Genomic DNA, 46,062 nt, shown 5'->3' with positions numbered 1-46,062 from the left:
GACCTCGCCGGTGAGCTGCGCCGCCGGCGCCTGGTCCGGGCCGGTGAGCTGACCCGGATGGGGGTGACCGTCAGCGCCGTCCCGGTCGCCGGGGACTGGCTGGCCGACCCGGAGCACTGGCGGAACCTGGGCGGGCGGCTCACCGAGGAGGTCGCCCGGTACGCCCGCGAGCATCCCCTGGCGGCGGGCGTGCCGGTCGACGTGCTGCGCCAGCGCCTCGCCCTGCCCGACCGCGCCCTGGTCGAGGCCCTGCTGCGGCCGCCGCTGCGGCTGCGCTCCGGCCGGGTCACCGCCGCCGCGACCGACGCGCTGCCGGAACCGGTGGCCCGCGCGGTCGCCCGGGTCCGCGCCGAGTACGGCGACCGCCCGTTCCAGGCCCCGCAGGCGCACCGCCTCGCCGACCTCGGTCTCGGGCCCCGCGAGATCGGCGCGGCCGTGCGGGCCGGCGCCCTGCTGCGGCTCGCCGAGAACGTGGTGCTGCTGCCCGGGGCGCTCGACGACGCGGTCCGGGTACTCGCCCGGCTGCCGCAGCCGTTCACGCTCAGCGCCGCCCGCCAGGCCCTCGACACCACCCGGCGGGTGGCGGTGCCGCTGCTGGAGCTGCTGGACCGGCGCGGCGCCACCCGCCGGCTCCCCGACGACGCCCGCGAGGTGGTGGTCCCGCCCCGCTGAGGCGAACCGGCGTCGGCGGGAGCGCCGGGTCACCTACGGTGACGCCATGGACCCTTCCGCGGTCTGGCGGGACAAGAACCACCGGTGGCGGATCGAGGCGTACCGGGCACCCGACCTGCGGTTCGCCATCTTCGCCACGAACGGGACGACCGAATCCGCGCCGCTGTGGCTGTTCGGGATGGGCGCGCTGGCCCGGTGGCTGATGACCCACGCGATCTCGCTGGACGACCTGGAGAACGACTGATGGCCACCCAGCTCGTCCTGGTTCTGGTCCTGGTGCTGGTCAACGCGGCGCTGTCCGGCAGCGAGATGGCGCTGGTGACGTTGCGTGAGGGGCAGTTGCGGCGGCTGGCCCGGGCCGGGCGGTCCGGGGCCCGGCTGGTCCGGCTGGCCCGCGAGCCCAACCGGTTCCTGGCCACCATCCAGCTCGGCATCACCCTGGCCGGGTTCCTCGCCTCGGCGGCCGCCGCGGTGTCCCTGGCCCAGCCCCTGGCCGGGCTGTTCGGCTTCCTCGGCCGGGCCGCCCATCCGGTCGCCGTGCTGCTGGTGACCGTCGCGCTGACCTTCGTCACGCTGGTCGTCGGCGAGCTGGTCCCGAAGCGGCTGGCCATGCAGTCGGCGGAACGTTGGGCGCTGGTCAGCGCCCCGCCGCTGGACCTGCTGGCCCGGTTGTCCCGGCCGGCGGTGTGGCTGCTGAGCCGGGCCACCGACGTGCTGGTCCGGCTGGCCGGCGGGGATCCCCGGGCGAGCCGGCAGGAGATGACCGAGGAGGAGTTGCGTGAGCTGCTGGTCAGCCAGCGGGGGCTGTCGGCGCAGCAGCGGGAGATCCTCGCCGGGGCGTTCGACATCGCCGGCCGTACCCTGCGGGAGATCCTCGTGACCCGCCGGGACGTGACGGTCCTGCCGGCGTCGCTGCCGGCGACCGAGGCGATCCGCCGGCTGGCCGCGGTGGGGCGCTCCCGCGCGCCGGTGGTCGGCCCCGGCGGCCTGGACGACGTCCGGGGGGTGGTGCACATCCGCGATCTGGTCGACGCCGACGGGGCCAGCACCGGGCAGCGCAGCCGCCCGCCGCTGCTGCTGCCGGCCACCCTGCCCGTCGCCGACGCCATGCGCCAACTGCGCCAGCGGCACGAGCAGCTCGCCCTGGTGGTCGACGAGTACGGCGGCATCGACGGGCTGATCACCATGGAGGACCTGCTCGAGGAGGTCGTCGGGGAGCTGTACGACGAGACCGATCCGGAGGTGCGCCGGGCGGCCCGGGAGCCGGACGGTGCCCTGCTCCTGCCGGGGGACTTCCCGCTCTATGACCTGCCCGACGTCGGGGTCCGGGTCAGCTTCCCGCTGTCCCGGGAGTACACCACCGTGGCCGGGCTGGTCCTGGCCGGCCTGGGCCGGGTGCCCACCGGCCCGGGGGAGCGGGTCCGCCTGCCCGGGCTCACCGTCGAGGTGGTCGAGGTGGCGGATCGGGCGATCCGCCGGGTACGGCTGCGCGGCCCCGCCGCGGGCTGCCCGGAGGAGTGACACCCGCCCCGAACGGGGGAACCTGCCACGAAAAGCCACGAACCGGTGCGGAACGGTCGTACCGTCCGGGGCGTGAAGGACCGAGGATTCCGCACGTTCGTCACGGTGCTCGCCGGGCTCGCCGTCATCTACTTCGGTGCCACCGGAAACCGGCAGAACGGTGGGGAGGGCGGCATCTCCGGCGGTGTCGTGCTGCTCGCTCTGCTCGCCGCCGCGCTGGCCTGGAACCTGACCAAGCCGGCCGCCCCCAAGTGACGCGGTGCGGCGCTCAGCGGGCGGCGGCCGTGCGGCTCACCTCGCCCGCCGACTCCTCGCCGAGCGCGACCCGGACCAGCGCCGACGCCAACCGCCCGAACTCGCCCTCGCCGACCAGCCCGGCCAGCCCGCTCGGGTTCGCCGGCAGGCCCAACCGGCGCGCCCCGGCCAGGGCCCGCCGGTCGGCGTACGGGCGCACGTCCGGCCACACGGTCTGCGCCTCCCGCAGGAAGATGTCCGCTCCGGTCGGCCCGATGCCGGGAAACTCGGTGAGCAGCCGGCGCAGCACGCTCCGGTCGCCGTCCGCCTCCTTGTGCATCCGTCGCAGGTCGCCGTGCCAACGGTCCAGGCAGAGCCGGGCGCCGGTGCCGAGCATGGTGGCGGTCCGCTCGTCGTAGCGTCGGTAGTGGCCGCGGCCCAGCGCGTCGACCCGGTCCTGCCAGCTCGCCGCCTCCATCGCCTGCGGGGTGCGGTAGCCGGCGGTGAACAGCTCACGGGCCGCGGCGAGCGCCACCGAGGCCCGGATCCGGGTGCTCAGCAGCGTGGTGAGCACCAGCAGCTGGTAGAGCGGCCCCGGCCGGTCGGCGAGCGCGATCCCGGCCTCCTCGGCGTATGTGCGGCCCTGCCGGTCCAGCAGCACCCGGGCCACGTTCCGGTCGTTCGGCATCCCGTCGGGGTACCCGCCGGGCCCCGGTCCAGACGCCGGTCCGCGTGCCGGAATGCGTCCGGCGGCGGCGGGTACCCGGCTCAGGTACGCGGCCCACGTCGCGTGCTCCACGCGGAGGGAGAGACCTGTGGTCAAGCCGCAGCAGGAGGAACTGCGCCGCAACGACAAGGGCGCCACCAGCCAGGACAGCCGGGAACTCATTCCCCAGAGCGGGAGCAGGGGCCCGCACGGCAAGGGCGGCACCTCGAACGCCGACGTCGGGCGGCCGGTCCCCAAGGGCCAGGTGTCGCCGTACGGCCGGGCGGGCCGGTCGGTGGCCGACGACGAGAGCGGGCGGCAGGGCTAACGGCCCCGCCGCGACGGCGGCCGCAGCCTCCGCCAGGTGGCTGCGGCCGCCATTCCGTACGCCAGGTGCGGCACGATGTCGGCCACCCAGTCGGCCCGCCGCCAGGTGCGCGGGTCGCTGATCCGCAGCGCCGCCAACGACCCGTCCGAGGACGCCATCACCCCGCCACCGAGCAGGCCGACGGCCACCGGCAGCGGAATCCGGCGCCGGGCGGCCAGCGCGCCGAACAGCGCTCCCGCGGCGATGCCGAGCCCGTAGCCGACCACCGGCCCCAGGCCCGAGCGGCGGTTGGCCGCCTGGTCCTCGGGGCCGAGGTCGACGTGGGCGAGGTCGGCGAGGCGGCCGGCGGTCTGTTCCGGCGTGCTGCTCGCCGGGCGGGCCCGGACCGCGATGTCGAGGTAGCTGACGATGTTCAGCGCGGCGCTGCCGACGGCGCCGGCGATGGCGCCGTCGACGACCGGGGCGGCCCTCACTTCGGGTCGCCCGGTTCGCGTTCGCCCTTGGGGCCGAACGTCCGCTCGCCCCGGACGATGCCGCGCTGGCCGCGGTCGTCCTGCAGGATCCGGTTCGCGACCTGGTTCGCCTCCTGGTCGGCGGCGCGCCCGGAATTCTCGATCAGATCGCGCAGGCGCGCCCGCTCCTTGTCGTACGCGTTGCTGCCCGGCCGTGGTCCTGGCATCCCTGCCTCCTCCGGTCGCAGTGGCTTCCCGGCCGTCTACCCGCCGGAGACGCGGTCAACCGTTCAGCCCGGCGAGCGCACCACCGCGACCGGGCAGTCGGCGTGGTGCAGCACCGCCTGGCTCACCGAACCGAGGAGCAGCCCGGCCAGCTCGCTGCGGCCCTGCGCGCCGACCACGACCAGTTGGGCGGTGCGGGACGCCTCGGCGAGCACGCCGGCGGGCCGGCCGTGCACCACCTCCCGGGTCACCGGCACCTCCGGCCACCGCTCGCCCAGCCCGGTGAGCGACTCGGCCAGAATCCGGTCCTCCTCGCCGCGCAGCTGGCCCTCCTCGTAGACCAGCGGCTGCATGTCGCCGGGCCCGGTGGAGGCTGGGTGGGTGTAGGCGTGCACGGCGTGCAGCCGGGCGCCCCGGACGGCCGCCTCCTCGGCGGCGAACTCCACCGCCGCCCGGGACCGCGCCGAGCCGTCCACCCCGACCACCACCGGGCCCGCCGCGCGCTGCTCGCCGCGGGCCACCAGCACCGGGCAGTCGGCGTACGCGGCGACCTGGATCGCCACCGAGCCGACCACCAGGGCGGCGAACCCGCCCAGCCCCCGGTCGCCGACCACGATCATGGTGGCGGTGGACGCCTCGCCGAGCAGCGCCGCGGCCGCCTCGCCGTCGATGATCTCCCCGGAGACCCGCACCCCCGGCACCGCCGCCTCCGCCTCGGCGACCGCCGCGGCGACGATCTCCTGGGCCTGGTGGCGCAGGCCGCCGCCGGGCGGCCCCTCGGCCGGCGCGCCCAGGGGTACGCGCAGCAGCGGCCAGATGAACCCGTGCACCACCCGCAGCGGCCGGTGCCGTCGGGCGGCCTCGCCGGCCGCCAGGCGGACGGCCCGCAGCGCCGGCTCCGAGCCGTCCACGCCGACCACCACCGCCGCGCCGTTCGCCGAGTTCACCCCGTACCTCCCTGGCCGTCCGCCCGCGGTCAGTATCCCGGCCGCCACGGCGTCGTCGGGGCGATACCGCCGCAGCCGGCCCGTCGGTACGCTGGCCCCCATCGCCGGAGGAGGGGAGCCTCGTCGATGGCCGAGCCCGACCAGCCGAGCACCGCCCGCATGATCGACTTCTGGCTCGGCGGCGAGCACCACCACCCGGTCGACGTCGCCGCGGCCCGGGCCTTCGAGGGCGCGTACGGCCCGTGCGGGGCGATCTTCCGGTCGCTGCGCGACTTCCTCGGCCGGGCCGTCCGGTCGATCGCCGACGCCGGAGTGGACGGCTTCCTGGTGTTCGGCGCCGGGGTGCCCACCCGGGGCAACGTGCACGAGGCCGCCCCGGACGCCACCGTGCTCTACACCGACGTCGACCCGGTGACCGTCCGGCTCGGCCAGCGCCTGCTCGCCGGGAGCGACCGGGCCGGGTACGGCTTCGGCGACGCCACCGACATCGGCACCGTCGACCCGGCCCAACTGCACCGGTTCGTGCCGGGCTGGGGGAGGCGGCCGGTCGGGGTGGTCTTCCTCGGGCTGGCGGCCTTCCTGGACGACGCCACCCTGGCGCGCACGCTCGACGAGCTGTACGAGGCGGTCGCCCCGGGCAGCTTCCTGGCCGTCGACTTCGACAGCGAGGAGTTGGCGGCGTACCCGGAGGCGCTGGCCATGATGGGGCCGGCGTTCCGGATGCGCCCGCCCGCGGCGTTCGCCCCGCTGCTCGGGCGCTGGCAGCCGACGGCCGACGGCATCGTGCCGGTCGCCCGGTGGCGGCCGGCGGGCACGCCGGAGCAGGTGCCGGACGCCTTCTACGGCGCGGTGGCCACCAAACCGCTGACCTGAGCCCTCCTGACCGTCCGTCCGGCCACCCGCCAGGCGTGATCGACCCGCCCTGCCGCAGGTCGCGGGGTCCGGCAGGGGCTCGTCCTCTGCGGCCGGTCGAGTGGATCAAGGCGGGGTCATCCGAGAGGCTATGATGCTTGCCCTACAGCAATAGTCGTCCTCGGAGGATGAGCATGCCGCACGGGCCCGGACAGGTGGCGCGCGCACTGCGCGCGGCGCCACCCGACCAGTTGGCGGAGACCGCCGACGGGGCGCTGCGTACGGCGCTCGGCGCCGTACGGACCGAGCTCTTCATCGCAGACTACCGGTTCAGCGGCCTGTGGCCGGTGCTCGATCCGGACCTGCCCGACGGCGGCTCGCTGACCGGCCAGGGCGTGGCGCAGCGCTGTTTCAGCAGCCAGCAACCGGTGCTCGACAGCGGCGAGAACGGCCGCTGCCGGGCCTACCTGCCGCTGTCGGTCTGGGGGGAACGGCTCGGGGTGCTGCTGGTCGAGTTGCCGGGGACCCCGGAAGCGGCGACCGTCGAGGCGGTGCGGGAGGTCGCGGACGAGCTGGCGGTGGCGCTGCGCGCCGCCGATCGGGAGACCGACCGCTACCGGCGGGCCCGCCGGCGGGAACGGCTCAGCATGGCCGCCGAGATGCAGTGGGACCTGCTGCCCGGCCGCAGCGTCACGCACGGCGACTTCGTGCTGGCGGGGCAGCTCGAACCGGCGTACACGGTGGGTGGCGACCACTTCGACTGGTCGGTCGACGGGGACCGGCTCACCCTGACGGTGCTCAACGGCGCGGGCAGCGGCTTGGCCGCCTCGCTGCTCACCGCGGTCACGGTGAACGCGATGCGCAACGCCCGGCGTTCGGGCGGGAGCCTGGTGGAGCAGGCCGAGCTGGCCTCGGACACGATCTTCTACCAGCACCGGGGGAGCCGGCACGTGGCGACGCTGCTGCTGGAGCTGGACACCCGGCGCGGGGTGGTGCGGGCGGTGGACGCCGGCTCACCGCACGTGCTGCGGCTGCGCGGCGGCACGGTCAGCCCGATCGCGCTGGAGCAGCAGCTGCCGCTGGGCATGTTCGCCGAGACCCGGTACGACGTGCAGGAGTTCACCGTCGAGCCGGGGGACCGGCTGTTCGTGGTGAGCGACGGGGTGTACGCGGCGCGGCCGGATGCCCAGGAGCCCTATGGAGAAAGGGCCATGGCGCGCGCGATGCGGTCCACTCGGTTGCAGCCGGCGACCGAAGCAGTTGGTACGGTGATGCGCGAACTGCACGCGTACCACGCCGACGCGGATCTCCGCGACGACGCGGTCGTCGTCTGCCTGGACTGGCGCGGTTCCAGCCCGGTCGACGTCGCGAGCGGGCGGTAACCGGACCGGCGGGAAACACGAGCGGGACGAGCCCAGGGGACAGCGGGTGGAGCGACCTCCGAATCTTGCCGCAGCCATCGATGCGGCTGCCGACGCGCTCATCGGTGTGCTCGACTCCGCCACCTCGGGGCACAACGTCGTCTCTCCGACCCAGCTGCGGGTGCTCTCGCTGATCATCGCCCACCCGCGCAGCAACGTGAACCGCCTGGCCGAGCTGCTGGACGTCGTGCCCTCCTCGGCGAGCCGGCTCTGCGACCGGCTGGAGGCGGTCGGCCTGCTGCGCCGGGTGGCCGACCCGCGCGACCGGCGTGAGGTGCGCCTGGTGCCCACCGCCGCCGCGGAGACCCTGCTGCGGGAGTTGAAGGAGCGGCGGCACCAGGCGGTGCAGGCGGTGCTGGACCGGATGCCCAATCGGGTGCAGCACGAACTGCTGCTGGCGCTGCTGGCGTTCAGCCAGGCCGCCGCCATGACCGCTCCTGCCGACGCCGACTCCACGGCCCGTACGGCCTGAACAACTCGCACGCCGGCCACGGCCGCACCAGCCCAGGCGTCCCACTAGTGTCCTAGGATGCCTTACAGGTCGTGTGGCGGCGCACACACACCGAACGCCCCGACGCGGAAAGCAGGCCCCGGGACCGGCCAGCGGAGCCCGATATAGTGGCAGCGCAACTGGCGGGCCCGAGATCCACTGGATCATCGGCCGCATCGGGGAGGGTGCCGGCGCAGACCGGCCGGCAACGCGCACGAGCCTGGAGGAGCGACCGATCACGGTCGGCCGCCGGAGCGTGCTGCAGAGGGAGGTTCGGTGTCGCGTCGGCCGGCTCCGTCGGAGCACCCGACCGGTACGACGGCGGTCGTGGGGGACCGGGTACTCACCCTGCCCAACCTGATCAGCTTCGTCCGGCTCGTCGGCGTGCCGCTGTTCCTCTATCTCTTCCTGGTGGTGCGCGCGGACGTCGCGGCGATCGTGGTCCTGGCGATCGGTGGCACCAGCGACTGGGTGGACGGCTGGGTGGCGCGCCGGATGCAGCAGGTCAGCCGCCTCGGGGAGTTGCTCGACCCACTCGCCGATCGGCTCTACATCCTGGCCACGCTGCTGGCGTTCACCGCGCGGGACGTGGTGCCGTGGCAGTTCACCGCGGCGCTGCTGGCCCGCGAGCTGTTGCTGCTCGGGTCGCTGGGGGTGCTGCGCCGCCACGGGTACGGCCCGCCGCCGGTGCACTACGTGGGCAAGACCGCCACGTTCCTCTTGCTGGCGGCGTTCCCGATCCTGCTGCTGGCCGCCGCCGCGCCGGGCGCGGCCACCGTGGCCGGCGCGATCGGTTGGGGCCTGGCCTGGTGGGGCCTGGTGCTCTACTGGGTGGCCGGGGCGATGTACGTGGTGCAGGCCAGCCGCCTGGTGCGGGCGATGCGGGACCGGCGGGCCGGGGTGGCGGCATGAGCGCCCCGAACCGGGACGGCGGGGACCCGTCGGCGCGGGTGTACGCCCCGGACTTCCTCACCGAGCTGTTCCGCAACCCCCTCGATCCGGGGTACGCCGACGCGGCGGCCCGGCGGCGGACGGTGCGACCGTCGCGGGTGCGGCAGCTGTTGGGGCGCCCGGTGAGCCTGGTGGTGATCGTGGTGATCGGGTTCCTGTTCGCGGTGGCGTACCGGGAGACGATGGCGGAGGAGCCGGGTCGGGCCAAGGCCCGGGCGGGTCTGGTCGCCGAGATCAAGCAGCGTGAGGCCGAGACGGACCGGTTGACCGCGCGCGCGGACCAGTTGCGCGAGGAGGTGAGCCGGCAGCGGGACGCGGCGCTGGGCGGCTCGCAGGCGTCCCGGTTGCGGAACCTGGAGGCGGGCACCGGCCTGGGGCGGGTGCGCGGTGACGGTGTGGTGGTGCGGTTGGCCGACGCGGCGGGGGACAAGGACGCGGTGACGGGGGCGGACGCGGGCCCGTCCAGGGTGTTGTACTCCGACCTGCAGAAGGTGGCGAACGCCCTGTGGGCGGCGGGTGCGGAGGCGATCGCGATCAACGGGCAGCGGTTGACGGCGACGTCGACGATCCGGTCGGCGGGTGAGGCGATCCTGGTGGACTACCGGCCGGTGACGGGCCCGTACGAGGTGTCGGCGATCGGTCCGGGGTCGATGCGGGACCGCTTCGACGAGAGTTCGGCGGCGGACCTGATGCGGACGGTGTCCCGGAGGAACGGGTTGTCGTTCGGGGTGAAGGACGCCGACAATCTCACGCTGCCGGCCGCGCCGCAGCCGCGGCTACGCTACGCCGAGCCCTCGGTGAGTCCGAGCCCGTCTCCGTCGGGTTCGGGTGCCGTCGGTTCGACCAGTCCCGGGCCGTCCGGCTCGGGGACCTCTTCCAGCCCCTCCGGAGGTGGCCGATGATCGCGGTGCTGGCGTTGCTCGCCGGTGTGGTGCTCGGGGTGTATCTGGACCCGACGGTGCCCGCGGCGTTGCAGCCGTACCTGCCGATCGCCGTGGTGGCGGCGTTGGACGCGGTGTTCGGTGGGGTGCGGGCGAAGCTCGACCGGATCTTCGACGACAAGCAGTTCGTGGTGTCGTTCATCTCGAACGTGCTGGTGGCGGGCCTGATCGTGTACCTGGGTGATCAGCTCGGGGTGGGTGGCCAGTTGTCCACCGGTGTGGTGGTCGTGCTGGGGGTGCGCATCTTCGGAAACGTGGCGGCGATCCGCCGGCACCTGTTCCGGGCGTAGGTTGGCAGGCGATGAGCGAGGAGCACAGGGAGACGGGGACGGGTTGGCCGAGGCCGGCGGGGCCGGGGCGGCCGACGGGTCCGGCGGGTGAGCCGGATCCGCGCCCGGACGCGCCCGATCCGGACGAGTTGAGTCCGTTGGCGCCGGTCGAGCCGGAGCCGGCCGAGCGGGAGCCGGAGCCGGAGGTGCCGCCGGTGGAGGAGTCGGCGGGTGACGAGCCGCAGGCGAAGCCGGTGCCGGCGTCGCGGCGGTGGTCGTCGGCCGGGGCGATGATCGCGGTGTTGTTGGCGTTGCTGGGGTTCACCCTGGTGGTGCAGTTGAAGACGACGTCGACGGATCCGACGCTCGCGGCGACGCGGGAGGAGGACCTGGTGCGGATCTCGTCGGATCTGGATTCGCGGGAGCGGCGGCTGCGGCAGGACATCGAGGCGTTGGAGGAGAGCCAGCGTCAGTTGCGCTCGGGTGCGCAGGGCCGCGAGGCGGCGCTGGAGGAGGCGACTCGGCGGGCGGACGAGCTGGGGATCCTGGCCGGTACGTTGCCGGCGGTGGGTCCGGGTCTGCTGGTGCGGTTCGAGGCGCCGCCGGGCAAGGAGCTCTCGTCGGCGCGGATCCTGGACGCGGTGCAGGAGTTGCGGGGCGCGGGCGCGGAGGCGATGCAGATCGCGGGGTCGGACGGCTCGGCGGTGCGGGTCATCGCGTCGACGTATTTCGTGGACGCCGGTGGTGGTCTGGTGGTGGACGGGCGGCGGTTGAGTGGTCCGTACACGATCACGGTGATCGGGGATCCGGCGACGATGCGTACGGCGTTGAACATTCCCGGCGGGGTGGTCGCGTCGGTGCGGGATGACGGCGGTAACGTGACGCTTGAGGATCGTGAGGCTGTGGAGGTTTCGCAGCTGCACGCGCCGATCAAGCTGGATCACGCCCGGCCGGTTTCCTGACCGGTCGCGGCCGCGCCGGTTTCCCGCCGGTGCACCGATGGATGAAGGACGCAGCTGGTGATTCCTGAGGATCTGCGGTACACCGCCGAGCACGAGTGGGTGGCCGGTGGTGATGGCGGCGCCGTTCGGGTCGGTATCACGCACTTCGCGCAGGACGCCCTGGGTGACATCGTGTTCGTGCAGTTGCCGGACGCGGGTGCGGTGGTGGCGGCGGGTGAGCCGCTGGGTGAGATCGAGTCGACCAAGAGCGTGTCGGAGATCTACGCGCCGGTGAGTGGGACGGTGGCGGCGCGCAATGAGGCGTTGGCCGACACTCCTGAGGTGATCAACACGGATCCGTACGGTGCGGGGTGGTTGTTGGAGATCACCCCGGATGATCCGGCGGCGGTTGAGGGTCTGCTGACCGCTGGTGCGTATCGCGAGCTCACTGAGAGCTGAGTTTGTCGTGCCGGGCGCGGGTGCTGTCTCCGCGCGTCCGGTTGCCCTGCATTTCGGCGCTGGCTAGGCTCGCCCAGTCGACCGAGAACCCAATAGTTGAGCGTTGTGGAATGCGCCTTCCCGGGCACGGGGAGCCAGCCGCCGGGTGTGTCTGACCCGGCGGCCAGACCCGCCATTACCCCGACGCCGACCGAAACAGATCCGTGAGGTGGTCCCCATGACGCGGCCAGACGACGAGTTCCCCCCGCTCGACGTCACTTCGACGCTCAATCTCGGTTCGCTCGACGAAGTGCTGGAGGGGCCGGACACCGATGTGGTGCCGAGCCGGATGTCCGGTTCGCTGCCGCCGGGTATGGCGCTGCTGGTGGTTCGTCGGGGTCCGAATGCGGGTGCCCGGTTCTTGCTGGACCACGATGTGACGACGAGTGGGCGGCATCCGGACAGTGACATTTTCCTCGATGACGTGACGGTTTCTCGGCGGCACGCCGAGTTCCACCGGGATGGTGGCACGTTCACGGTGCGGGACGTGGGCAGCCTGAACGGGACGTATGTGAACCGGGAGCGGGTCGAGGCGGCCACGTTGAGCAATGGTGACGAGGTGCAGATCGGTAAGTTCCGGGTGGTGTTCATCGCCGGTCCGCGTCCGGAGGAGGAGGCCGGCCGGGGGTGAACGAGCCTGCGGCTTCGACGCCGCCCGGGGCGGCGCGTTCGACCCCGCTGATGAGTATCGGTGAGGTGTTGGCGCAGCTGCGGGTGGAGTTCCCGGACGTCACGATCTCGAAGTTGCGGTTTCTGGAGGCCGAGGGCCTGGTGGAGCCGCAGCGGACGCCGGCGGGTTATCGGAAGTACGGCTGGGACGATGTGGCGCGGTTGCGGTTCGTGTTGTCCGCGCAGCGGGACCAGTATCTGCCGTTGCGGGTGATCCGTGACCAGTTGGCGGAGTGGGACGCGTCGGGTGCGGCGCCGGGGCGGCAGCGGCCGGCGTTGGTGGCGGTGGGTCCCGGTGGTGAGGTCCCGGGTCGGGAGGTGGAGGAGTCCGCCGAGTCGTCGGAGGTGCGGCTGGGGCGGGCCGATCTGGTTTCCCGCAGTGGGATCGACGAGTCGACGTTGGTGGAGTTGGAGCGGCTCGGTGTGCTGGTGTCCGATCCGCCGGGGTGGTACGACGCGGATGCGTTGATCATCGCGCGGGCGGTGGCGGGGTTGGCGGCGTATGGAATCCAGCCGCGGCATCTGCGGGGGTATCGGACGGCGGCGGATCGGGAGGTCGGTCTGTTCGCGCAGTTGGTGGCTCCGTTGGCGCGGCAGAGTGATCCTGCGGCGCGGGCCCGGGCGGCGGAGACGGCGCGGGAGTTGGTGGCGTTGTCGCAGCAGTTGCACGCGGCTCTGGTGCGGGTGGGGCTGCGGTCGACGTTGGGTCGTTGAGGTGTGTGGGGCCGGGTGTCGTTGGGGGCGCCCGGCCTCTGCCGTCGGTGGGCGCGGAAAGATCTCTTGCGGGAAGCGTGTCGTAGGCTTGCCGGGGTAACCCCCTTTCCGGCGGGGCGTGGGGCACGTAGCGCATGGGACTCTCGTGACGCGGTCCGTGTACCGTGCAGGGAAGGGCGCGGTGCGTTAGGCGACGACGACACGGAGGCGGCGGTGCGCGAGCTGAGCGTGGTCGGAGTTCGGGTGGAGCTGCCCAGCAACCAGCCGATCGTCCTGCTGCGGGAGGTTGAGGGGGACCGCTATCTGCCGATCTGGATCGGCGCGGTCGAGGCTACGGCGATCGCCTACGAGCAGCAGGGGGTCAAGCCGGCGCGGCCGTTGACGCATGATCTGTTGCGGGACGTGTTGGCGGCGCTGCAGGCGCCGTTGCGGGCGGTGGAGATCACCGAGCTGAAGGAGAACGTCTTCTACGCCGATCTGTTGATCGGTGACGGGGTGCGGGTGTCGGCGCGGCCGAGCGATTCCATCGCGTTGGCGTTGCGGGTGGGGGCGCCGATTCGTTGTGCGGAGCAGGTCCTCAGTGAGGCGGGGATCGTGATCCCGGACGAGCAGGAGGACGAGGTGGAGAAGTTCCGGGAGTTCCTGGAGCAGGTGCGTCCGGAGGACTTCGCGGGCTGAGCGGCGTCGGTCGGTCGGTGCTGGTGATCTTCTCGGTGGCTGCGCGGCGTGTCGTGGTGCTTCCTGCTCGGTGAGCGCCGCGGGCCGCTATAGGGTTGCGGTGTCGAGGGGTGCGCGTACGGGGAGCCGGCGTGTCACCGCACGGGCGGGGAGGTTGTCCGGATGCACGAGCCGCGAGATCCTGGTCCGAGTTCGGAACAGCAGCAGCCGGGTGTGGCGCCCGAGCCGGTCGGTGACGGCGAGGTGGGTTACCGGGGGGTGACCGCCTGTTCGGCGGTGGGGATCAGCTACCGGCAGTTGGACTACTGGGCCCGGACGGGTCTGGTGGTGCCGAGTGTGCGGGACGCGTCGGGTTCGGGGACGTCGCGGCTGTACTCCTTCCGTGACCTGGTGGTGTTGAAGGTTGTGAAGCGGCTGCTGGACGCCGGGGTGTCGTTGCAGAACATCCGTAAGGCGATCGAGGCGTTGCGGTCGCGTGGGGTGGAGGATCTGGCGGGCATCACGTTGATCTCCGACGGGACGACGGTGTACGAGTGCCGGTCGCCGGAGGAGGTGGTCGACCTGTTGCAGGGCGGCCAGGGGGTGTTCGGCATCGCGATCGGTGGCGCGTTCAAGGAGATCCAGGGTTCGCTGTCGCATCTGCCGGCGGAGCCGGTGGGTGGGCAGGAGCCGGCGGCCCCGGCCGCCGAGCCGGTGGAGGCGGCGGAGTCGGTGGGGGACGAGTTGGCGGCGCGCCGGGCGCGTCGCCGGGCCGGCTGATCGTCTGTCGTCCGTTCCGTGGACCGCGACGCACCCGAAAAGGGGTAGGTCGTGGTCCACTTTTTGGTTACTGGACGTGTGCGCCGGTGGCGGCTGTCGCCGGTGGCTGGCAGGTTCCGCCGCGGGGGTCCGGGCCGCTGTTCGGGTCCGGTGAGTGTGCGCAGGTCGGGGGCGGGGTCGGGGGCGAGGTGGGCGGCGGGCCCGTCGATGTCCGAAAAGGACCTGGCCGGGGTGGGCCGGGGCGAGGCTGCCACGTAGCGTCGCCGGCTGTGCGCGGGACGCGACCGGCGGCGCCTTGAATGTTGACTGTCCGTAGTTGACAGTTGTCGAGAATCGGATAGGGCAGGGCTGAACCGTTCCGGCGGGCACGCTATGGTCCGACACGGTCGCTTGCGCGTGGCCGTCCGGGGATCGCCGTGCGGCGCGCGCCGGCTGCCGTTACCCCTCCGCGGTCCCGGCCGCGTACCCCTCTCCGGAAGGAAACGACGATGACGGTGACGGAAGAGACCACTCCGACGTCCCATTACGAGCGCATCGGTGGCGCCGCGGCCGTGAAGGCGGCGGTGGAGCTGTTCTACGACAAGGTGCTGGCCGACCCGGAGCTGGCCGGCTACTTCACCGACGTGAACATGCCCGAGCAGCGCCGCCACCTCGCGCTGATGCTGGCCGTGGTGCTCGGCGGCCCGAACGAGTACGCCGGCCGTGGGCTGGCCGAGGCGCACAAGCCGCTGAGCATTCCGCCGGCGCACTACGCGCTGGTCGGTGAGCACCTGACCGCGACGCTGTCCGAGCTGGGTGTGCCGGGGGACATCATCGCCGACGTGCAGGTCGTGCTGGGTCAGGTGCGGGACCAGGTCGTGTCCGTGGGGAACGCCTGAGCGTGGACGCGGCAAGGCTCAAGCGGAGTTGGTCCCTGGTCGCCGCGCACGGCGACCAGGTGCCGCTCTACTTCTATTCGACGCTGTTCCTGGCGTACCCGGAGACGCGGCAGATGTTCCCCACGAACATGGCCGGTCAGCGGGATCGTCTGGTGGGCGCGTTGGGGCACATCGTGTCGCATGTGGACCAGGTGGACCGGCTCGTGGGGTTCCTGCAGGAACTCGGCGCCGACCACCGCAAGTTCGCGGTGCGCCCCGAGCACTATCCGGCGGTCGGTGAGGCGCTGGTGGCCACGTTGCGGCATTTCCTGGCCGAGGAGTGGACCGAGGAGTTGGCCGCGGACTGGACGGCCGCGTACGGGCTGGTCTCGCAGGTGATGATCGAGGCGGCGCAGTCCGCGGAGTCGGTGTCCCCGCCGTGGTGGGTGGCCGAGATCCTCGCGCACGAGCGGCGGACGTTCGACGTGGCGGTGCTGACGGTGCGGCCGCAGTATCTGCTGCCGTTCACGCCCGGGCAGTCGATCGGGGTGTCGCATCCGGCGGCGCGGACGTGGCGGTACTACTCGCCGGCGAACGCGCCGCGTCCGGACGGGACGCTGGAGCTGCATGTGCGGGCGACGCCGGGTGGTGTGGTGTCGTCGCGGCTGGTGTACGGGTGCGCGGTCGGTGACCAGATCCACCTGGCCTCGCCGGTGGGTGACCGGTTGACGTTGTGGCCGGCCGGGTCGTCGGATCTGCTGCTGCTGGCCAGCGGCACCGGCTGGGCGCCGGTGAAGGCCCTGGTCGAGCAGGTCGCGGCCGAGGGCTCGGGCCGTCGGGTGGACCTGTACGTGGCCGCCCGGTCCCGGATGGAGTTCTACGACACCGACGCGATCGACAAGCTGGCCGCGTCGTACCCGTGGTTGACGGTGACGCAGGTGGTCGGGATGGATCCGCTGCGTCCGGGCGAGTTCGCTCAGGTCGCGGACCGGGCCCTGGCGGACGGGGACTGGCGGTCCCGGCACGTGTACGTGTGTGGTTCCGACGAGATGGTGAGCCACTCGCTGTCGGCGCTGACCCAGGCCGGCTACCACGCCGATCAGGTGCACCACGAGGGTTTCGGCAAGCACTGGTACGGGCCGGCCTGGCGGACCGCGACCGCCCCTGACGATTCCGGAGGTGTCCGGTGAGCGCGACCCCGATCAGCAGGTACGAGGGTGGACAGTTCTCCGGCGGTGTGCAGGTGCGCCTGACCGCGGACCGGGTCCGGCGGTGGGAGTTCGGCAGCACGTCGTTCACCCGGCGCGGCTACGACCACGCCGATGTGGACCGGTTCAAGCTGCAGGTGGCCGACGAGCTGGATCTGCTGGCCACGCAGATCGCGAACCTGCGGGCGGAGACCGAACGGCTGCAGGACCATCTGGAGCTGCACCGGCACGGGGTGATCCCGAGCACCGACCCGACCGCGACGTTGCCGGCGGCCAAGGAGGTCAACCTGCTGTCGGCGGCGCAGCGGGAGGCGGAGCAGATCATCGCCCAGGCGCACGACTACGCCCGTCGGGTCGCCGAGTACGCCCAGATGCAGTACGAGAGCTACATGCGTGCCGCGGCGGAGGAGGCGAAGCAGGAGGCCGAGCGGGCGGTGGCGCAGTACCGCAGCACCGCCGGCCCGGACTTCGACGAGTCGGTGGCGACGCGGGAGGCGCTGCGCATCTTCGGCGAGATGATGATCTCGCACATGCGGGCGGCGGCGCGGCACCTGGACGACGGCAGTGAGCAGTTGGCGCGCACGATGGAGCGGATCGCCCGCGAGGTGGCGCCGGTGGGCGCCGGCCAGCAGCAGGCGGCGCTGCCCCGCCACCAACGCTGATCCGACGTCGGTCGGCCCGTCGGGGATCTCCGGCGGGCCGACCGGTCAGCGGGCGACGGCGGCGACGGCGTCGGCGATCGGAGTTTCCCCGCCGACCAGTTCCAGGGTCAGCCCGGCGCTGCCGGGGGCGTAGAGCAGGGCGAGTAGCACGCGGGCCACGTCGGCGCGGGTCACCGGCCCGGCGGGCGCGTGCCGGTCGAGGGTGATCCGGCCGACGGGTTCGTCGTCGGTGAGCCGGCCGGGCCGCAGCACCGTCACGTCGAGGTCCCGGCCGGTGACGTCCTGCTCGGCGGCCTTCTTCGCCGCCAGGTACGCCGCCCACACCTCGTCCCGGCCGGGGCTGGGCGGGGCGTCCACGCCCATGGAGGAGACCAGCAGGTAGCGGCGTACCCCGGCGGCCTGGGCGGCGTCGGCGAGCAGCACGGCGGCGGCCCGGTCGACGGTGTCCTTGCGGGCGGCGCCGCTGCCGGGCCCGGCGCCGGCGGCGAACACCACCGCGTCGGCGCCGGCCAGGTGGGCGGCGACGGTGTCGACGTCGGTGTGTTCCAGGTCGCAGACGACCGGTTGCGCGCCGGCGGCGCGCAGCGCGGCCGCGTGGTCGGGGTTGCGGATCAACCCGACGGCGGTGTCGCCGCGCCCGGCGAGTTCCCGTTCCAGCAGTTTGGCGATCTTGCCGTGTCCTCCGGCGATGACGACCCGCATTTTTCCAACCTAGCCCGCCGCGGCCCGCCCGCCGCCGGCTTCGGGCGGCCGATCCTGCACCTGGGGTGGCGGCACGGCGGCCGGGTGGGCGGCGGGTGGGCGGTTGGGGCAGCATGGACGGGTGACGGAGACGTCCGACAGGTTGGCCCGGCTGGTCGGCGGCGGGGGTGTGGTGGTGCTCAGCGGCGCGGGGCTGTCCACCGAGTCGGGCATCCCGGACTACCGGGGGCCCAGCGGCGCGGCCCGCCGGCACACCCCGATGACGTACCAGGCGTTCACCCGCGACCCGGACGCCCGGCGGCGCTACTGGGCGCGCAGCCACCTGGGGTGGCGGATGATCGCCCGGGCCGCGCCCAACGCCGGGCATCTGGCGGTGGCGCGGCTGCAGCGCGCCGGCCTGCTCGCCGGGATCATCACCCAGAACGTCGACGGGCTGCACACCGCGGCCGGGGCCAGCGGGGTGATCGAGTTGCACGGCCGGCTCGACGAGGTGACCTGCCTGGACTGCGGCAACCTCACCTCCCGGGAGGAGCTGGACCGGCGGCTGGCCGAGGCCAATCCAGGCTTCGACGCGCACATCGGGCAGGTCAACCCCGACGGCGACGTCGAGCTGCCCGACGCGGCGGTGGCCCGGTTCCGTGCCGTCGACTGCGGCATCTGCGGCACCGGCACGCTGAAGCCGGATGTGGTGTTCTTCGGCGAGACGGTGCCCGCGCCCCGGGTCGCCGACTGTTTCGCCCTGGTCGAGCGGGCCCGGGCGCTGCTCGTGCTCGGCTCGTCCCTGACCGTCATGTCGGGACGGCGGTTCGTCATCCGCGCGGCGAAGCGCGGCATCCCCGTGGCGATCGTCAACCAGGGCCCCACCCGCGGCGACGGGCACGCCACCCTCACCCTGGACGCGCCGCTGGGCCGGGTGCTGACCGACCTGGCCGACCGGCTCGCCGCCCGGCCGCCGGTGGACGCCGGCGCCGCCGCGGCGGGGGTGCAGCCGGCCGCCGTGTAGCCGGGGTAGGACATGAGCCGGAAACATGGTCGCTGGTAGCGTTGACCATGCCGGTACCACCCACGCGGGAGAGACCGCCCGGACACACCCCGGGCGGCGCCGAAGGGGCAGCTTCCTCCCCGGAACCTCTCAGGCAAAAGGACCGCGTGGGCAGGCGCTGTGGAGCGCGTCATGCGTGACTCAGGGGGAGGCCGACCCGTCGACCTCGCCCCCACAAGGAGCGCAGCGCATGACCGCAGAGCAGTTCGCCGACCGGCACATCGGCCCCGGCCCGGACGATGAGCGCCGCATGCTGGAGACCGTCGGCTACAGCTCCATCGACGAGCTGATGGACGCCGCGATCCCCGAGGTGATCCGCTGGCACGGCACCCTCGACCTGCCCGCTCCGGCCGGCGAGCGGGAGGCGCTGGCCGAGCTGCGGGCCCTGGCCGCCCGCAACACCGTCGCCGTGTCCATGATCGGCCTGGGCTACCACGGCACCCACACCCCTGGGGTGATCCGCCGCAACGTGCTGGAGAACCCGGCCTGGTACACCGCGTACACGCCGTACCAGCCGGAGATCAGCCAGGGGCGGCTGGAGGCGCTGCTGAACTTCCAGACCATGGTCACCGACCTGACCGGGCTGGCCACCGCCAACGCCTCCATGCTCGACGAGGGCACCGCCGCGGCCGAGGCGATGACCCTCGCCCGCCGCGCCGGCAAGAGCAGGAGCACCGTGTACGTCGTCGACGCGGACACCCTGCCGCAGACCATCTCGGTGATCGCCAGCCGGGCCGAGCCGCTCGGCATCGACGTGCGGGTGCTGGACCTGGACACCGAGGAGCTGCCGGGGGAGTTCTTCGGCCTGCACCTGCAGTACCCGGGGGCGTCCGGGGCGGTGCGTGAGCACACCGGCCTGGTCGAGGCCGCGCACGCCGCCGGGGCTCTGGTCACCGTGGCGGCGGACCTGCTGGCGCTGACGCTGCTGCGCCCGCCGGGCGAGATCGGCGCCGACATCGCCGCCGGCACCACCCAGCGGTTCGGGGTGCCGATGGGCTTCGGTGGCCCGCACGCCGGCTACCTGGCGGTCCGCGCCGGCCTGGAGCGGATGCTGCCGGGCCGGCTGGTCGGGGTGTCCCGGGACGCCGACGGCAACCCGGCGTACCGGCTGGCGTTGCAGACCCGCGAGCAGCACATCCGGCGGGAGAAGGCGACCAGCAACATCTGCACCGCGCAGGTGCTGCTGGCCGTGATGGCCGGCATGTACGCCGTCTACCACGGCCCGGACGGGCTGCGGGAGATCGCCCGGCGTACCCACGGCATGGCGGCGCGGCTCGCGGCCGGGCTGCGCGCTGGCGGCGTGAGCGTCACGGACGTCGCGTTCTTCGACACCGTCACCGCGACCGTGCCGGGGCGGGCCGCCGACGTGGTGGCCGCCGCCGCGGCGCGGCAGGTCAACCTGCGGCTGGTCGACGCCGACCGGGTGGGCATCTCCTGTGACGAGACGACCACCGAGGCGCACCTGGCGGCGGTGTGGGCGGCCTTCGGCGTCGACGGGGTCGACGGGGAGGTGGACGAGGCGCTGCCGGCGGGGCTGGCCCGCAGCAGCGATTTCCTCACCCACCCGGTGTTCCGCAGCCATCACTCCGAGACGGCGATGCTGCGCTACCTGCGCCGGCTGGCCGACTTCGACTACGCCCTGGACCGGGGCATGATCCCGCTCGGGTCGTGCACGATGAAGCTGAACGCCACCACGGAGATGGAGGCGATCACCTGGCCCGAGTTCGCCCACCTGCACCCGTTCGCCCCGGCCGAGCAGACCGCCGGGTACCGGGAGCTGATCGGGCAGCTGGAGGGCTGGCTGGCCGAGGTGACCGGCTACGACGCGGTCAGCGTGCAGCCCAACGCCGGGTCGCAGGGTGAGCTGGCCGGGCTGCTGGCGATCCGCGCCTACCACCGCTCCCGCGGCGAGGGGCACCGGGACGTGTGCCTGATCCCGTCGTCGGCGCACGGCACCAACGCGGCGTCGGCGGTGATGGCCGGCATGCGGGTGGTCGTGGTCGGCTGCGACGCGGACGGCAACGTCGACCTGGTCGACCTCGACGCGAAGATCGACAAGCACCGCGACGCCCTCGCGGCGATCATGGTGACGTACCCGTCGACGCACGGGGTGTACGAGACGGGCATCGCGCAGCTGTGCGCGAAGGTGCACGACGCCGGCGGTCAGGTGTACGTCGACGGGGCGAACCTCAACGCCCTGGTCGGGTTCGCCAAGCCGGGCAAGTTCGGGGCGGACGTGTCGCACCTGAACCTGCACAAGACGTTCTGCATCCCGCACGGCGGCGGTGGCCCGGGCGTCGGTCCGGTGGCGGTGCGTGCCCATCTGGCGCCGTTCCTGCCCGGTGACCCGGTCGGGGCGCGCGGCGACGGGGCGCCGGCGATCTCGGCGGCCCGGTACGGGTCGGCGGGGATCCTGCCGATCCCGTGGGCGTACCTGCGGATGATGGGGGCCTCGGGGCTGGCCCGGGCGACCGGGGTGGCGGTGCTGGCGGCGAACTACGTGGCGGCGCGGCTGCGGCAGCACTTCCCGGTGCTGTACGCCGGCAACAAGGGCCTGGTGGCGCACGAGTGCATCCTGGACCTGCGGCCGTTGACCAAGGCGACCGGGGTGAGCGTCGACGACGTGGCCAAGCGGCTGATCGACTACGGGTTCCACGCGCCGACGATGTCGTTCCCGGTGGCGGGGACGCTGATGGTGGAGCCGACGGAGAGCGAGGACCTGGCCGAGCTGGACCGGTTCTGCGACGCGATGATCGCGATCCGGGCGGAGATCGACAAGGTGGGGTCGGGGGAGTGGCCGGCCGGGGACAATCCGCTGTCCAACGCCCCGCACACCGCGGCGATGGTGTCGGGCGACCAGTGGCCGCACGCGTACCCGCGGTCGGTGGGGGCGTACCCGGCCGGGGTGGACCGGGCGGGGAAGTACTGGCCGCCGGTGCGGCGGATCGACGGCGCGTACGGCGACCGGAACCTGGTCTGCTCGTGTCCGGCGCCGGAGGCGTTCGAGAATTGACGGTGCGTGCGGGTCGGGGCGGTCGTCGGCCGCCCCGGCGCGCCGCCGACGTGGGCGGGTGGGGCGAGGCGGCTCCAGGTCGCGGCGCGCTGTTCAGACGCGCCGACCTGGAGTCGACGACGCCACGCTGCGGTCACGCAGCGTGGTGGAATCAGGCGACGAGGGCGTGTCGGGCGGGGCCGCGGTGCGGGGCGATGCTGCTGCCGTCGGGGAGCAGTTCTCCGGTGTCCTCGAAAACGATCACACCGTTGCAGAGCAGGCTCCACCCCTGCTCAGGAAAGCAGGCGATGACGCGGGCGGCTTCTCGGTCGGTCGCCTCAGCGGAGGGGCAGGTGGGTTGGTGCTGGCACATCGGGTTCTCCGGACTGTGGGGGCACTGTGTCATGGTTCACATGACCAGTGACGCACAGTACCAAGCGGAACCGCGCGTCATCGAGCAAGGTTCCGGCTTGTTCCCCCAGAATGGGCTGAACGGATGAGCGAGAACGGTCCAGACGGCGTGGAAGCGCTCCCAATGAGGTTGGTCGACGTTCCGGCGGCACCCGCCGGGTGCCGGGACCGGCTCACCGAACGGGCCCGACTGCAGTGGTGGGCCGCCGACGGCGGCGACCCGGCCGCCCTGGCCGAGGAGTTCCTGGCCGAGCACGGCGTCGACCTGCGGGACGTGTCCCGACCCGCCCGCCACGCCGCCGACGGCGTGTGCGGCGCGGCCCTGTACCTGTCCGCCGCCGCCGGGGCCCGCACCGCCGGCGGCCCACCGGGTGCCCCCACCCCGGTGCCGGCGCTGCCCGACCTGGTGGTGGTCGTCTACGACCACACCGACCGGCCGGCCACCCCGGCCCCCGACCGCGCACCCGGCGGCTGGTGGCTGGGCCGGTGGCGGGACAGCTGGACCCCCGAAGCCCACGCCGACGCCGTGCAGGCCGTCCGCGCCGCCATCGGCCGCGGCGACGTCTACCAGGTCAACCTGGTCGGCCACGCCGCCGCCACGTACACGGGGGACCCGCTGCCCGCCCTGGCCCGGCTGGCCGCCCTGCCCGGCGCCCGCTACGGCGGCACCCTCGCCGGGCTCGGCTGGGCGGTCGGCTGCGCCTCCCCGGAGACCCTCATCGCCCTCGAGGGCGGCCGCCTGGTCACCCGGCCGATCAAGGGCACCCGCCCGGCCACCGAGGCCGGGCGGCGGGAACTGCTCGCCTCCGCCAAGGAACGCGCCGAGCACGTGATGATCGTCGACCTGGAACGCAACGACCTGGCCCGGGTGGCCCGTACCGGCTCGGTGCGGGTCGACGACCTGTTCGCCGTACGCCGGTGGTGCGACCTGTGGCAGGCCGAGTCGACGGTGTCCGCGGCGCCCGCCGACGGGCTGGGCCTGGCGGCGCTGCTGCGCGCGGTCTGCCCGGGCGGCTCGGTGACCGGCGCGCCGAAGCTCGCCGCGCTGGCGCAGGTCGCCGCGCTGGAGCCGGTCGGCCGGGGCGCCAGCATGGGCGCGCTGGGCTGGGTCGGCCCGGGGCGGATCGACCTGGGGCTGACCATCCGGACCGCGGCGGCCGACGCCGAGCGGCTGCACCTGTGGGCCGGCGGCGGCATCACCTGGGGCAGCGACCCGGCCGCCGAGGTGGCCGAGGCCGCCGCGAAGGCCGCCCCGCTGCGCGCCCTGCTCGCCGCCGGCTGAATGCGAAACTCTGCCACAATCACCCCGGATCGTGGACGGGTGGAGGTGGCGGGATGCTGGCCAACCACGTGGTGGACACCACGCTGCTGCCCCCGTCCGACCGGTTCGCGTTCTGGCACCAGCTGGTGGCGCAGGAGACCGCGCCGGCGCACATCAGCAGCGCCCACCTGGACGACTTCGTCGCGTACGCGCGCGCCATCGACCTCGGCCCGGTGCGGCTGGCCGCGCTGCGCTACCCGTCGCTGAACTCCACCCGCCCGGCCCGGCTGATCCGCCGCACCGAGGCCGACCTCTACCAGCTGGCGCTGCCCGTGTGCGGGCGCAGCGCGCTGAGCCAGGACCGCCGGGAGGCGCAGATGAACGCCGCGGAGTTCACCTTCCTGGACACCTCGCGACCGCACGTGGCCACGCACACCACGGTCGGGCCGGGCCTGGCCGCCACCATCACCGTGCAGATCGCGCACCGGGATCTGCCGCTGCCCCCGGACCGGCTCCGCCGGGTGCTGGCCGCCCGGATCCCCACCGACCGGGGGATGGGGGTCCTGCTGGCCCGGTACGTGCGGCGCATCGCCACCTGCCCCGAGCAGTACGACCCGGGCGACGCCGGGTTGCTCGGCGCGGTGGTCCTCGACCTGACCGCCGCCACCCTCGCCCAGCACCTCGACGCGGAGGCCGCCCTGCCGCCGGAGGTACGCCGGCAGGCGCTGCGCGAGCAGGTCCTCGCCTTCGTCGACCGGCACCTCGACGATCCCGCGCTGACCCCGCAGGCGGTCGCCGACGCCCACCACGTCTCGCCGCGCACGCTGCAGCGGCTCTTCGCCGGCGAGTCGACCGGCGTGGCGGCGCTGATCCGCTCCCGTCGGCTGGAGCGCTGCCGCCGGGACCTGCGCGACCCGCTGCTGGCCGACGAGCCGGTGCAGACCGTCGCGGCCCGCTGGGGCTTCCCCGACAAGGCCCACTTCAGCCGGGCGTTCCGGGCCGCGTACGGGTGCTCGCCCCGGGACTGGCGGGCCGGCGGCTGAGCCGGGTCAGCCGCGGGCGAAGGCGTCCAGGGCGGCGACGACCCGCTCACCGACCCCGTGGCCGCTGCCGTGGCCGCCGGACTCGACGATCTCCAGCCGGGCGTCCGGCCAGTCCCGGGTGAGCTGCCAGGCGATGTCCGGCGGGCCGCTGACGTCCAGGCGCCCCTGCACCAGCACCCCGGGGATGCCGGCGAGCTTGCCGGCGTCGCGCAGCAGTTGCCCGTCCGGCATGAACCCGAGGTTGCTCCAGTAGTGGGTGACGATCCGGACGAAGGCGGCCCGGAACACCGGGTCGGCGTAGCGGGGGCTGGGCTTGAACCCGCCGGCCAGGGAGACGTGCACGTCCTCCCAGTCGCACCAGTCGATCTCGGCCCGCTCCCGCACGGCCGGGTCGGGGTCGTTGACCAGCCGGGCGTACGCGGTGGGCAGGTCGCCGTCCCGGTCGGCCTCGGGTACGCCGTCGCGGAACCGGGCCCATTCCTGCGGGAAGATCCGCCCCATGTCCCGGGTCACCCAGTCGATCTCGCGGCGGGTGTTGGCGACCACGCTGAACAGCGCCAGCGCGCTGACCCGGTCCGGGTGGCGCTGGGCGTAGGCGAGAGACAGCGAGGAGCCCCAGGAGGCGCCGCAGAGCAGCCACCGCCCGATGCCCAGGTGCTCGCGCAGCCGTTCCATGTCGGCCAGCAGGTGTGCGGTGGTGTTCACCGACAGGTCCACCGCCGGGTCGCTGGCGTGCGGGGTGCTGCGGCCGCAGCCGCGCTGGTCGAACAGGACGATGCGGTAGGCGGCCGGGTCGAACAGCCGCCGCCAGAACGCGGTGGCGCCGGAGCCGGGGCCGCCGTGCACCGCCAGGGCCGGCCGGCCGTCGGGGTTGCCGCAGGTCTCCCAGTAGATCCGCTGGCCGTCGCCGACGTCGAGCAGGCCGTGGGCGTACGGCTCGATCGGTGGATACATCAGGACCCTCCCCGTCCACGAGATACAACAGCGCTGTTACATTAGCGGACGTGACCGCCGCCCCCGACCGCGAGGCCCTCGGCACCCTGCTGCGCCACGTCCTCGAACTGCTCGACGGCGACGTCGCCGCCGTCTACGCCGATCTCGACCTGGCCGACTACCGGCCCCGCTTCTCGCCCCTGGTCCGGGTGCTGCTCGCCGACGGGCCGCTGGCCATCCGCGACCTCGCCGCCCGGGTCGGCGTCACCCACTCCGCGGCCAGCCAGACCGTCGCCCAGATGAGCCGCGCCGGCCTGGTCACCCTCAGCCCTGGCGCCGACGCCCGCCAACGCATCGTCAGCCTCACCGACCGGGCCGACGCGCTGCGGCCGGTGATCGAGGCCGAGTGGGCGGCCACCACCACCGCCATGCGGCGGCTCGACGCCGAACTGCCCGTACCCCTGGCCGACGAGCTGTACGCGGTCCTGGCCGCGCTGCGCCGCCGTCCGCTGCGCGACCGGATCGCCGACACCGGTCTGGCCCCGGGCCGGGCGACGGGCGCCCCGCCCGGTTGACCGGCGGGTGCGACCACCGGCGGCGGTAACGGACGGATAGCCTTCCGGACATGACTATGCGTCCGATCCGGATCATCGGCGACCCCGTCTTGCGCACCCCCAGCGAGCCGGTCACCAGCTTCGACACGGAACTGCGCGCGCTCGTGCAGGACCTGATGGACACGCTGCTCGGCGCGCCCGGCCGGGCCGGGGTGGCCGCGCCGCAGATCGGGGTGAACGCGCAGGTGTTCGTCTACGACGCCGACGGCCACCGGGGCCACCTGATCAACCCGACGCTGGAGCTGTCCGAGGAGCTGCAGGACGACGACGAGGGCTGCCTGTCCATCCCGGGGCTGTACTTCCCGACACCTCGGGCGATGCAGGCCACCGCGCACGGCTTCGACCAGCACGGCGAGCCGCTGACCATCTCCGGGCGGGGTTTCCTCGCCCGGGCGCTGCAGCACGAGACCGACCACCTGCGGGGCCGCCTCTACGTCGACACGCTGCGCGGGGAGACCCGCCGCCGGGCGCTGCGGGAGATCCGCGCCGGCCGGTTCCACTCGCCCAGCCGCGGTCTCTGACCGCCGCCGCGGGAGTGGCCGGAACACCGGCCACCCCCGCGTCACGACCTCGGCGTCACTTCGGCGGCGGGGCCACCAGGCAGGTCGCGGTCGAGGTGTTGCCGGCGTCGTCCACGCCCGTGATCACCGCGTCGCCGCGCAGCGTCACCTTGTAGTCGATGTCGCCGGTGCCGTCCTTGATCCGGGACTGCGCACCCGGGGCCTGCACCAGCTTGATCCTGGTGCCGGCGGGGAACGGGCCGAACGTCACCGACGGGTCGGCGGCGTCACCGATGTACACCTCGACGGCGGTGTCGACGATGTCGGTGGCGGTCAGCTGGTAGAACCCGTCCGGGTTGTCCGAGCCGGGGATGTTGCCGCCGCTCGGGTTGTTCGTCGGCACGCACCCGGTGCTCGGGGCGGTGGTGTCGACCACCCGCATCACCGCGGTGTCGCTGCCGGTGTTGCCGGCCGCGTCGGTGGCGGTGCAGGTGACCGTGGTGGTGCCCAGCGGGAAGGTGCTGCCGGGCGGCGGTGCGCAGGTCGGGGTGAGCGGCCCGTCGACGTTGTCGGTCGCGCTCGCCGGATAGTTGATCACCACGCCGGCGGGGCTGGTCGCCTCGACGGTCTGGTCGTCGACGGCCACCGTCGGTGGGGTGACGTCGTTGACCGTGACGCTGATCCGCTCGACGAACGCGGGCCCGCCGGACAGGCCGTTGAGCAGGAAGTCCACCGTGCAGTGCAGGGTGGCGCCCTGGGTGGCGTCGGCGGCGACCGTGATGGTTTCGGCGAACGGCACGTCGGTGCCGCTCTGCTGGGTCCTCGACGCGGCGTCGAAGCTCACCGACAGGCCGGGATCGCAGGACGTCACGGTCGGGGTGACGGTGACGTCGAGGTCGCGTAGCCCGGACAGGATCGCCGCGGTGACCGTGTCCGGGGCGCTGCCGACCACCTGGCCGCCGGTGGCGGTGGCCACGTCGGTGGCCTGGCCGAGGGCGTCCAGGCCGCCGCCTCCGCCGCTGACGTCGACGGCGAGGACGCGGGCGTCGTCAGCCTGCAGGGCGGCGGTGGCCTGCACCAGGGTGTGTCCGGCGCTGGGGTCGTGGCTGGGCGCGTCGCCGACCAGCACGACGAGCCGGCTGCTGCCCGACCGGTAGGCGATCGCGCCGTCGGAAACCTGGAACAGCGCGTTCACCCACCCCTCGGGGACGTCACCACCCCCGTCGGCGTCCAGGCCGTTGACCGCGTTCTGCAGGGCGGTCGCGTCGCCGGTGAGGTTCCGCCGGACCCGGAACAGCTCCGCGCCGTCGCCCTCGTCGCGGTAGGAGGCGACCGCGAACTCGGCGCTGGGCTGCGCCCCGCGCACGTTGTTGATCACCTGTTGCAGGTTGGTCCGCACGTTGGCGATCGCCGGGCCCATGCTGCCGGTGGTGTCGACCAGCAGCACCACGTCCGGCTTCGGGGGGATCGGCGGGGTCGAGACGACCTTGCTGATCCCGATGGTGGCGCCGGGATCGGCGGCCCGGTCCACGGTGGCCGGGGTCGACGCCCGGCGCGGCCCAGGCGGGTGCCGCGGTCGTGGTCACCATCGCGGCCAGGGCGGCGGCGACGGTCACCGCCGTTCTTCGCCCCCGGGGTGTCGCTGTGAAACCCATCGTGTCTCCTTCGGCTCCGCCGCGCCCGCCCCGGGCGCGGCCTCGAAGCCAGACGCTAGGGGTTCGGCCGGCCCGGGCCGGTCCGACACAGGCCCAGCTCACGGTCGGTTTCCCGACCCGGCGTGGCGGCTGGACAGGGTAGCGACGGCGCCCCGGCCGGCGGTCAGCGGCGGTGCAGGCCGCACTCGGTGAAGTCGGCGACCCGGGTGAAACCGAGCCGCTCGTAGAGGCGTACGGCGGCGGTGTTGTCGGCGCGGACGTTGAGTGTCACGTGCTCGACGGTGTCGCGCAGCCGGGCGCAGAGCGCGGCGACCGCGGCGGTGGCCAGGCCCCGGCCCCGCTGCCGCGGGTGGGTGGTGACGTTGCCGAGGGCGGCGACCCGCCAGGTGGGCGACCAGACGTGCACCCCGGCGACGGCGACCAGCTCGCCGCCGGCGTGGATGCCGACGTACTGGCCGGTGTCGAGCATCCGTGGGTCGAACCAGTTTCCCGGGTACGCGGCGGCGTAGAGGTGGTGCAGCGCCGGCAGGTCGGCGCGGTCGAGCACCTGCCCGGCGGGGGTGACCCGGGCCAGCCGGTCCGGCTCGGTCAGCGCCATCCGGTGGTGCGGCGCGGCGTCGGCCACCTCGTACCAGCGGGTGACGGTGGCCTCCAGGCCGGGGGACAGGTGCGCCCACAGCCGGGCGGGCAGCACCGGGGCGGCCTCGGTCAGCAGCGCGGCCAGGTCGTCGGTGCGCTCCGGCGGGGCGAACGCCAGCAGGGTCGGCAGCTCGACGCCGTGGTAGAGCAGGGCCACCTGGTCGTCGCGGCGGTACCAGGAGGTGTAGGGCCAGAAGAAGTCGTCCAGGTCGCCGAGCTGGTAGGCGTGCAGCACCGGGTCCCGGGTCAGCAGCTCGGCCAGGACGGCCCGGTCGTGTTCGGCGCGTACGGGCACCAGAGGATGATCACACAGCGGCGGTCAGCAGGCGTCGGCGCGTCCCGGCTGGTCGGGCAGGTTCTCGTGGGCCCAGCGGGCGATCGCGTCCAGCGCCGGCAGCAGGGCGGCGCCGCGCTCGGTGAGCTCGTAGCTCACCCCGACCGGCGGGCCCTCCCGTACGGTGCGCGAGACCAGGCCGACCCGGCACAGCTCGCCGAGCCGGTCGGACAGCATCGACTCGCTGATCCCGGGCAGCGCCCGGCCCAGCTCGGCGAAGCCGGCGGGCCCGCCGGCGAGGGTGCCCAGCAGCACCCCGCTCCACCGCTTGCCGAGGAACGCGAAGGCGCGGGCCAGCCCCTGGTCGCACATGCGGGGCGCGTCGCCCACCTCCGGCCTGACTGTCACCCGTCCAGGATACGCGCTACCCTCATCCCGGAAGGCACTATTAAAAAACTAGCCCCTCCATGTATGGGAGGGGCGAGGATAGAGCGAGGAACCACGGATGAGTGACCTGATCACCCTGCACCCCGAGGCGCAGGCCCAGCTGTTCACCGACGCCCGCACCGCCAACACCTTCACCGACGAGCCGGTCAGCGACGAACAGCTGCACGCCATCTTCGAACTGGCCAAGTACCCGCCGACGGCCGCCAACACGCAGCCGCTGCGGGTGCTGTTCATCCGCCAAGGGGAGGCCCGCGAGCGGCTGCTGACCCACCTGAGCGAGGGCAACCGGGCCAAGACCGCGAGCGCGCCCGTCGTCGCCGTCCTCGCCGCCGACACCGAGTTCCACGAGTTCATCCCGCGGGTCTTCCCGATCCGCCCCGAGATGCGCGACGGCCTGGCCGCCGACGCGGTGGCCCGAGAGGGGATGGCCCGGTTCAACGCCACCCTGCAGATCGGCTACTGGCTGCTCGCCGTGCGCGCCGCCGGCCTGGCCGCCGGCCCGATGGCCGGCTTCGACACCGAGGGCCTGGACAAGGAGTTCTTCGCCGACAGCAGCTGGAAATCGCTGCTCGTGGTCAACATCGGCAAGCCCGGCCCGGACGCCTGGTTCCCCCGGCTGCCCCGGCTGGACTACGACGACGTCGTCCGGCACGCCTGAGCAGGCCTCAGCCCGCCACCCACTGGTCGTAGCCGAGCTTGCCCACCAGCGCCACCACCACGACCAGCAACACCACCCGCACAAAGCCGGAGCCGCGCCGCAGGGCCATCCGCGCCCCCAGCGCGGCTCCGGCGACGTTGCACACCGCCATCGCCGCACCCAGCAGCCACCACACGTGCCCGGTCGCGGCGAACACCACCAGCGCGCCCAGGTTCGTGCCCGCGTTGACCACCTTCGCCATCGCCGAGGCGTGCACGAAGTCCGCCCCCACCAACGCGGTGAACGCCAACACCAGGAACGTGCCGGTGCCCGGACCGATCAACCCGTCGTACAGGGCGATCCCCAGCCCGGCCACCGCGACCACCGCCGCCGCCCGCGCCGGCGTCCGCCGCTCCGGCAGGGCCACCACCCCCAGCCGCGGCCGGGTCAACACGAACACCGCCACCGACACCAGCACCACCAGCACCACCGGCCGGTACGCGCCCGCCGGCACCGCCCCCGCCAGCGCCGCACCCAACCCGGCGGTCAACACCGCCAAACCCGCCGACGGACCCGCCACCGACCAGTCCAGCTTCGTACGCCGGGCGTAGGTCAACGCCGCCGTCGACGTACCGAAGATCGCGGCCAACTTGTTCGTCCCCAACGCCGTGGCCACCGGCACCCCCGGCGCGGCCACCAGCAGGGCCGGCAACAGCAGCAGCCCACCACCCCCGACCACCGCGTCCACCCAGCCCGCCATGGCGGCCGCGGTCAGCAGGGTGGTCAGCGAGACAGGAGCCACGGGCGGCCATTCTGCCCACCACCAGCGGCCCGACGCGGCCGGCTGTGGCCAGGCTCACCGCCTCGCCGGCCGCGGGTCGACGCCGCTCAGCGGCCCCGCCGGCGGCGCAGCCACAGCCCGACCGACGCCACGGCCACGAACACCAGCATCGAACAGACCAGGACCCTGAGCACCCGGTAAGCCTGCCACGGGGACGTAGGGTGTGCAGGTGCGCCTGGCCACCTTCAATCTCTTGCACGGCCGCTCCCTCACCGACGGGCTCGTCGACCCCGACCGGCTCGCCGCCGCCGTCGCCGCGCTCGACGCCGACGTGCTGGCCCTGCAAGAGGTCGACCGGGACCAGTCGCGCAGCGGGAACCACGACCTCACCGCCATCGCCGCCCGCGCCCTGGGCGCCCCCGAACACCGCTTCGCCGCCGCCGTGGTCGGCACCCCCGGCGAACAATTCCGCCCGCTCAACCACGACGACGACGGGCACGGCGAACCCCTCTACGGCGTCGGCCTGGTCAGCCGGTACCCGGTGCGCTCCTGGCAGGTCACCCGCCTACGCCCGGCCCCCGTCCGGTCCCCGATCTACGTGCCCGGCCCCGGCGGGGGACTGGTGCTGCTGCACGACGAACCCCGCGTCGTGCTCGCCGCCGTGCTGGACACCCCGCACGGGCCGCTGACCGTCGCCGCCACCCACCTGTCGTTCGTGCCCGGCTGGAACATCCTGCAACTGCGCCGCGTCGTACGCGCCCTGCGCGCGCTGCCCGCGCCACGCCTGCTGCTCGGCGACCTGAACCTGCCCGCCGGCGCCGCCCGGGTGCTGTCCGGCTGGCCGCCCCTGGGCCGCCGCCCCACCTACCCGGCCGGGCAACCCCGGGTCCAACTCGACCACATCCTCGCCGACCGGCAGGGCCTCGACCGGCTGCCCCCGGTCACCGCCGTCGACACCCCACTGTCGGTGATCTCCGACCACCGGCCGCTGGTCGTCGACCTCGGCTGAACCAACCCTTCAGCGCACTCCCAGCCAACCCCGGGGCAGCACACAGCCGCACCGATCACAATCAGCCTCGCCGCGCCCCGCTCAGGCGTTCCCCACCGGCCCCCGCGGCGCCCGTGGTAACGATGGTGCGACGACGGGAGGCACGAGGTGTCGCTCACCGGCATACCGCTGCTCGCCCTGGCCACGGCCGCCACCATCGCCGCCGCCTGCGCCACCGCGTACGGCTGGCACCGCACGCCCCGGGCCCGGCTGCTGCTGCGCCCCACCGCAGTCCTGCTCACCGAACTGCTCGTGCTGCTCACCGTCGGCCTGGCCGTCAACCGGCACGAGCAGTTCTACACCTCCTGGCACGACCTGCTGGACACCGGCGCCACCGCCACCACCGGCCACGACGACCGGCCCGGCCAACTCGACCGGTGGCTGGCCCACCAGGCCACCGGCCCCGACACCCCGATCACCTTCGACTGGCGACCCACCGGCTGGCAGAACTGGCGTCTGGGCACCCCACCCACCGTGGTGGTGCCCGCCGGCTACCTGCGCCACCCCGGCTGGCGGTACCCGGCCGTCCTGGTCGTCGGCGACGACGACCGGTGGAACCCCACCGAAGACCAGGACGCCGCCCACGCCGCCAGCAGCGCCGGCCCCGCCGTACTGGTGTTCACCCGACCCGCCGCCACCGTCGACCCCGGGGTGCTCGCCGGCACCGTACCCCTGAGCCTCACCCGCGACCTGCGCGTCACCAGCCACACCTGGGCGCTGGTCGCCACCACCCGGCGGCAGGCCCTCGCCAACGCCATCGTGCACACCGCACCCGACCGCTACCCGGCCCTCGCCCTGGTCGACGACACCACCACCCGCACCGCCGCCCTCGCCGGCCTACCCGCCGGGGAAGCCCTCGCCGTCACCGCCCCCGCCGCCGGGCCCGCCACCGGCGACCCCGTCCGGCTCGCCGCCGGCCCCGACCGCGGCCTGCCCGCCGCCCTGCGCTGGGCCTGCCAGCAGACCCCGGCGCCGCTGGCCGCCCCCGCCCCGCTCATCCCACCCCCGCAGCGGACCCGGCACCCACACCACCACCCACCGGCCATCCCACCCTCGACGGCAGGCGCCCATGTCACCCGACAGCGTCCCCACTGAACTCACCGCCGTCGCGCTCGCCGTCGCGGCCGCCGTGCTCCTCGCCGCCACCTGGGACACCTGGCACGGCTGGCGACGACACACCGTCCGCGCCGCCACCGCACTGCTCTGCCTCAGCACCACCGCCACCGTCGCGCTGGCCTGGGTCAACCGGCAGAGCGCCACCTACACCACCTGGGCCGACCTGTTCGGCCGGCCCGACGCCGCCACCGCCACCACCGCGACCCCCGAGGGCCACCACGGCGGCCGGGTCGTCACCGTCACCGTCCCCGGCACCGCCAGCGGCCTCAACCTGCCCATGTACGTCTACCTGCCGGCCGCCTACGACACCCACCCGAAGCAGCGCTTCCCCGTCATCGAGGCACTGCACGGCTACCCCGGCTCACCCGCCGGCTGGCTGCAACTGCTCGACGCCCCCGGCCACCTCGACCGGGAGATCGCCGCCGGCCGGATGGCCCCCACCATCGTGCTGTTTCCCTACCAGACACCCAACACCATGGTCGACACCGAATGCGTCAACCTCACCCACGGCCCGCAGAGCGAAACCTTCCTCACCGTCGACGTGCCCGCCTGGACCAACACCCACCTGCGGGCACGCGCCAACCGCAACGCCTGGGGCCTCACCGGCCTGTCCGCCGGCGGCTACTGCGCCACCAACCTGCTCCTGCGCCACCCCGACCGGTACGCCGCAGCCGCCAGCCTCTCCGGCTACGCCGAACCCGGCCTCACCATCGGCGACGGCACCGAACACACCCTCAACAACGACATCTGGCGGCTGCAACACCTGCCCCGCCCCGCCGTCGCCCTCTACCTGTCCTGCGGCCGCGCCGACCACAACGCGCTACGCGACACCCGGGCCCTGAGCCGACTCGCCCGCGCCCCCATCTCCCTCACCACCAGCTACGTCGACGGGGGCGGCCACAACCCGTCCACCTGGCGCGCCGTCGAAGCACCCGCCTTCGACTGGCTCTCCACCTGGCTGGGCCGCCCCGTCACCACCGCGTGACCAGCCTCAACCCAACCCGGCCGCCCGCTGCGCCGCCCGCACCGCATTACGGAACAACATCGCCACCGTCGTCGGACCCACCCCACCGACCCGTGGCGTGATCGCCCCCGCCACCTCGGCACACCGCTCATCCACGTCCGGCAGCAGCCGCCGCCCCTCGTACCGCACGCCGCCGCCGACCACCACCGCACCCGGACGCACATGCTCCGGCCGCACGATCCCCGGCACCCCCGCCGCCGCCACCAGGATCTCCGCCCGCCGGGTGTACCGCGGCCAGTCCGCCACCCCCGTGTGCACCACCGTTACCGCCGCGTTCGCGCTCGGCCGCTTCTGCGCCAGCAACATCGCCAACGGCCGACCCAACGTCGCACCCCGACCGAGGATCACCACCTCACGCCCGGCCACCGGCACCCCGTGAAACGCCAGCAACGCCTCGATCCCCGCCGGCGTACACGGCAGCGGGCCCGGCAGCCCCAACGCCAACCGGCCCATGTTCACCGGATGCATGCCGTCGACGTCCTTGTCCGGATCCAGCACCGACAACGCCCGGTCGTAATCCAGCCGCCCCGGGATCGGATACTGCACCAACACCCCGTGCACACCCCTGTCGGCGTTGAAGTCCGCCAGCACCGCGTGCAGATCCGCCTGCGACGCCGACGCCGGCAGATGCACATGCGGCGAATCGAACCCCAACTCCGCCGCCTGCCGCTGCTTGATCCGGATGTACCCCGCGCTCGCGTCGTCATCACCCACCAGCACCGTCGCCAGCGCCGGCGTCACCCCCGCCGACCGCAACGCCGCCACCTGATCCGCGACCTCCGCCAACACCTGCTGCGCCACCGGACCACCGGGCAGCAGCCGAGCCGTCGTACCCGAAGAAGACATGCCACACCCCGACCACGGAGGCCCAGGCGGTCGACCCCCGCGACGAAGCTCCCCGATGGTTGCTGCCATCCCCGTGCCGCCAGTCGCGTCCGCCTCAGCCTCCCACACCCCGCCGCGCGATCGCATCCGCCACCGCCCGCCACCTCGCCAGCACACCATCCGCTCGGCACCGCCGATCCGCGGTCAACCACCACCCACCAGCCGCGCCACCGCCTGGTTGGTCCGGTTCGACCGCACCGCCGCACGCTGCTGTCCCGCCGTCACCTCGATGTACGCCTGCGACGACGCCAACGACGCGTGCCCCAGCAACCGCATGATCTCCGCCGCGCTCGCCCCGTCCTCCGCCAACCGCGTGGCGAAGGTGTGCCGCAGCGCGTGCAACCGCGCGCCCCTGGGCACCCGGTCACCGATGCCCGCCCGCCGGTAGCACGACTCCACCAGATACTGCAGGCCACCGCGACGCAGCGGCTCTCCCCGCCGGTCCACCAGCAGCGGCGAGTCCGGCCGTACGCTGCGCGCCCCGAACCGCCGCCGGCGGCTGTCCAGATAGTCCGCCACGACCCGGTCCACGCCCGCCTCGATCGGCACCGTCCGCGGCCGCCCGCCCTTACCGGCCACGTCCACCCGCCGCTCACCGGCGCGGCCGGCGACCGAAGCCACCCGCAGCGCCAGCAGCTCGGACAGGCGCAGCCCGGCGCACAGCGCGAGGGCCAGCACCGCCAGGTCGCGCTCCGGCCACGGGTCGCGCTGCCGGCCCGTCTCGCTTGCCACCGCCGCGAGGAGTTCCTCCGGGGTCTCCTCGCCGCGCAGCGGCTTGGGGCGGGGGAGCGGGGCACGGGGGCGCCCCACCGCCGGCATCGGGTTTCCCGGTACGACGCCCTCGGCGACCAGGAACGTGAAGAAGATGTTCCAGGTGGACCAGGCACGGTGGACAGAGGCGGCGGCACGGGGAGCGGCGAACCGCGCGAACGCCGCCCGCATGACCCGGGGGGACAGGGCGGTGACCGGCACCTGGTCGAGGGGGAGGGGAGTGGTCCCGTCCGGGCCGGTCAGCGCCGCGACCGTGGTCAGGTCCCGCCGGTACGCCGCGAGGGTGTGGGGGGAGGGCTTGCGGGTCGCCCGGTCGGTCAGGAACTCCTCGATCAACCGCTCTACCGATTCGCCCGTTTTGTCATGCATAAGGGATATTATGCATGATTCTCATGTTTTGGCCAGAGGGGGCGGCAGGGAAGCGGGCCAACCCGATGGAATGACGGCCATGCTGACCCTGCGGCCCGTCGTCGAGGTGCCCGACGTCGACCCGGCACGACGGTGGCCGACGCGCACGCCGACGCCCGGATGGTGGCTCACGCTGCACGGCGGGTGCGCGGCGCAGGAGGTCGAGCTGTTCCTCGCGTGCCTCGCCGCCCACGTCGATGTCGAGCCACCCGCTGGCCGTGACGAGCTGGTGGACGGCCTGCTGCGGGAAGAGCTGCTGCTCGTCGCCGGGGGACTGCGGCTGGACGACCGCGACACCGGGGCGACCGTGTCACCAGGCTGCTGCGCGGGCCTGGAGGACTGGCGGGAGTGGACGGCGGCCCTCGACGGCGGGACGCCCTGGCTGGGCCACGATCCCGGACCGCGGGTCGAGGTCGAGGGTGACCTGCTGCGCGTATGGCAGCACGGCGGACCGCAGCCGCGCGGCCCGTACGTGGAGCTGAGCCGGCCGCGCCTGGCGGAGCTGCTGCGCTCCGCGCAGGCGGACCTGTCGGGCTTTCTCGCCCGGGTCGACGCCTGGGTGCGGATCACCGCCCCGCTGGAGCTCGCCGGAGGAGGGCCGCATCCCCGCTACTTGACATAATGTAGATTATCGAATCCCGGCGGGGACGAGTGCGGGAGCGGTCTGCGCGCCTGGAGGCCGCGATGAGTGAGCCGGATGAGCAGCAGATGTTCCGGGCGATTACCGCTCTCGGTGCGTTCGTCCGACGGTGGAACCTGTTGCTCGACCCGGAGGACCTCGCCGAACTCGCCCACGCCGTGCTCCGGCACGACCCCGACGACCGCCCCGGTCGGATCGTCGAACTCGTCGAGCCCCAGCTCGACGAGCACGAGCAGGCGACCTGCCGGCTCGTCGCGGACAATGCGGGCCGACCTGGACCGACCGGCGTCGCTCCCCGCCGAGCGGCCCCGCCGGATCACCGACCTGGCGGTGCTGTCGTGCACGACGCGCTCTCCCCCGCCGACGGCCGGCAGATGATCATGCCGCCGGTCAGCGCACCTGCCGGGCGGCGAACCGGATCTCCGGGTGGGCGATCGCGTCCTGCGCGGCGATCAGCTGAAGCTCCCGGGTACCCGCGGTGAGCGTCGTGTCGTAGACGGCGAAGATGGCGTTGGTGGTCCGCTCCAGCGCGGTCGCGGGCGAGCCGGTGGTGTGCAGGTGGGCCAGGTACAACGCGGCCGTGACGTCACCCCCGCCGTTCGGGTTGATCGGCAGCAGCGGCGTGGTCACCGCCCAGGCGCCCTCGTCGGACACGGCGACCACTTCGAGGGACCCCTCGGGGACGTCGCCGTGCAGGACGCTGGTGACCAGCACGTGCCGCGGGCCCGTCGCCCGTACCACGTCGACGGCCGCGAGCAGGTCGTCGAGGGTGTTCGTGGTGCGGCCGGCCAGGAACTCCAGTTCGAACTGGTTCGGGGTGATGATGTCGGCGCGTGGCACGACGGTGTCGCGCAGGTACTCCGGGATGCCGGGGCGGACGAACATGCCGCGCCCGACGTCGCCCATCACCGGGTCGCAGCAGTAGACGGCCTCGGGATTGAGCGCCTTCACCCGGTCGACCGCGTCGAGGATCACCGCGCCCATCGCCGGGTCGCCCTGGTAGCCGGAGAGGATCGCGTCGGCGTCGCCGAGCACGCCGCGGTCCTCGATGCCGGTGATGACGTCGGCCACGTCGCCCGGTGCCAGCAGGGGCCCGCGCCACGCGCCGTATCCCGTGTGGTTGGAGAAGTGCACGGTCAGCACCGGCCAGATCTCGTGCCCGAGCCGTTGCAGCGGGAACGCGGCGGCGGAGTTGCCGACGTAGCCGTAGGCGACCGAGGACTGGATGGACAGGATCTTCACCGGCCCATCGTCGCATCCACCGTATCGGCTGGTGGTGGCCGGTCAGCTGTCGGTGCGCAGCCGGGCGTGCAGGTGCATGTCGTGCCAGCCGTCGGCGTGCCGCGCGGCGCCGCGGTTGGTGCCCTCGGCGGGCAGGCCGGCGCGCCGCGCCACCCGGCAGGAGGCCGGGTTGGCGGTGGAGTGGCGCAGCCAGACGCGGTGCAGGCCGGCCTGCTGGAAGCTCCAGGTGGTGAGGGCGGTCAGGGCGCGGGCGGCGACGTGGCGGCCGCGGGCGGCGGGCAGCACCCAGTACGACACCTCCCCCTGGCCTTCGGTGAGGTCGATCTCGCGGAGGCTGATCTGGCCGAGGACGCCGGTGGGGTCGGTGACGGCCCAGCCGGCGGCGGTCTCGGCCTGCCAGCGGCGCGGCCAGGCGGTGAGCCAGGCGTGGGCCTCGTCGTCGGTCATGGTGCGGCAGTGCCAGCGGCGGATGTCCGGGTCGGTGTAGGCGGTGCGGACGGCGGGCAGGTCCGAGGGCTGCCAGGGGCGCAGGAGGAGGTCGCCGGCGGGGATGCCCGGTCGCGGTGGGTCGGTGCCGGGCGGGCGGGTGGCCCGCCCGGCATCATCTCGGTCAGTCCCCGGCCATCACCAGGAAGGTGAATCCGGCGCTGGTGGTACGGCGCAGTGGGATGTCGCACTTGATCCGGCGTAGTACCTGGTTCCTGCTGAGGTCGAGTCCGTGCGCGATGAGCCGTTCGGGGCGTACCGGTACGGGATCTGCGAAGGTGACCTCGACCTGGGCGGGCCACGCCTCGTCGGGCCGGGTCGGCGGGGTGTCCAGCCGCCAGGCGCCCGTCCAGTCGAGGGTGAAGTGGTTGCGCCGGGCGAGCAGTGGATCCAACAGCCTGGACGCCACCAGTTCCGGGTCGTTGACGTGGTAGCCGTGGAGCTCAGCCGGATCAAAGGAGCTGACCTTCGCTCGCTCGTGCACGGTGAGCTTGCTCGTCCGGTCGCAGGACACGCAGCGGACCAGCAGCCACACGTCCAGCAGTTTGCCGTTGGCGTTGACGCGGAACCTGCCTTCGCCGGTGGTGGCCGACTCGGACCGGCAGTCCGGGCATCGCGATGACAGCAGGGGCAGCCTGGTGCGGCGAACGACCCAGGGCAGCACGGTATGAGGTTGTGAAGACACGATGACCTGATCTCTTTGGACCTGACACGAGGCCGAATTGCGCGCGGCCTCAGACGCGGTATGACCGGGCGCAGCAGGGCAGCCCGGCGGAACCGACGGGAGCGTCGGCTACCGGTGAGCGGAAAGGTGTCAGGTCTAGAGAGCAGGCGGGGTCATGCGGTTTTGTCCTCTGTTCTCACGGCGACGGGCCGTAGGCAACCTATGGGAGGGCGCGACGAGGGATCAAACGGTTTACCGGGCGAGCATGGTGGGGCTGCGGGTCAGAGGCCGCCGGCGATGCGCAGGACGGCGCCGGTGGTGTAGGTGGCGTCGGGGCCGAGGAGGAAGGCGATGGCGCCGGCGATCTCGTCGGGTTCGCCGGCGCGGCCGAGGGGGATGCGCCCGGCGGCGGTGTCGGGGCGGTCGGGGACGCCGGAGACGGCGTGGATGTCGGTGCGGATGATGCCGGGGGCGACGGCGTTGACGCGGATGCCGCGGGGGGCGAGTTCCTTGGCCAGGCCGACGGTGAGGGTGTCGGTGGCGGCCTTGACGGCGGCGTAGTGGATGTATTCGCCGGGGCTGCCGAGGGTGGCGGCGGCGGAGGAGACGTTGACGATGGCGCCGCCGCTGGTCATTCGGCGGGCGGCCTGTTGGGCGCAGAGGACGTACCCGATGAGGTTGACGTCGACGACCTGGCGCAGGTCGTCGGGGCGCAGGTCGGTGAAGGGGCCGATCGGGCTGGTGATGCCGGCGTTGTTGACCAGGCCGGTGAGGGGGCCGAGGTCGGCGGCGGCGTCGAAGAGGCGTTGCACCTGGTCGGGGTCGGTGGTGTCGGCGGGGACGGCGACGCCGCGGCGGCCGGCGGCCTCGATGTCGGCGAGGACGGCCTTGGCGGCGGTGTGGTCGCGGCGGTAGCCGATGGCGAGGTCGTGGCCGGCGGTGGCGAGCCGGCGGGCGGTGGCCGCGCCGATGCCGCGGCTGCCGCCGGTGATGATGGTGACGGAGGTCAATGCCCGCTCCCCTGCCCTGGTGATGTCGGTGACGTTACCGTGGCCTGGGCGGGATGCGGGTGGAGAGGACGGTCACACCATGACGCGGGCGTTGGTGCTGGGTGGCGGTGGGGTGACCGGGGTGGCCTGGGAGTTGGGGCTGCTGGCGGGTCTGGCGCAGGAGGGTGTGGACCTGGCGGGCGCGGACCTGGTGGTGGGGACGTCGGCGGGGTCGGTGGTCGGGGCGCAGGTGTGCTCGGGTGTCCCGGTGGCGGAGCTGTACGCGGCGCAGTTGCGGGCGCCGCGCGGTGAGGTGGCGGCCCGGTTGGGTGCGGGTGTGCTGGTGCGGTGGGCGTGGGCGGGTGCCCGGGGGCGGGACGCGGTGCGGGCGCGGGCGCGGGTCGGGGCGATGGCGTTGGCGGCCCGTACGCCGTCGGAGGCGTCGCGGCGGGCGGTGATCGCGGCGCGGTTGCCGGTGTCGCGGTGGCCGGCGGGGCGGCTGCTGGTGACGGCGGTGGACGCGGCGTCGGGCGAGTTCGTGGTGTTCGACGCGGCGAGCGGGGTGCCGCTGGTGGACGCGGTGGGGGCCAGTTGCGCGGTGCCCGGGGTGTGGCCGCCGGTGACGATCGGGGATCGCCGGTACGTCGACGGTGGGGTGCGCTCGGCGGTGAACGCGGATCTGGCGCAGGGGGCCGCGGCGGTGGTGGTGCTGGCCCCGGTGACGTCGGGGTTCGGGTCGATGCCGCGGTTGCCGGCGCAGGTGGCGGCGTTGCGGGCGGCGGGTTCGCGGGTGGCGGTGGTGTCGCCGGACCGGGCGGCGCGGGCGGCGATCGGGCGCAATGTGCTGGATCCGGCGCGGCGGGCGGGGGCGGCGCGGGCGGGGTTCACGCAGGCCGCGGCGGTGGCCGGTGAGGTGGCGGCGGTGTGGGGTTGATCGCCTAGGCTCACCGCGTCGGTCGGCGAGCGGAGGTGCGTGGTGGCGGTGGGTGTCGGTGACCTGGTCGAGGACTTCGTGTTGCCGGACGAGACGGGCACGCCGCGGCGGTTGTCGGAGTTCCTGGCGGCGGGGCCGGTGGTGTTGTTCTTCTATCCGGCGGCGATGACCCGGGGTTGCACGGCGGAGAGCTGCCACTTCCGGGACCTGGCGGCGGAGTTCGCGGCGGTCGGCGCGCAGCGGGTGGGGATCAGCCGGGATCCGGTGGCGCGGCAGGCGGAGTTCTCCCGCCGGCACGGCTTCGACTATCCGTTGCTGTCGGACGTCGACGGGACGGTGGCGGCGGCGTTCGGGGTGCGCCGGCGGCTGCCGTTGGGGCCGTTGAGCACGCGCCGGATGACGTTCGTGATCGGCCCGGACCGGCGGGTGCTGGCGGTGGTGCACAGCGAGGTGAGCATGAACGAGCACGCCGACGCGGCGTTGCGCGCCCTCGGGGGTTGATCTTCCGGTTGTCGCAGCCGGCTGGTATCAAAGCTGCAATCAAACAGGTGTACGGAAGAGGGCGTGATGGCGGGCCAGGGTTTGTCCACTGACGAGGTGCAGGGAATCCGGGAGGCGTTGGCGGCGGGCCGCAAGCCGAAGGTGGTGTTCACCGCGGCCGCCGGGCAGATGGCCGGCCAGCTGGGGCAGGTGGTCGAGTTGACCGACCCGGAGCTGTCCGAGGAGTTCGTGGTGGTGCGGTTCGGCCGCGACGAGCTGCCCTTCTCCCCCGCCGACGTGGCGGTCGCGCCGCGGGGGGCCGGGCGAAAGCCGGCGGAGGCGAAGCCGGAGCCGCCGGCCGAGCCGCAGCCGGCGACGGCGGAACCGGAGTTCGTGTTGGACACGCCGCGGCTGCCGGCGCCGAGGCGGGAGGAGCCGAGGGTGGAGCAGCAGGCGGAGGCGAAGCCGGCGAAGCGGGCGGTGAAGGCGGCGAAGCCGAAGGGCCCGGCCGGGTTGACCGTGACGTTGGCGTACGCCGAGGGTGAGTGGACGGTGGCGGCGCAGCAGGGCGCCAAGGCCCTCGCGAAGCCGTACGTGGTGAAGCCGGCGGAGGCGTTGCGGATGGTGGCGCTGGTGGACGTGCCGGGCGTGCAGGAGGCGGTGGAGCAGATCCTGGCCGCGGAGCGGGCGGAGGCCGAGCAGCAGGCGGAGAAGCTGCGCGCCGAGCTGGCGGAGATCGAGGCGCGGCTGGCGGAGCTACGCGAGGCCCGCTGAGGCCGGGGGAAAGTGCCTCGTCGGGGCGGCGTGCCTCTGGTACGGTTCCCCGGCGTCCTCAACGAGACCGGAGGGAGGTGAGCGCCGTGGCACGTACGACTGTCATGCGCTCCCACCCGACCGGGAGGACGTCGGGTCGCTGATCCGGGGAGCGCACCGTTTCCTGGAAGGACCTGCATGACCGACCTGGTCATCCGCCCGCTCGTCGCGGGCGAGGAACACCTGTTCGATTCCCTGTCCGACCCGGGCCTGGTCGGGCGGGCCGCGCTGGGCGAGACGTACGCCGGCGGCGGCTACCGCCCGGAGTGGACCTGGGTGGCGCTGCGCGGCGGGGTCGTCGTCGCCCGGGCCGCCTGGTGGGCCGGACCGGATGATCCGGCGCCGCTGGCGCTGGACTGGTTCGACTTCACCGACCGGGACGCCGGGGTGACGCTGCTGCGGGCGGCGCCGCTGCGCGCCGAGTATTCGCTGCTGCTCCCCCACCGTTGGCGGGATGATCCGCTGGTGGCCGCGCAGGCTCAGGCGCGGATCGAGGCGGCGACGGCGGCCGGGATGCGGGTGCTGGTGGAACGGTTCCGCTACCGGTGGACGCCGGAGTGCGGCCTGCCCGCCCGGCCGGGCCGGCTGGAGTTCCGGCCCGAACCGGACGACGCGGTGATCCTGGACGTGCTGCGGCGCGTCGGCGAGGGCAGCCTGGACGCCCACTTCCGGCACGCGGCGGCCCTGCACGGGCCGGAGGCGGCGGCGCGGGAGGACCTGGATCTGCTGCGCTGGCTGCCGAGCCCGCGGGACTGGTGGCAGCTGGCCTGGACGCCGGACAGGGAACTGGCCGGGATCGTCGTGCCGGCCCGCAACCCGGCCGGTCACGTCGTCGGGTTCGTCGGGGTGCTGCCGGAGCAGCGGGGTCACGGGTACGCCTACGACCTGCTGGTCGAGGCCACCCACCGGCTGGTCGAGGTGGGCGCGGAGTCGGTGGTGGCGGCCACCGACCAGGGCAACACGCCGATGGCGGCCACCTTCGCCCGGGCCGGCTACCGGATCGAGTGGGAACGCGTCGACCTGGTGTGAGACGCCCCGCGGGGCCGGTGCGACCCCCTCGCACCGGCCCCGCGTTTCCCGCGCCCGCAGGTCGATCAGTGTTGCGGGATGTTCTGTACCCCGATTCGCTTGCGGAACACCCAGTAGGTCCAACCTTGGTAGGCGAGCACGATCGGGGTGAACACGACCGCCACCCAGGTCATGATCTTCAGGGTGTACGGGGTGGAGGCGGCGTTGGTGGCGGTCAGGGTGCCGGCGGCGTCCAGGGTGGACGGCATGACGTTGGGGAACAGCGCGGCGAACAGGGTGGCCACGGCCAGGGCGATGGCGACGGCGGTGCCGGTGAACGCCCAGCCCTCGCGGCGTACCTTGGCGGCGGCGAGCCCGGCGAGCAGGGCGAGGGCGGCGCCGACGGCGAGCACGACGGCGGCGGCGCTGCTGCGGATGGTGAGGGTCCAGGCCAGGAAGGCCACCGCGACGACGGCGGTGCCGGCGCCGACCTTGACGGCGAGGGCGCCGGCGCGGTCGCGGATGTCGCCGCTGGTCTTCAGGGCGAGGAACACCGCGCCGTGGGTGAGGAACAGCCCCAGGGTGGTCAGGCCGCCGAGCAGGGCGTACGGGTTGAGCAGGTCGAACAGGCCGCCGACGTACTCGTGGTCGGCGTCCAGCGGCACGCCGCGGAAGATGTTGGCGAAGGCGACGCCCCACAGGATCGCCGGCAGCAGCGAGCCCCAGAAGATCGCTGCGTCCCAGCGGCGTTTCCAGGTCGCCTCGGGGCGCTTGTGCCGGTACTCGAAGGCGACGCCGCGGGCGATGAGGGCGAGCAGGATCAGCAGCAGCGGCAGGTAGAAGCCGGAGAAGAGGGTGGCGTACCACTCGGGGAAGGCGGCGAACATGGCGCCGCCGGCGGTGATCAGCCAGACCTCGTTGCCGTCCCAGACGGGGCCGATGGTGTTGATCAGGACGCGGCGTTCCCGGTCGTCGCGGCCGAGCACGGGCAGCAGCATGCCGACGCCGAAGTCGAAGCCTTCGAGGATGAAGTAGCCGGTGAAGAGCACGGCGACGAGGAGAAACCAGATGGTGGTCAGTTCCACGATGGGCTCCGGGGTCAGTAGGCGAACGCCAGCGGGCGCTCGGCGTCGTCGGTGTCGTCGTCGGCGGGGGCCGGGGTGAGGTCGGGGACGCCGGCCTTGGCGTAGCGGACCAGCAGCTTGAACTCGATCACCGCGAGGGTGGCGTAGATCAGGGTGAAGGCGGTGAACGAGGTGAGCACCTCGGTGAGGGAGACGGTGCGGGAGACGCCGTTGCGGGTGAGCATCTCGCCGAAGACGATCCAGGGTTGGCGGCCCATCTCGGTGAAGATCCAGCCGAAGGAGTTGGCCAGCAGCGGCAGCGCCGGCATGACCAGGCCGGCGCGCAGCAGCCACCTGCTGCGGGGGGTGCGGCCCTTGCGGTGGGTCCAGAGGACGATGAGGGCGATCGCGGCGGCGGCCAGCCCGAGGCCGATCATGAACCGGAAGCTCCAGTAGGTGACCGGGATGATCGGGGTGTAGCTGCCGGCGCCGTACTGGGCGGTGTACTGGCTCTGCAGGTCGTTGATGCCCTGGACGGTGCCGTTGGGGTCGCCGGTGCCGAGGAACGACAGCAGGTAGGGGATCTTGATGGCGAAGACCTCGCGGCTGCCGTCGAGGCTGCCGACGGTGAGTACGGAGAACGAGGCGGGGCTCTCGGTGGTGTAGAGGGCCTCGGCGGCGGCCATCTTCATCGGCTGCACGTCGGTCATGATCTTGCCCTGGATGTCGCCGGTGAACAGCACCAGCGCCGAGGAGACCAGGACCACCCAGGAGCCGAACTTCGTGGCGAAGCGGTAGGCGTCGGTGTCGGCGCTGTCGCGGTTGCGGATGACGTGCCACAGGCCGACGGCGACGATCAGTGACCCGGCGACCAGGAACGCCCCGGCCAGGGTGTGCGGGAAGGTGACCAGGGCGACCTTGTTGGTGAGCACGGCGAGGAAGTCGGTCAGTTCGGCGCGGCCGGTGGTGGGGTTGACCCGGTAGCCGACCGGGTTCTGCATGAAGGAGTTCGCGGCGAGGATGAAGTAGGCGGACAGGTTGGTGCCGATGGCCGCGGCCCAGATGGCGGCCAGGTGCAGCCGCTTGGGCAGCCGGTCCCAGCCGAAGATCCACAGCCCGATGAAGGTGGACTCGAGGAAGAAGGCCACGAGGGCCTCGATGGCCAGTGGGGCGCCGAAGATGTCGCCGACGAAGCGCGAGTAGTCCGACCAGTTCATGCCGAACTGGAACTCCTGCACGATGCCGGTGACCACGCCCATCGCGAAGTTGATCAGGAAGAGCTTGCCGTAGAACTTGGTGAGTTTGAGGTAGCGCTCGTTGCTGGTGCGGTGCCACAGGGTCTGGAGGATGGCCACCAGGATGGACAGGCCGATGGTCAACGGTACGAAGAGAAAGTGGTAAACGGTGGTGACACCGAACTGCCAGCGGGCCACGTCCAACGCGTCCACCTGAAACCCCCAGCTGTGCATACTACAAGACGTAGTAAATACTACTCGGCGTCGTAGAAGAATCGGCAGGGCCGCACGGCCCGACCCGACCCGGGACCAATGACCCTGATCACCTA

55 protein-coding genes and 2 riboswitches are annotated in these 46,062 nt (G+C 73.5%); of the genes, 35 read left to right on the top strand and 20 right to left on the bottom strand.

Annotated features, from left to right (window positions below; genetic code table 11):
• From EFE23_RS05050 to EFE23_RS05035, 4 genes are all read left to right on the top strand, one after another.
• On the top strand, window positions 1–672 hold a 672-nt coding region (locus EFE23_RS05050; protein ID WP_204348474.1), incomplete at its 5' end, for a SelB domain-containing protein.
• Between the two features lie 46 nt (window positions 673–718).
• Complete coding sequence (locus tag EFE23_RS05045; protein WP_123239703.1) at window positions 719–916, top strand: hypothetical protein; 198 nt, start codon at window positions 719–721, stop codon at window positions 914–916.
• Window positions 916–2,193, top strand: a complete 1,278-nt coding sequence (locus EFE23_RS05040) for a hemolysin family protein (protein WP_123239702.1) — start codon at window positions 916–918, stop codon at window positions 2,191–2,193. Before EFE23_RS05045 ends, EFE23_RS05040 begins: the two co-directional genes overlap by 1 nt.
• Window positions 2,194–2,265: 72 nt before the next feature.
• The gene (locus EFE23_RS05035) at window positions 2,266–2,448 is read left to right on the top strand and encodes a hypothetical protein (RefSeq protein WP_123239712.1); all 183 of its coding nucleotides are present in this window, start codon (window positions 2,266–2,268) and stop codon (window positions 2,446–2,448) included.
• 13 nt (window positions 2,449–2,461) lie between these two features.
• Here the strand turns inward: EFE23_RS05035 and EFE23_RS05030 are convergent, their stop codons facing one another.
• Window positions 2,462–3,115 carry a hypothetical protein gene (locus EFE23_RS05030; RefSeq protein WP_123239701.1) on the bottom strand — a complete coding sequence of 218 codons (654 nt, stop codon included), beginning with the start codon at window positions 3,113–3,115 and terminating at the stop codon, window positions 2,462–2,464.
• 127 nt (window positions 3,116–3,242) lie between these two features.
• Here EFE23_RS05030 and EFE23_RS05025 point away from each other — a divergent pair, with 127 nt between their 5' ends.
• On the top strand, window positions 3,243–3,461 hold the full coding sequence (locus tag EFE23_RS05025; protein WP_123239700.1) for a hypothetical protein: 219 nt from the start codon (window positions 3,243–3,245) through the stop codon (window positions 3,459–3,461).
• On the opposite strand, the gene EFE23_RS05020 is transcribed toward EFE23_RS05025, so the two are convergent.
• The 3 genes from EFE23_RS05020 to EFE23_RS05010 form a co-directional block, all read right to left on the bottom strand.
• Window positions 3,458–3,934: a hypothetical protein gene (locus EFE23_RS05020; protein WP_123239699.1), complete on the bottom strand. Its 477-nt coding sequence runs from the start codon at window positions 3,932–3,934 to the stop codon at window positions 3,458–3,460. The genes EFE23_RS05025 and EFE23_RS05020 overlap by 4 nt on opposite strands.
• A complete protein-coding gene (locus tag EFE23_RS05015) occupies window positions 3,931–4,140 on the bottom strand; it encodes a phosphatidylethanolamine-binding protein (RefSeq protein WP_073833194.1) in 210 nt (69 codons plus the stop codon). The genes EFE23_RS05020 and EFE23_RS05015 overlap by 4 nt, the downstream gene beginning before the upstream one ends.
• A 63-nt stretch (window positions 4,141–4,203) precedes the next feature.
• Window positions 4,204–5,085, bottom strand: coding sequence for a universal stress protein (locus EFE23_RS05010; protein ID WP_123239698.1), 882 nt, complete (start codon window positions 5,083–5,085; stop codon window positions 4,204–4,206).
• A 126-nt stretch (window positions 5,086–5,211) separates the two neighbouring features.
• Between EFE23_RS05010 and EFE23_RS05005 the strand changes: the two genes are divergently transcribed.
• From EFE23_RS05005 to EFE23_RS04935, 15 genes are all read left to right on the top strand, one after another.
• A complete protein-coding gene (locus tag EFE23_RS05005) occupies window positions 5,212–5,958 on the top strand; it encodes an SAM-dependent methyltransferase (RefSeq protein WP_123239697.1) in 747 nt (248 codons plus the stop codon).
• 167 nt (window positions 5,959–6,125) lie between these two features.
• Window positions 6,126–7,319, top strand: a complete 1,194-nt coding sequence (locus EFE23_RS05000; RefSeq protein ID WP_373683954.1) for a PP2C family protein-serine/threonine phosphatase — start codon at window positions 6,126–6,128, stop codon at window positions 7,317–7,319.
• 46 nt (window positions 7,320–7,365) lie between these two features.
• Window positions 7,366–7,830 carry a MarR family transcriptional regulator gene (locus EFE23_RS04995; protein ID WP_123239695.1) on the top strand — a complete coding sequence of 155 codons (465 nt, stop codon included), beginning with the start codon at window positions 7,366–7,368 and terminating at the stop codon, window positions 7,828–7,830.
• A gap of 294 nt (window positions 7,831–8,124) precedes the next feature.
• Window positions 8,125–8,760, top strand: a complete 636-nt coding sequence (clsA, locus tag EFE23_RS04990; protein ID WP_123239694.1) for a cardiolipin synthase ClsA — start codon at window positions 8,125–8,127, stop codon at window positions 8,758–8,760.
• Window positions 8,757–9,701, top strand: a complete 945-nt coding sequence (locus EFE23_RS04985) for a DUF881 domain-containing protein (RefSeq protein ID WP_123239693.1) — start codon at window positions 8,757–8,759, stop codon at window positions 9,699–9,701. The genes clsA and EFE23_RS04985 overlap by 4 nt, the downstream gene beginning before the upstream one ends.
• The gene (locus tag EFE23_RS04980; RefSeq protein WP_007071104.1) at window positions 9,698–10,030 is read left to right on the top strand and encodes a small basic family protein; all 333 of its coding nucleotides are present in this window, start codon (window positions 9,698–9,700) and stop codon (window positions 10,028–10,030) included. The genes EFE23_RS04985 and EFE23_RS04980 overlap by 4 nt, the downstream gene beginning before the upstream one ends.
• A gap of 11 nt (window positions 10,031–10,041) precedes the next feature.
• Window positions 10,042–10,971 carry a DUF881 domain-containing protein gene (locus EFE23_RS04975; RefSeq protein ID WP_123239692.1) on the top strand — a complete coding sequence of 310 codons (930 nt, stop codon included), beginning with the start codon at window positions 10,042–10,044 and terminating at the stop codon, window positions 10,969–10,971.
• A gap of 57 nt (window positions 10,972–11,028) precedes the next feature.
• Window positions 11,029–11,409, top strand: a complete 381-nt coding sequence (gene gcvH, locus EFE23_RS04970; protein WP_123239691.1) for a glycine cleavage system protein GcvH — start codon at window positions 11,029–11,031, stop codon at window positions 11,407–11,409.
• 217 nt (window positions 11,410–11,626) lie between these two features.
• On the top strand, window positions 11,627–12,079 hold the full coding sequence (gene odhI / locus EFE23_RS04965; protein WP_007071101.1) for an oxoglutarate dehydrogenase inhibitor Odhl: 453 nt from the start codon (window positions 11,627–11,629) through the stop codon (window positions 12,077–12,079).
• A 50-nt stretch (window positions 12,080–12,129) separates the two neighbouring features.
• Complete coding sequence (ftsR, locus tag EFE23_RS04960; protein WP_199736932.1) at window positions 12,130–12,831, top strand: transcriptional regulator FtsR; 702 nt, start codon at window positions 12,130–12,132, stop codon at window positions 12,829–12,831.
• Window positions 12,832–13,044: 213 nt separating this feature from the next.
• Window positions 13,045–13,509: a bifunctional nuclease family protein gene (locus EFE23_RS04955; protein WP_073833177.1), complete on the top strand. Its 465-nt coding sequence runs from the start codon at window positions 13,045–13,047 to the stop codon at window positions 13,507–13,509.
• Between the two features lie 162 nt (window positions 13,510–13,671).
• Window positions 13,672–14,268, top strand: coding sequence for a MerR family transcriptional regulator (locus EFE23_RS04950; RefSeq protein ID WP_204334673.1), 597 nt, complete (start codon window positions 13,672–13,674; stop codon window positions 14,266–14,268).
• 488 nt (window positions 14,269–14,756) lie between these two features.
• Complete coding sequence (locus tag EFE23_RS04945; RefSeq protein WP_123239688.1) at window positions 14,757–15,146, top strand: group I truncated hemoglobin; 390 nt, start codon at window positions 14,757–14,759, stop codon at window positions 15,144–15,146.
• A gap of 2 nt (window positions 15,147–15,148) precedes the next feature.
• Entirely contained in the window at window positions 15,149–16,315 is a 1,167-nt protein-coding gene (locus EFE23_RS04940; protein ID WP_123239687.1) for a globin domain-containing protein, read from the top strand.
• Window positions 16,312–16,995 (top strand): DivIVA domain-containing protein, encoded by a 684-nt coding sequence (locus EFE23_RS04935; protein WP_123239686.1) that lies wholly within the window; start codon window positions 16,312–16,314, stop codon window positions 16,993–16,995. Before EFE23_RS04940 ends, EFE23_RS04935 begins: the two co-directional genes overlap by 4 nt.
• A 45-nt stretch (window positions 16,996–17,040) precedes the next feature.
• Here EFE23_RS04935 and EFE23_RS04930 read toward each other — a convergent pair whose 3' ends face one another.
• Window positions 17,041–17,697 (bottom strand): NAD(P)H-binding protein, encoded by a 657-nt coding sequence (locus EFE23_RS04930; protein ID WP_123239685.1) that lies wholly within the window; start codon window positions 17,695–17,697, stop codon window positions 17,041–17,043.
• A gap of 121 nt (window positions 17,698–17,818) precedes the next feature.
• Here EFE23_RS04930 and EFE23_RS04925 point away from each other — a divergent pair, with 121 nt between their 5' ends.
• Both EFE23_RS04925 and gcvP read left to right on the top strand, forming a co-directional pair.
• A complete protein-coding gene (locus EFE23_RS04925; RefSeq protein WP_123239684.1) occupies window positions 17,819–18,700 on the top strand; it encodes an NAD-dependent protein deacetylase in 882 nt (293 codons plus the stop codon).
• A gap of 55 nt (window positions 18,701–18,755) precedes the next feature.
• A riboswitch (glycine riboswitch) is annotated at window positions 18,756–18,855 on the top strand.
• Window positions 18,856–18,929: 74 nt separating this feature from the next.
• Window positions 18,930–21,752 (top strand): aminomethyl-transferring glycine dehydrogenase, encoded by a 2,823-nt coding sequence (gcvP, locus tag EFE23_RS04920; protein WP_123239683.1) that lies wholly within the window; start codon window positions 18,930–18,932, stop codon window positions 21,750–21,752.
• Between the two features lie 151 nt (window positions 21,753–21,903).
• Here the strand turns inward: gcvP and EFE23_RS04915 are convergent, their stop codons facing one another.
• Window positions 21,904–22,104 carry a DUF5999 family protein gene (locus EFE23_RS04915; protein ID WP_123239682.1) on the bottom strand — a complete coding sequence of 67 codons (201 nt, stop codon included), beginning with the start codon at window positions 22,102–22,104 and terminating at the stop codon, window positions 21,904–21,906.
• 123 nt (window positions 22,105–22,227) lie between these two features.
• Here EFE23_RS04915 and EFE23_RS04910 point away from each other — a divergent pair, with 123 nt between their 5' ends.
• Both EFE23_RS04910 and EFE23_RS04905 read left to right on the top strand, forming a co-directional pair.
• Complete coding sequence (locus EFE23_RS04910) at window positions 22,228–23,424, top strand: chorismate-binding protein (protein WP_123239681.1); 1,197 nt, start codon at window positions 22,228–22,230, stop codon at window positions 23,422–23,424.
• Between the two features lie 53 nt (window positions 23,425–23,477).
• Complete coding sequence (locus EFE23_RS04905; protein WP_123239680.1) at window positions 23,478–24,446, top strand: AraC-like ligand-binding domain-containing protein; 969 nt, start codon at window positions 23,478–23,480, stop codon at window positions 24,444–24,446.
• 6 nt (window positions 24,447–24,452) lie between these two features.
• Here EFE23_RS04905 and pip read toward each other — a convergent pair whose 3' ends face one another.
• Window positions 24,453–25,400, bottom strand: a complete 948-nt coding sequence (gene pip / locus EFE23_RS04900; RefSeq protein WP_123239679.1) for a prolyl aminopeptidase — start codon at window positions 25,398–25,400, stop codon at window positions 24,453–24,455.
• 50 nt (window positions 25,401–25,450) lie between these two features.
• Between pip and EFE23_RS04895 the strand changes: the two genes are divergently transcribed.
• On the top strand, window positions 25,451–25,954 hold the full coding sequence (locus tag EFE23_RS04895) for a MarR family winged helix-turn-helix transcriptional regulator (protein ID WP_123239678.1): 504 nt from the start codon (window positions 25,451–25,453) through the stop codon (window positions 25,952–25,954).
• Window positions 25,955–26,004: 50 nt separating this feature from the next.
• Window positions 26,005–26,514 carry a peptide deformylase gene (def, locus tag EFE23_RS04890; RefSeq protein WP_123239677.1) on the top strand — a complete coding sequence of 170 codons (510 nt, stop codon included), beginning with the start codon at window positions 26,005–26,007 and terminating at the stop codon, window positions 26,512–26,514.
• A 55-nt stretch (window positions 26,515–26,569) separates the two neighbouring features.
• Here def and EFE23_RS29415 read toward each other — a convergent pair whose 3' ends face one another.
• From EFE23_RS29415 to EFE23_RS04875, 3 genes are all read right to left on the bottom strand, one after another.
• Window positions 26,570–28,024 (bottom strand): VWA domain-containing protein, encoded by a 1,455-nt coding sequence (locus EFE23_RS29415; protein ID WP_123239676.1) that lies wholly within the window; start codon window positions 28,022–28,024, stop codon window positions 26,570–26,572.
• Between the two features lie 287 nt (window positions 28,025–28,311).
• Window positions 28,312–29,082, bottom strand: coding sequence for a GNAT family N-acetyltransferase (locus tag EFE23_RS04880; protein WP_123239675.1), 771 nt, complete (start codon window positions 29,080–29,082; stop codon window positions 28,312–28,314).
• A gap of 24 nt (window positions 29,083–29,106) precedes the next feature.
• Window positions 29,107–29,469, bottom strand: a complete 363-nt coding sequence (locus tag EFE23_RS04875; RefSeq protein ID WP_199736930.1) for a winged helix-turn-helix transcriptional regulator — start codon at window positions 29,467–29,469, stop codon at window positions 29,107–29,109.
• 97 nt (window positions 29,470–29,566) lie between these two features.
• On the opposite strand from EFE23_RS04875, the gene EFE23_RS04870 reads away from it, so the two are divergent.
• Window positions 29,567–30,166, top strand: coding sequence for a malonic semialdehyde reductase (locus EFE23_RS04870; protein ID WP_123239673.1), 600 nt, complete (start codon window positions 29,567–29,569; stop codon window positions 30,164–30,166).
• Window positions 30,167–30,173: 7 nt separating this feature from the next.
• On the opposite strand, the gene EFE23_RS04865 is transcribed toward EFE23_RS04870, so the two are convergent.
• Complete coding sequence (locus EFE23_RS04865; RefSeq protein WP_305034388.1) at window positions 30,174–30,947, bottom strand: sulfite exporter TauE/SafE family protein; 774 nt, start codon at window positions 30,945–30,947, stop codon at window positions 30,174–30,176.
• A gap of 208 nt (window positions 30,948–31,155) precedes the next feature.
• Between EFE23_RS04865 and EFE23_RS04860 the strand changes: the two genes are divergently transcribed.
• From EFE23_RS04860 to EFE23_RS04850, 3 genes are all read left to right on the top strand, one after another.
• Complete coding sequence (locus tag EFE23_RS04860; RefSeq protein ID WP_123239710.1) at window positions 31,156–31,935, top strand: endonuclease/exonuclease/phosphatase family protein; 780 nt, start codon at window positions 31,156–31,158, stop codon at window positions 31,933–31,935.
• A 147-nt stretch (window positions 31,936–32,082) separates the two neighbouring features.
• A complete protein-coding gene (locus EFE23_RS04855) occupies window positions 32,083–33,069 on the top strand; it encodes a hypothetical protein (protein ID WP_123239672.1) in 987 nt (328 codons plus the stop codon).
• Window positions 33,044–34,075, top strand: coding sequence for an alpha/beta hydrolase (locus EFE23_RS04850; RefSeq protein WP_123239671.1), 1,032 nt, complete (start codon window positions 33,044–33,046; stop codon window positions 34,073–34,075). The genes EFE23_RS04855 and EFE23_RS04850 overlap by 26 nt, the downstream gene beginning before the upstream one ends.
• Window positions 34,076–34,081: 6 nt before the next feature.
• Here EFE23_RS04850 and EFE23_RS04845 read toward each other — a convergent pair whose 3' ends face one another.
• Together EFE23_RS04845 and EFE23_RS04840 are read right to left on the bottom strand one after the other, a co-directional pair.
• Window positions 34,082–34,960: a bifunctional 5,10-methylenetetrahydrofolate dehydrogenase/5,10-methenyltetrahydrofolate cyclohydrolase gene (locus tag EFE23_RS04845; protein ID WP_123239670.1), complete on the bottom strand. Its 879-nt coding sequence runs from the start codon at window positions 34,958–34,960 to the stop codon at window positions 34,082–34,084.
• Window positions 34,961–34,973: 13 nt separating this feature from the next.
• A riboswitch (ZMP/ZTP riboswitch) is annotated at window positions 34,974–35,057 on the bottom strand.
• An 86-nt stretch (window positions 35,058–35,143) separates the two neighbouring features.
• Window positions 35,144–36,139, bottom strand: coding sequence for a tyrosine-type recombinase/integrase (locus EFE23_RS04840; protein ID WP_123239669.1), 996 nt, complete (start codon window positions 36,137–36,139; stop codon window positions 35,144–35,146).
• Between the two features lie 79 nt (window positions 36,140–36,218).
• Between EFE23_RS04840 and EFE23_RS04835 the strand changes: the two genes are divergently transcribed.
• Window positions 36,219–36,800: a hypothetical protein gene (locus EFE23_RS04835; protein WP_123239668.1), complete on the top strand. Its 582-nt coding sequence runs from the start codon at window positions 36,219–36,221 to the stop codon at window positions 36,798–36,800.
• Here the strand turns inward: EFE23_RS04835 and EFE23_RS04830 are convergent.
• From EFE23_RS04830 to EFE23_RS04810, 5 genes are all read right to left on the bottom strand, one after another.
• Complete coding sequence (locus EFE23_RS04830) at window positions 36,788–37,162, bottom strand: hypothetical protein (protein WP_123239667.1); 375 nt, start codon at window positions 37,160–37,162, stop codon at window positions 36,788–36,790. The genes EFE23_RS04835 and EFE23_RS04830 overlap by 13 nt on opposite strands.
• Window positions 37,163–37,208: 46 nt before the next feature.
• Entirely contained in the window at window positions 37,209–38,060 is an 852-nt protein-coding gene (gene pdxY, locus EFE23_RS04825) for a pyridoxal kinase PdxY (protein ID WP_123239666.1), read from the bottom strand.
• Window positions 38,061–38,102: 42 nt separating this feature from the next.
• Window positions 38,103–38,612, bottom strand: a complete 510-nt coding sequence (locus EFE23_RS04820; protein ID WP_123239665.1) for a GNAT family N-acetyltransferase — start codon at window positions 38,610–38,612, stop codon at window positions 38,103–38,105.
• A 58-nt stretch (window positions 38,613–38,670) separates the two neighbouring features.
• Window positions 38,671–39,210 (bottom strand): DUF1062 domain-containing protein, encoded by a 540-nt coding sequence (locus EFE23_RS04815; RefSeq protein WP_233600866.1) that lies wholly within the window; start codon window positions 39,208–39,210, stop codon window positions 38,671–38,673.
• Between the two features lie 281 nt (window positions 39,211–39,491).
• The gene (locus tag EFE23_RS04810; protein WP_123239663.1) at window positions 39,492–40,220 is read right to left on the bottom strand and encodes an SDR family oxidoreductase; all 729 of its coding nucleotides are present in this window, start codon (window positions 40,218–40,220) and stop codon (window positions 39,492–39,494) included.
• A gap of 79 nt (window positions 40,221–40,299) precedes the next feature.
• Here EFE23_RS04810 and EFE23_RS04805 point away from each other — a divergent pair, with 79 nt between their 5' ends.
• The 4 genes from EFE23_RS04805 to EFE23_RS29410 all read left to right on the top strand — a co-directional run bounded on the left by EFE23_RS04805 (window position 40,300) and on the right by EFE23_RS29410 (window position 43,455).
• A complete protein-coding gene (locus EFE23_RS04805; protein ID WP_123239662.1) occupies window positions 40,300–41,133 on the top strand; it encodes a patatin-like phospholipase family protein in 834 nt (277 codons plus the stop codon).
• Between the two features lie 42 nt (window positions 41,134–41,175).
• Entirely contained in the window at window positions 41,176–41,634 is a 459-nt protein-coding gene (locus tag EFE23_RS04800) for a peroxiredoxin (RefSeq protein ID WP_305034386.1), read from the top strand.
• 66 nt (window positions 41,635–41,700) lie between these two features.
• Window positions 41,701–42,387: a hypothetical protein gene (locus EFE23_RS04795; protein ID WP_123239660.1), complete on the top strand. Its 687-nt coding sequence runs from the start codon at window positions 41,701–41,703 to the stop codon at window positions 42,385–42,387.
• 177 nt (window positions 42,388–42,564) lie between these two features.
• Window positions 42,565–43,455 (top strand): GNAT family N-acetyltransferase, encoded by an 891-nt coding sequence (locus EFE23_RS29410; RefSeq protein WP_123239659.1) that lies wholly within the window; start codon window positions 42,565–42,567, stop codon window positions 43,453–43,455.
• A 65-nt stretch (window positions 43,456–43,520) separates the two neighbouring features.
• Here the strand turns inward: EFE23_RS29410 and cydB are convergent, their stop codons facing one another.
• Window positions 43,521–44,519, bottom strand: a complete 999-nt coding sequence (cydB, locus tag EFE23_RS04785) for a cytochrome d ubiquinol oxidase subunit II (RefSeq protein WP_123239658.1) — start codon at window positions 44,517–44,519, stop codon at window positions 43,521–43,523.
• A gap of 14 nt (window positions 44,520–44,533) precedes the next feature.
• Window positions 44,534–45,946, bottom strand: coding sequence for a cytochrome ubiquinol oxidase subunit I (locus tag EFE23_RS04780; protein WP_199736929.1), 1,413 nt, complete (start codon window positions 45,944–45,946; stop codon window positions 44,534–44,536).
• Window positions 45,947–46,062 lie beyond the last annotated feature (116 nt).

Origin of the sequence: Micromonospora solifontis, from assembly GCF_003725545.1 — a bacterium.
GTDB lineage: Bacteria > Actinomycetota > Actinomycetes > Mycobacteriales > Micromonosporaceae > Micromonospora > Micromonospora solifontis.
The sequence above is the reverse complement of the archived record's forward strand: the minus strand, read 5'-3'. Positions and strand labels throughout refer to the sequence as shown.

What these genes read in the sequence shown, in the direction of transcription:
- EFE23_RS05045 (WP_123239703.1), top strand. Translation starts at nt 719, where the DNA reads ATGGACCCTTCCGCGGTCTGGCGGGACAAGAACCACCGGTGGCGGATC.
- EFE23_RS05040 (WP_123239702.1), top strand. Translation starts at nt 916, where the DNA reads ATGGCCACCCAGCTCGTCCTGGTTCTGGTCCTGGTGCTGGTCAACGCG.
- EFE23_RS05030 (WP_123239701.1), bottom strand. Translation starts at nt 3,115, where the DNA reads ATGCCGAACGACCGGAACGTGGCCCGGGTGCTGCTGGACCGGCAGGGC.
- EFE23_RS05015 (WP_073833194.1), bottom strand. Translation starts at nt 4,140, where the DNA reads ATGCCAGGACCACGGCCGGGCAGCAACGCGTACGACAAGGAGCGGGCG.
- EFE23_RS05005 (WP_123239697.1), top strand. Translation starts at nt 5,212, where the DNA reads ATGGCCGAGCCCGACCAGCCGAGCACCGCCCGCATGATCGACTTCTGG.
- EFE23_RS05000 (WP_373683954.1), top strand. Translation starts at nt 6,126, where the DNA reads ATGAGCATGCCGCACGGGCCCGGACAGGTGGCGCGCGCACTGCGCGCG.
- EFE23_RS04985 (WP_123239693.1), top strand. Translation starts at nt 8,757, where the DNA reads ATGAGCGCCCCGAACCGGGACGGCGGGGACCCGTCGGCGCGGGTGTAC.
- EFE23_RS04980 (WP_007071104.1), top strand. Translation starts at nt 9,698, where the DNA reads ATGATCGCGGTGCTGGCGTTGCTCGCCGGTGTGGTGCTCGGGGTGTAT.
- EFE23_RS04975 (WP_123239692.1), top strand. Translation starts at nt 10,042, where the DNA reads ATGAGCGAGGAGCACAGGGAGACGGGGACGGGTTGGCCGAGGCCGGCG.
- odhI (WP_007071101.1), top strand. Translation starts at nt 11,627, where the DNA reads ATGACGCGGCCAGACGACGAGTTCCCCCCGCTCGACGTCACTTCGACG.
- ftsR (WP_199736932.1), top strand. Translation starts at nt 12,130, where the DNA reads ATGAGTATCGGTGAGGTGTTGGCGCAGCTGCGGGTGGAGTTCCCGGAC.
- EFE23_RS04950 (WP_204334673.1), top strand. Translation starts at nt 13,672, where the DNA reads ATGCACGAGCCGCGAGATCCTGGTCCGAGTTCGGAACAGCAGCAGCCG.
- EFE23_RS04945 (WP_123239688.1), top strand. Translation starts at nt 14,757, where the DNA reads ATGACGGTGACGGAAGAGACCACTCCGACGTCCCATTACGAGCGCATC.
- EFE23_RS04930 (WP_123239685.1), bottom strand. Translation starts at nt 17,697, where the DNA reads ATGCGGGTCGTCATCGCCGGAGGACACGGCAAGATCGCCAAACTGCTG.
- gcvP (WP_123239683.1), top strand. Translation starts at nt 18,930, where the DNA reads ATGACCGCAGAGCAGTTCGCCGACCGGCACATCGGCCCCGGCCCGGAC.
- EFE23_RS04915 (WP_123239682.1), bottom strand. Translation starts at nt 22,104, where the DNA reads ATGTGCCAGCACCAACCCACCTGCCCCTCCGCTGAGGCGACCGACCGA.
- EFE23_RS04910 (WP_123239681.1), top strand. Translation starts at nt 22,228, where the DNA reads ATGAGCGAGAACGGTCCAGACGGCGTGGAAGCGCTCCCAATGAGGTTG.
- EFE23_RS04905 (WP_123239680.1), top strand. Translation starts at nt 23,478, where the DNA reads ATGCTGGCCAACCACGTGGTGGACACCACGCTGCTGCCCCCGTCCGAC.
- pip (WP_123239679.1), bottom strand. Translation starts at nt 25,400, where the DNA reads ATGTATCCACCGATCGAGCCGTACGCCCACGGCCTGCTCGACGTCGGC.
- def (WP_123239677.1), top strand. Translation starts at nt 26,005, where the DNA reads ATGACTATGCGTCCGATCCGGATCATCGGCGACCCCGTCTTGCGCACC.
- EFE23_RS04870 (WP_123239673.1), top strand. Translation starts at nt 29,567, where the DNA reads ATGAGTGACCTGATCACCCTGCACCCCGAGGCGCAGGCCCAGCTGTTC.
- EFE23_RS04850 (WP_123239671.1), top strand. Translation starts at nt 33,044, where the DNA reads ATGTCACCCGACAGCGTCCCCACTGAACTCACCGCCGTCGCGCTCGCC.
- EFE23_RS04845 (WP_123239670.1), bottom strand. Translation starts at nt 34,960, where the DNA reads ATGTCTTCTTCGGGTACGACGGCTCGGCTGCTGCCCGGTGGTCCGGTG.
- EFE23_RS04840 (WP_123239669.1), bottom strand. Translation starts at nt 36,139, where the DNA reads ATGCATGACAAAACGGGCGAATCGGTAGAGCGGTTGATCGAGGAGTTC.
- EFE23_RS04835 (WP_123239668.1), top strand. Translation starts at nt 36,219, where the DNA reads ATGCTGACCCTGCGGCCCGTCGTCGAGGTGCCCGACGTCGACCCGGCA.
- EFE23_RS04805 (WP_123239662.1), top strand. Translation starts at nt 40,300, where the DNA reads ATGACGCGGGCGTTGGTGCTGGGTGGCGGTGGGGTGACCGGGGTGGCC.
- EFE23_RS04795 (WP_123239660.1), top strand. Translation starts at nt 41,701, where the DNA reads ATGGCGGGCCAGGGTTTGTCCACTGACGAGGTGCAGGGAATCCGGGAG.
- EFE23_RS29410 (WP_123239659.1), top strand. Translation starts at nt 42,565, where the DNA reads ATGACCGACCTGGTCATCCGCCCGCTCGTCGCGGGCGAGGAACACCTG.